The 57,671-nt window shown below is 40.1% G+C and carries 40 protein-coding genes (2 of these 40 only partly in view); 24 read left to right on the top strand and 16 right to left on the bottom strand.

Translation table 11 applies throughout. The features are described from left to right. The 6 genes from GVK91_RS05400 to GVK91_RS05375 form a co-directional block, all read left to right on the top strand. Window positions 1-168, top strand: partial view of an alpha-L-fucosidase gene (locus tag GVK91_RS05400; protein ID WP_159727385.1) — the 3' portion only. 1,716 nt of this gene lie to the left of the window's left edge; only the last 168 of its 1,884 coding nucleotides appear in the window; the start codon falls outside the window, past its left edge; its stop codon occupies window positions 166-168. Next, the gene (locus GVK91_RS05395; protein WP_153844300.1) at window positions 158-2,497 is read left to right on the top strand and encodes a glycoside hydrolase N-terminal domain-containing protein; all 2,340 of its coding nucleotides are present in this window, start codon (window positions 158-160) and stop codon (window positions 2,495-2,497) included. The genes GVK91_RS05400 and GVK91_RS05395 overlap by 11 nt, the downstream gene beginning before the upstream one ends. Then, on the top strand, window positions 2,484-3,686 hold the full coding sequence (locus GVK91_RS05390) for a DUF4369 domain-containing protein (RefSeq protein WP_159727383.1): 1,203 nt from the start codon (window positions 2,484-2,486) through the stop codon (window positions 3,684-3,686). The genes GVK91_RS05395 and GVK91_RS05390 overlap by 14 nt, the downstream gene beginning before the upstream one ends. Window positions 3,687-3,751: 65 nt before the next feature. Continuing rightward, entirely contained in the window at window positions 3,752-4,612 is an 861-nt protein-coding gene (locus GVK91_RS05385) for an AraC family transcriptional regulator (protein ID WP_070570223.1), read from the top strand. A 216-nt stretch (window positions 4,613-4,828) separates the two neighbouring features. Then, the gene (locus GVK91_RS05380; protein WP_159727381.1) at window positions 4,829-6,547 is read left to right on the top strand and encodes a M64 family metallopeptidase; all 1,719 of its coding nucleotides are present in this window, start codon (window positions 4,829-4,831) and stop codon (window positions 6,545-6,547) included. Window positions 6,548-6,623: 76 nt separating this feature from the next. Further along, window positions 6,624-8,063, top strand: coding sequence for a hypothetical protein (locus tag GVK91_RS05375; RefSeq protein WP_159727379.1), 1,440 nt, complete (start codon window positions 6,624-6,626; stop codon window positions 8,061-8,063). A 92-nt stretch (window positions 8,064-8,155) separates the two neighbouring features. Here the strand turns inward: GVK91_RS05375 and GVK91_RS05370 are convergent, their stop codons facing one another. The 4 genes from GVK91_RS05370 to GVK91_RS05355 form a co-directional block, all read right to left on the bottom strand. Beyond that, on the bottom strand, window positions 8,156-9,625 hold the full coding sequence (locus GVK91_RS05370; protein ID WP_153844295.1) for a glycine--tRNA ligase: 1,470 nt from the start codon (window positions 9,623-9,625) through the stop codon (window positions 8,156-8,158). Window positions 9,626-9,688: 63 nt separating this feature from the next. Beyond that, window positions 9,689-10,150: a thioredoxin-dependent thiol peroxidase gene (gene bcp / locus GVK91_RS05365; RefSeq protein WP_153844294.1), complete on the bottom strand. Its 462-nt coding sequence runs from the start codon at window positions 10,148-10,150 to the stop codon at window positions 9,689-9,691. 74 nt (window positions 10,151-10,224) lie between these two features. After that, window positions 10,225-11,949 (bottom strand): M23 family metallopeptidase, encoded by a 1,725-nt coding sequence (locus GVK91_RS05360; protein ID WP_235032765.1) that lies wholly within the window; start codon window positions 11,947-11,949, stop codon window positions 10,225-10,227. Between the two features lie 13 nt (window positions 11,950-11,962). Continuing rightward, entirely contained in the window at window positions 11,963-12,574 is a 612-nt protein-coding gene (locus tag GVK91_RS05355; protein WP_153844293.1) for a fumarylacetoacetate hydrolase family protein, read from the bottom strand. Window positions 12,575-13,056: 482 nt separating this feature from the next. Here GVK91_RS05355 and GVK91_RS05350 point away from each other — a divergent pair, with 482 nt between their 5' ends. The 10 genes from GVK91_RS05350 to GVK91_RS05305 all read left to right on the top strand — a co-directional run bounded on the left by GVK91_RS05350 (window position 13,057) and on the right by GVK91_RS05305 (window position 29,538). Then, a complete protein-coding gene (locus GVK91_RS05350) occupies window positions 13,057-13,692 on the top strand; it encodes a DUF6266 family protein (RefSeq protein WP_159727377.1) in 636 nt (211 codons plus the stop codon). 36 nt (window positions 13,693-13,728) lie between these two features. Beyond that, window positions 13,729-14,388 (top strand): HAD family phosphatase, encoded by a 660-nt coding sequence (locus GVK91_RS05345; RefSeq protein ID WP_153844291.1) that lies wholly within the window; start codon window positions 13,729-13,731, stop codon window positions 14,386-14,388. Window positions 14,389-14,475: 87 nt separating this feature from the next. Further along, the gene (locus GVK91_RS05340) at window positions 14,476-14,964 is read left to right on the top strand and encodes a gluconate 2-dehydrogenase subunit 3 family protein (RefSeq protein ID WP_153844290.1); all 489 of its coding nucleotides are present in this window, start codon (window positions 14,476-14,478) and stop codon (window positions 14,962-14,964) included. Between the two features lie 7 nt (window positions 14,965-14,971). Beyond that, a complete protein-coding gene (locus GVK91_RS05335; protein ID WP_088163121.1) occupies window positions 14,972-16,687 on the top strand; it encodes a GMC oxidoreductase in 1,716 nt (571 codons plus the stop codon). Between the two features lie 424 nt (window positions 16,688-17,111). After that, window positions 17,112-20,258, top strand: coding sequence for a TonB-dependent receptor (locus GVK91_RS05330; protein ID WP_159727375.1), 3,147 nt, complete (start codon window positions 17,112-17,114; stop codon window positions 20,256-20,258). 18 nt (window positions 20,259-20,276) lie between these two features. Next, the gene (locus tag GVK91_RS05325; protein ID WP_153844288.1) at window positions 20,277-21,839 is read left to right on the top strand and encodes a RagB/SusD family nutrient uptake outer membrane protein; all 1,563 of its coding nucleotides are present in this window, start codon (window positions 20,277-20,279) and stop codon (window positions 21,837-21,839) included. A gap of 482 nt (window positions 21,840-22,321) precedes the next feature. Beyond that, the gene (locus GVK91_RS05320) at window positions 22,322-25,378 is read left to right on the top strand and encodes a SusC/RagA family TonB-linked outer membrane protein (RefSeq protein WP_227550055.1); all 3,057 of its coding nucleotides are present in this window, start codon (window positions 22,322-22,324) and stop codon (window positions 25,376-25,378) included. Window positions 25,379-25,389: 11 nt separating this feature from the next. Beyond that, entirely contained in the window at window positions 25,390-27,036 is a 1,647-nt protein-coding gene (locus tag GVK91_RS05315; RefSeq protein WP_153844287.1) for a RagB/SusD family nutrient uptake outer membrane protein, read from the top strand. 56 nt (window positions 27,037-27,092) lie between these two features. Next, the gene (locus GVK91_RS05310; RefSeq protein ID WP_159727373.1) at window positions 27,093-28,259 is read left to right on the top strand and encodes a glycoside hydrolase family 76 protein; all 1,167 of its coding nucleotides are present in this window, start codon (window positions 27,093-27,095) and stop codon (window positions 28,257-28,259) included. 385 nt (window positions 28,260-28,644) lie between these two features. Continuing rightward, window positions 28,645-29,538: an alkaline phosphatase gene (locus GVK91_RS05305; protein WP_153844285.1), complete on the top strand. Its 894-nt coding sequence runs from the start codon at window positions 28,645-28,647 to the stop codon at window positions 29,536-29,538. Between the two features lie 69 nt (window positions 29,539-29,607). On the opposite strand, the gene nrdF is transcribed toward GVK91_RS05305, so the two are convergent. The 4 genes from nrdF to GVK91_RS05285 form a co-directional block, all read right to left on the bottom strand. Then, complete coding sequence (gene nrdF / locus GVK91_RS05300) at window positions 29,608-30,594, bottom strand: class 1b ribonucleoside-diphosphate reductase subunit beta (RefSeq protein ID WP_070570180.1); 987 nt, start codon at window positions 30,592-30,594, stop codon at window positions 29,608-29,610. A gap of 132 nt (window positions 30,595-30,726) precedes the next feature. After that, window positions 30,727-32,832 carry a class 1b ribonucleoside-diphosphate reductase subunit alpha gene (gene nrdE / locus GVK91_RS05295; RefSeq protein ID WP_153844284.1) on the bottom strand — a complete coding sequence of 702 codons (2,106 nt, stop codon included), beginning with the start codon at window positions 32,830-32,832 and terminating at the stop codon, window positions 30,727-30,729. Further along, window positions 32,792-33,199: a class Ib ribonucleoside-diphosphate reductase assembly flavoprotein NrdI gene (nrdI, locus tag GVK91_RS05290; protein WP_053003630.1), complete on the bottom strand. Its 408-nt coding sequence runs from the start codon at window positions 33,197-33,199 to the stop codon at window positions 32,792-32,794. The genes nrdE and nrdI overlap by 41 nt, the downstream gene beginning before the upstream one ends. A gap of 34 nt (window positions 33,200-33,233) precedes the next feature. Continuing rightward, the gene (locus GVK91_RS05285; RefSeq protein ID WP_046673718.1) at window positions 33,234-33,467 is read right to left on the bottom strand and encodes a co-chaperone YbbN; all 234 of its coding nucleotides are present in this window, start codon (window positions 33,465-33,467) and stop codon (window positions 33,234-33,236) included. A 461-nt stretch (window positions 33,468-33,928) separates the two neighbouring features. Between GVK91_RS05285 and GVK91_RS05280 the strand changes: the two genes are divergently transcribed. The 8 genes from GVK91_RS05280 to GVK91_RS05245 all read left to right on the top strand — a co-directional run bounded on the left by GVK91_RS05280 (window position 33,929) and on the right by GVK91_RS05245 (window position 48,740). Beyond that, window positions 33,929-36,331: a prolyl oligopeptidase family serine peptidase gene (locus GVK91_RS05280; RefSeq protein WP_159727371.1), complete on the top strand. Its 2,403-nt coding sequence runs from the start codon at window positions 33,929-33,931 to the stop codon at window positions 36,329-36,331. A gap of 229 nt (window positions 36,332-36,560) precedes the next feature. Further along, window positions 36,561-37,430, top strand: a complete 870-nt coding sequence (locus tag GVK91_RS05275; protein WP_159727369.1) for an AraC family transcriptional regulator — start codon at window positions 36,561-36,563, stop codon at window positions 37,428-37,430. A gap of 469 nt (window positions 37,431-37,899) precedes the next feature. Continuing rightward, window positions 37,900-40,914, top strand: coding sequence for a TonB-dependent receptor (locus GVK91_RS05270; RefSeq protein ID WP_159727367.1), 3,015 nt, complete (start codon window positions 37,900-37,902; stop codon window positions 40,912-40,914). A gap of 51 nt (window positions 40,915-40,965) precedes the next feature. Continuing rightward, window positions 40,966-42,591: a RagB/SusD family nutrient uptake outer membrane protein gene (locus GVK91_RS05265; RefSeq protein ID WP_159727365.1), complete on the top strand. Its 1,626-nt coding sequence runs from the start codon at window positions 40,966-40,968 to the stop codon at window positions 42,589-42,591. Between the two features lie 142 nt (window positions 42,592-42,733). After that, window positions 42,734-44,554 carry an aryl-sulfate sulfotransferase gene (locus GVK91_RS05260; RefSeq protein WP_235032764.1) on the top strand — a complete coding sequence of 607 codons (1,821 nt, stop codon included), beginning with the start codon at window positions 42,734-42,736 and terminating at the stop codon, window positions 44,552-44,554. A 31-nt stretch (window positions 44,555-44,585) separates the two neighbouring features. Continuing rightward, window positions 44,586-45,800: a glycosidase gene (locus GVK91_RS05255; RefSeq protein WP_159727363.1), complete on the top strand. Its 1,215-nt coding sequence runs from the start codon at window positions 44,586-44,588 to the stop codon at window positions 45,798-45,800. A gap of 114 nt (window positions 45,801-45,914) precedes the next feature. Next, complete coding sequence (locus GVK91_RS05250; RefSeq protein ID WP_159727361.1) at window positions 45,915-46,814, top strand: endonuclease/exonuclease/phosphatase family protein; 900 nt, start codon at window positions 45,915-45,917, stop codon at window positions 46,812-46,814. Window positions 46,815-46,856: 42 nt separating this feature from the next. Beyond that, complete coding sequence (locus GVK91_RS05245) at window positions 46,857-48,740, top strand: sodium:solute symporter family protein (protein ID WP_159727359.1); 1,884 nt, start codon at window positions 46,857-46,859, stop codon at window positions 48,738-48,740. Between the two features lie 125 nt (window positions 48,741-48,865). Here the strand turns inward: GVK91_RS05245 and GVK91_RS05240 are convergent, their stop codons facing one another. The 8 genes from GVK91_RS05240 to ilvC form a co-directional block, all read right to left on the bottom strand. After that, complete coding sequence (locus tag GVK91_RS05240; protein ID WP_153844275.1) at window positions 48,866-49,381, bottom strand: DUF2911 domain-containing protein; 516 nt, start codon at window positions 49,379-49,381, stop codon at window positions 48,866-48,868. Between the two features lie 251 nt (window positions 49,382-49,632). After that, window positions 49,633-50,880, bottom strand: coding sequence for a threonine ammonia-lyase IlvA (gene ilvA, locus GVK91_RS05235; RefSeq protein WP_153844274.1), 1,248 nt, complete (start codon window positions 50,878-50,880; stop codon window positions 49,633-49,635). 215 nt (window positions 50,881-51,095) lie between these two features. After that, a complete protein-coding gene (locus GVK91_RS05230) occupies window positions 51,096-52,259 on the bottom strand; it encodes a 2-isopropylmalate synthase (RefSeq protein WP_120335010.1) in 1,164 nt (387 codons plus the stop codon). Window positions 52,260-52,300: 41 nt separating this feature from the next. Next, complete coding sequence (leuB, locus tag GVK91_RS05225) at window positions 52,301-53,374, bottom strand: 3-isopropylmalate dehydrogenase (RefSeq protein ID WP_159727357.1); 1,074 nt, start codon at window positions 53,372-53,374, stop codon at window positions 52,301-52,303. A gap of 177 nt (window positions 53,375-53,551) precedes the next feature. Continuing rightward, window positions 53,552-55,030, bottom strand: coding sequence for an ATP-binding cassette domain-containing protein (locus GVK91_RS05220; protein WP_153844272.1), 1,479 nt, complete (start codon window positions 55,028-55,030; stop codon window positions 53,552-53,554). Beyond that, window positions 55,024-55,614: a 3-isopropylmalate dehydratase small subunit gene (gene leuD / locus GVK91_RS05215; protein ID WP_153844271.1), complete on the bottom strand. Its 591-nt coding sequence runs from the start codon at window positions 55,612-55,614 to the stop codon at window positions 55,024-55,026. The genes GVK91_RS05220 and leuD overlap by 7 nt, the downstream gene beginning before the upstream one ends. A 10-nt stretch (window positions 55,615-55,624) precedes the next feature. Further along, window positions 55,625-57,022: a 3-isopropylmalate dehydratase large subunit gene (leuC, locus tag GVK91_RS05210; protein WP_153844270.1), complete on the bottom strand. Its 1,398-nt coding sequence runs from the start codon at window positions 57,020-57,022 to the stop codon at window positions 55,625-55,627. A gap of 134 nt (window positions 57,023-57,156) precedes the next feature. After that, window positions 57,157-57,671, bottom strand: the 3' end of a protein-coding gene (gene ilvC, locus GVK91_RS05205) for a ketol-acid reductoisomerase (protein WP_088163107.1). It continues 967 nt past the right edge of the window; the window shows 515 of its 1,482 coding nt (coding positions 968-1,482); its start codon lies beyond the right edge, outside the window — the gene reads right to left on this strand; the stop codon is at window positions 57,157-57,159.

The raw sequence follows: 57,671 nt of genomic DNA, 5'->3' as shown, positions 1-57,671 counted from the left end.
TGGACCCTTGTTAAAGAGGGCGAGTTTTCCAATATTAAGGCAAATCCAATTTTGCAACAGGTGTTTTTTGATACAAACAACGCAACCAAGTTTATCAAATTTGAACCAAAACAATTTATCGGCGGCAATGAATTAGCCATAGCGGAACTTGAATTGTATGGCAAATAAATTTTTAATGTTTATCGTGGTATGTATATGTCATACCACGTTGCTTTTTGCCCAACAAAATCCACTCGTACTTTGGTATAATAAGCCCGCTAAGGTTTGGGAAGAAACTCTGCCATTAGGAAACGGACTCATCGGCATGATGCCAGATGGAAATCCTAGTCAGGAAAAGATCGTGCTCAACGAGATCAGTATGTGGTCGGGCAGTCCAGAAGATCCCAATAATTATGAAGCCTACAAAAATGTTGAAGCTATTCAGGCACTGCTTAAAGCAGGTAAAAATGATGAAGCCGAAAAACTGGTCAATGAAACTTTTGTGACCAAAGGCAAGGGGTCCGGTTTTGGTAATGGTGCAAAGGTTCCCTATGGCTGTTATCAGCTATTCGGCGACCTTTTGCTGGATTATAAATTGCCCGCTGGAACGATCCAAGATTACAAGCGTTCCTTGGACTTAGCGACGGCCTCGGCACAAACTTCATTCAAGATCAACGGACAACAGGTCCAACGTCGTTATTATACTTCTTTTGACAATAATGTAGGTGTTATCCAATTGAGTCAACATAAAGATGAGGTACAGCAGTTAGGTATATCATTTCAGCGCCAGGAAAATATTGACCGTTATACCTTGTTGGACGATGGGATTCTGATCGAGGGGTCTTTGCCTGATGGAAAGGGAGGTAAAAATCTGAAATTCGTTGGATTAATTCAGGTTAAAGGTAAAAATCTGCAGATCAGCAAAAAGGATAAAACCTTAGAGCTGTCTGCAAAAGGCGGTCTCACGGTCTATTTCTCAGCAAGTACTTCCTATTATGGGAAGGATCCTTTACCTGTTGTCAAAGCGGCTGTTGCAGCAGCAAAAACTGCTGACGAACAGAAAATATATAAAAACCATCTTGCTGCCTATCAAAAAATCTTTAATCGGGTAAATCTTAATTTGTTTGGAAATACGGCGAATAACGCTATCCCTACTAATGAACGGATTGCCAATTTCTATAAAAATCCAGTTCAGGACCCTGATCTGGCCACGATTTATTATCAGTATGGAAGGTATTTGAATATTTCAAGTGCTGCTCCTAAAAATACAAATTCTCTGCCGCCAAATCTGCAGGGACTATGGGCTAATCAGATCAATACACCTTGGAATGGTGACTATCATCTCAATATCAATGCACAGATGAATCATTGGGGCGTGGAGGTCAATAACCTGAGCGAATATCATAAGCCTTTTATTGAAATGATAAAGCGGATTGCAAAAACTGGCGAGCAGACAGCAAAGGCTTACTATAACGCACCGGGTTGGGTGGTCTATATGATGACGAATATCTGGGGCTATTCCGCTCCGGGTGAGCAGGCTTCCTGGGGAGCCAGTACGGCATCGGGCTGGCTATGTAACCATCTCTGGGAACATTATCTGTTCACGGAGGATAAAGATTACCTCAAAGAGATTTATCCGATACTCAAAGGAGCGGCTGAGTTTTACGATCATACATTGGTTCAGGACCCTAAAACAGGATGGTGGGTCACTTCACCGTCGGTGTCGCCGGAAAATGCTTTCCGAATGGCCAATGGAAAAGTTGCTGCGGTTGTAATGGGACCTACTATTGATAACCAGATCGTACGGGAGTTATACCAGGCGGTGATCAAAGCTGATTCTATCCTTGCGACGAACGATAGTTTTGCCGGCGCCTTGAAAGCGAAGCTGAAGGATATCCCTCCGCCGGTAGTCGTTAGCCCATCGGGGCGCGTGATGGAATGGCTAGAGGACTATCAGGAAGTTGAACCTAAACATCGACATGTATCACATTTATATGGTCTGTATCCCGCGGCATTTATCTCGCCACAGACAACACCTGAATGGGCTGACGCAGCACGTAAGACTTTAGCTGTACGTGGCGATGAAGGAACCGGCTGGTCTAGAGCCTGGAAAATATTGTTTTGGGCGAGATTACAGGATGGTGATCATGCACTCGAAATTCTAAGGCAGTTGCTTAAACCCGCTTTTACCAATGAAACAACCTATCAGGGAGTCGGGGCAGGTACCTACCCTAATTTGTTCTGTGCGCATCCGCCTTTTCAGATAGACGGAAACTTCGGCGGCGCAGCCGGCATTGCCGAGATGTTGATACAGAGTCACAATGGTTATATCCATCTATTACCTGCTCTACCCAAAGCCTGGTCAAAGGGTGAAGTTAAGGGACTTAAAACCCGTGGAAACTATACCGTAGACATCAAATGGGAAAATGGAAAGGTTTCCGCCTTGCAGATTAAAGGTAAAAAAGGAAAGCTTCGTCTATTTGAAAACGGAAACTATAAAGATTATGAAGTTCGTTAAATATTTTTGCTTGATTTCTGTGCTGGCCTTGGGGACGACAGCCTGTACCCAAAAGTCCGAATCGGCGAAGACAGCCGCCTTGTTGAATAGCTTTAGCTATAAGATAACTGGAAAAACCACTGCCGCGGACGGGACTCAGGTGAGCCTCGTCGATCACGATAATAAACTGCAGCAATTTGTAAAAACGCCGGTTGCCAATGGGCAATTTGTTTTGGAAGGCGAACTAGCCATGGCCGGATTTTATGATATTCAGATAAAGGGTATGGAGGCCTATACATTATTTGTCGAAGGCGGGAGTGACTATGATTTGAGTGAAAATCAGGGCAAGTTTACCTTGACAACCTCTTCGCAGAATGCCAAGGATTTCATACAGTTCAATGCGAACTACAAACAGCGTGAGGAGGAGGAAAAAAATAGAACGGCAAATAAAAGCCAACGGGTAAGGCAGTTGGAGAGCCAGTTGCCTTCGATGGCTGCAAGAAATGATGGTTCCTATGAAAAAGCAGTGGATGAAATACAGCGCTTAAGCGGCAATGCCGCATTTAATCCACGCATACTATACGCCGATTTTATTCTCGATAGTACCCACCGTTCATCCTTAGTATTGCCTTATTTTTTTAAATACATCTCCTTGGATCAGACGAATTATAAAAAATTCGATGCCGCATTGCTGAGTTTTAATACGGATTTGCAGAAGCATCCTTATTTTAAATTTGCCCGAGAAAAGGTCGATAGGCTGAAAGACTTCTACGAAAATATGCCTGTATTTCCTGCTATTAGCCCGATGAATGTAGAACGGGATAGTTTGAATTTAAAGGATATTTCAAAGGCTAAAATGCTGATTGCCGCGTTTTGGAGAACTTCCAATACAAATAGCAAGGCCGATATGGAGATGTTACGGAAAAAAGAATCTCAATTGAACGCTATGGGGGTAAGGGTTATCTATTTTTCGCTGGATAAGGATCTGGATAAATGGATCAAATCAAGTAAGGAGCTGGCCCTAGGAAAGCAGAGCTACTTTTTGAATTATAATGACCAGGCAACGATGGAAAATGATTTTGGTATAGATCGTACGCCAAGTTATCTATGGATAAATCCGCAGACCTTCCAAATTTTATCCTTGAGTGGTGAGGATCCAGCAATGCCACAGTTTTTAGGGAAGGTAAAGGAATTTCTTGCTAAAAATTAACGATTATTGTCTTAAAAAATCTTACATTTGAATTAACTGTTTAATATTTGTTATTTCAATACATAATGAAAGTCGTTCAATTTACAGTTCCGGTTGTTTACCAAGGATCTATTTGTGTGCAGGAAGACATTCTGCCTTCATTCTATAGCAACTATCACCGACACAAGGAAATCCAGCTGACCTACATCCTGAAAGGGCGGGGAACCTTTATGATTGGCAACTTTACACATAGTTTTGAAGAGGACGAGATCTATATCGTTGATGCGGATGAACCGCATATGTTCAAAACGGGGGAAGATATAAGGGATGGCATTCATGCCATCCATATTTTTTTCGACTACGAACATTTTAAACCCTTTCTGGATTTTCCTGAATTCGATGATGTCAAGTATTTCCTGGAACACATCAACGTTAGTAAAAAATTGGATGCGGAGCACTCTGTCGCATTGAAAGAAAAATTTGTACAGATTAACGTGAGTGCGGGCATAGATCGTCTCCTCTCGTTTGTGAAGCTGATTAATTTTTTAAGTAAAAAAGTAGATCAATGGACTTCGCTGTATACAGGTATTCCACAAAAGAAGTTCTCAGATGCCGAAGGATTGCGAATCAATGAAATATTCCAATATACTTTCCAGCATTTTGGAGACAAGATTTCCTTGGAAGATATAGCAGCGGTAGCACACATGACACCACACGCATTTTGCAAGTATTTTAAGAAACATACCCGGAAAACCTATGTTACCTTCCTCAATGAAATCCGGATTGAACGCGCCTGTAAAATGTTGATTGACGAATCTTCGGAAAGTGTTTCTAATATCGCTTTTAAAACAGGGTTTAACAATGTTGTCAATTTCAATCGGGTGTTCAAGAAAATAACCAAACTTTCGCCGAGTGAATATGTACAGGAACATCGTATGCGCGACTAGGTTGTTTGGCGGATGTTACTATGCCGTTTAATGGAATAGTCTATGGAGATTTCCGAGCTATAGCTGGATCCTCATGCCGTTGATTTTTGGTAGGCTCCCCTCCGCGGAAATCGGAAGAATGGTTTTGTTGACAATATCGGAGAAAGACTCGTCAATAAAATTTAAAAATAGCAGGTGCTAAAATGGTATTTTTGAGTTCTAACGATAACCATTCCGATGAATAAAAATCTATTTATTGCACTCCTAGTTTTATGTATATCTGCGCTGCAGCTCCGGGCCCAATCTTCTCTTTTTAAGATTGATACATTGCAATACCAAGGGACGGATAAGCATATTGTCAATCTGGTCATTTTGGGGGACGGTTACACCAAATCGCAGCTGGATGACTACGCTGCCGATGCCAAGCAGTTTACCAACTATTTTTTCTCGATCGAACCCTTCAAGCAATACAGCAGTTTTTTTAATGTGTTTGCTATTCGTACGATCTCCGAGGAATCTGGTGCAGTGCACGACTGCAAAGCGGGTGACTGTGTACATGGTGAAACCGATCTGAGTAAATATCCCCCACGTTACAATAAGTTTACACGGGATCATGCTGTTCCGATCGCTCATCCGAACACGATTTTTGGAAGCAGCTTTGACAATGGTGGTTTACATCGTTTGGTTGTACCGCAGAAAAATGATCGTATTGAAGAGGTATTGAAAATGCATACCCCAAATTATACACAGGTCGTTGTGCTGGTCAATTCCCCATTTTATGGTGGTTCAGGAGGAAAATGGGCAACTTCTACTGTTAATTTTAAGAGCAATGACATCGCGGTGCACGAAATTGGACATTCCTTTGCCCAGCTTGCGGATGAGTATTGGGCTGGGAATCAATATGCTATTGAGTCTGCAAACCGCTCACAATCGGCAGATGCAAAGCAGGTCCCCTGGAAATACTGGCTTGGAAAAGACGGAGTTGGTATTTATTCTTATGGTGGTAAAGGTTCGCCCTCTAACTGGTTTAGACCACATGAATATTGTAAAATGCAATACCTGGTAGCTCCATTTTGTCCCGTTTGTCAAGAGCAATTTGTTGCTTCCATCAAGAAAAAGTCAAGTCCATTTATTCAGGTAAAACCTGCCCTCGATAAGCCGATTACCTTAGATAGCGTTCAGAAGTTTTCGCTACGTCTGGCAAAACCTTCCCCGAACACCTTTAAAATGTCCTGGTTGTTGAATGATCAAACAATTGCGACCGACATTGATTCGATTTACCTCGATCCGGGAATGCTAAGCGTTGGAGCGAATACGTTGAAGGTGATGATTCAGGATACGACAAATCTATTACGTAATCCATCCTATGTCAACCATCGAGACTCGGTTGTGTGGACATTTAATCAGGTAAAATTGCTTGAATTAGCGAAGCCATCGACCACATGGGGCGATACATTGGAAACCTGTTATGGTGGTGCTCAGGTGCTTACAGTGAAGCATCCTATTGCCGGACTTGAATATCGCTGGTATGATGCCGCCACAGGGTTTTGGGAAGAGACGGGCAGTAATATTTTTTTACAAAATATTGTGGAATCAAAAGTATACCTCGTCCGTGGTATTTGGGATGACCGGGTTTCCGAGAAAACAAAAGTTTACATCAATATATTGGACAAAATTGATAAGCCAAAGAATATTCATGTTAAAATAGACAAGAAGAAAAACACAGTGCAATTGACAGTAAAGGATAAAGTCGATGCGCGTTATAACTATATCTGGTTGAATGAAGAAGGTAATCCGATCTATGAATGGGACGAATTTAATGGCGAGTATGTACGTCCAACAGGGGTAAATAATGTGCTCACAATGAAGTTAACAACCTCTTCTGGAAAGATATACGTTCAAAAAATAGATAAAGAGACAACTTGCAAAAGCGAGAAAACGATTGTAATTTTTTAGTTACACTATTGGAGTGAAATGATTTATAAGTTAATTTTAATCTGCCGGTTAATTAACTTATAAATCATTTATATTTATGAAAAGAAAATCCAAGTCAACTTGGGGAATTCTTTCATGTGTATTCATCCTGGTTTTAGCCGCAATGCCTTCGTGCAAAAAGCATGCAAAACTTCCCGATGAAAACGATGAAACAATTCATGCGGTAAAATTCAAAGTCAAGGATTTTGAAGCGATTGTTACTCCTCTAAAAAAACAATCAACCACGGCAAAACGAGCTGCGTTAGGCGGAGCTGCTTCCGAAAACGAATTGCTGTACCACTGGACGTTTGATAATAGCAACACTGTTCCAGAAGTTGCACTCGATGCCGCTGTTTTGATCGATTACAACAATGCAAAGACAGACTATGATTTTTTGGGCGGTTGGCCTGCAACGGGAAAAGCCATAAGTTTTAAGGGCGGGAAAGAGATCCTAATTAAAATCCCTACCAAAGGTATTCAATCCTTAGGCAGCTGGACGTTTGATGGCAATAGTTCGAGTACAGGACCAAGAGCGCTCATGTTGAGCTATTCCCTGGATATGGGAAATAGTTTTTCAGTGCTCTCGGACACAATCAGGTATCCCCCGAATGTGCAACTTTCAGCTAAAATTCCAATAAGTACATCGTTGGCAAATATTTCGCTTGGCAGCAGCAAAGAGCTTTGGTTGAAAATCTCATTATTTGCCGGGAGCAGAGACGGTGGAGTGGGCTACAGTCCAACGACGGGTACCTTTAAGATGGATAACTTGATGATTTATGGGCAAGTAAAGCCGCAGGCTTTACCAAGCAAATTTTACTACCATGTGTTCGATGCAAAATCGAAGGCCATGATCAAATCGGGCGTACTTAATTCGCAGGAAACTTTCGATGTTGAATTGCCGAATGGAACCTATTACCTGAGTCTGATTGCTAAAAATTCAACATTGCCGCTGATTATGGCAGAGGCTGTGGATTTTGAACACTTTTATGCTACGAATGCTTTTTCTGAACAATCTGCGGAGTTGTTTGCAGGTCGGGATACCTTTGAGGTTAAGGGGGCGCTAGAGCGGGTACTGAAGTTAAACCGGATCTACAGTGAGGTCAAGTTGACCTTTACAGACAGCGAAGATCTGAGCGCAATTGATAGTATTCAGGTGGAGCAACTTCATCCTGTATTTCATTATTATCCTTTTATGACGCGAAGTAGTGATCAGTTCGATAAAAGTGTATTGACGGTTGTCCCACATTTTACGGTAGCTGATCAAAGTTTTTCGTTCAACCAATTTATGGGCTATTATCTCGATAACAAGGCTATTCGGTATCAGTTTCGAGTTTTCAAAGACGGCCAACTACTGCGTACATTTGAACTGGGAAGCGAAATCCGAAATAATGTTCAAATACAGTTTAAGGGCAAATTGCTGGAGACTGCCAATGGGAATTTGGGTTTTCAGATCGTGAAGAATGAACATTGGGACGATCATATTGTGATAGAATACTAGCACAGTTATTGTACTTAGCATCTAGCCGCCCTACATCTATTAAAACAAAAAGGTGTCCAGCAATGGACACCTTTTCTGTGATAGCGGATTGGCTATATCAATTTTTTTAGCAAGGTATTCCAACCAGCCAAGTCATTCAATATTTTTTCAAGATCGGCAATGGCAACACGTTCCTGTGCCATCGTATCACGGTGACGGATAGTTACGGTGTTGTCTTCCAATGAATCGTAATCGATTGTGATACAGATTGGTGTTCCGATTGCATCTTGACGACGGTAACGTTTTCCAATGGCATCTTTTTCGTCATATTGAACATTGTAATCCAATTTTAACGTATTTAGGATCTCACGTGCTTTTTCTGGTAAACCATCTTTTTTGGTCAATGGTAAAATTGCAGCTTTTACCGGTGCCAATGCTGGTGGAAATTTCAATACAACACGAGAATCTTGTTTTTCTGCTGTAGAAAGATCTTCTGTTACCAAAGAGTTACATAATACAGTTAAGAAAAGGCGATCCAATCCAATTGAAGTTTCAATTACATATGGAATGTAGTTTTGATTGATTTCAGGATCAAAATATTGCATTTTCTTTTTAGAAAATTCCTGATGTTGTTTCAAGTCAAAATCTGTACGCGAGTGGATACCTTCAACTTCTTTGAATCCGAATGGGAAGTTGAATTCAATATCAACTGCAGCATTTGCGTAATGCGCTAATTTATCGTGATCGTGGTAACGGTAGTTTGAAGGATCGAAGCCCAATGCCAAGTGCCATTTCAAGCGTGTCTCTTTCCATTTGTTATACCATTCCAATTCAGTACCCGGGCGGCAGAAAAATTGCATTTCCATTTGCTCGAATTCACGCATACGCATGATAAACTGACGTGCAATTACTTCGTTACGGAAAGCTTTACCAATTTGTGCAATACCAAAAGGAATTTTCATACGTCCTGTCTTTTGAACGTTCAGGAAGTTGACGAAAATACCTTGTGCAGTTTCAGGGCGAAGATAAACTTGATCTGCTCCATCTGCCATAGCACCCATCTGAGTTGCAAACATCAAATTAAATTGACGTACTTCAGTCCAATTTTTGGTACCTGAAACCGGACATACGATATTATGTTCTTCAATGATGGTTTTTAGTCCAGCTAAATCGTCTGCATTCAATGCGGTATTCAAAGCGTCTAATAATACAGCAGCTTCTGCTGTCTTGCCATCTGCCTCATAACGTGCAATCTTATCTTCGATCAATTGATCAGCACGGTAACGTTTTTTTGAATCCTTATTGTCGATCATCGGGTCGTTAAAGCCATCAACGTGACCAGAGGCTTTCCATGTCGTAGGGTGCATGAAAATTGCGGCATCAATACCAACAATGTTTTCGTGCAATTGCACCATGGATTTCCACCAATAAGTCTTTAGGTTGTTTTTTAATTCCGAACCTAATTGCCCGTAATCGTAGACGGCACTTAATCCGTCATATATTTCGCTCGATTGAAATACAAAACCGTATTCCTTCGCGTGTGATACTACACTTTTGAAAAAGTCGTCTGTCTGTTTGCTCATAAGTGGCAAATATAGATATTAGTTTTAGATTTTAGATATAAGATTCTTGATAAGAGGTATTCTTTAAATGCCTAAATCACGGATCTGCTGAGACGCATTTTTGTTATCTACTTTTTTGATGATATGCTCGATAATGCCATCTGCATCAATCACAAAAGTGGTACGTGCTGTGCCCATATACTTTTTGCCATACATGTTCTTTTCGACCCATACACCATAGGCCTCTACAAGGCTCTTGTCTTCATCTACAAGCAGCTGAAAAGGAAGCTCATGTTTGCTGATGAATTTTTGGTGCGATGCCTCGCCGTCCACACTTACGCCTATGATTTCAAAACCATCTTTTTTCAAAGACTGATAATTGTCTCTGAAATTGCAGGCCTCCGTGGTGCAGCCTGGTGTATTGTCTTTTGGATAAAAATATAAAATAACTTTTTTCCCTTTAAAATCTGAAAGATGGACTGTTTCACCATTTTGATTTTTTGCACTGAAATCCGGTGCTTTCTGTCCTATTTCTAGTGTTGCCATATTACATTGTATTTAGTCGATTAAGATACGATTAATCTCTTGAACCCCCTGATTTATTGCCAAAAATTAGGGGGCTACCTCATAAAAGAAGCTTCGTATGTCTTTAAATTTCCTTTATTGTCTTTCACTTCGAGTTTAAACTCATGTCGGCCACTGCTTAAGTCGGGTTCGAAGTCGTGCCAGATATGTCTCGTTTTAGGATCATATTTCATCAAGGCCCATTTTCCATCAATATAAGCGTCAAAAGTATCTATTCCAGAGAGATTGTCGCTGATTGTAAAGTCAATGGATTGCTGTCCACTCACATTCTTTCCGTCGGTCAGGTTACGTGTGACAATATTCGGTGCAATGGTGTCAACAGCAACATAAAAACCGCCAAACTCGCGAACATTGGCCACGACCCAACCGTTCTCATATTTACCTCCCTGTGCTCCGCCGTCGGAAGAAACAATCAAAGCTTTGTCATAAAGATTTTCAGACAAGCTGTAGTCTGGTTTGATCATGAGTTTGTAGTATCCGAATACCGGTGTATAAGCGTTGTGGATATAGTGCATTGCCGAGTAGCCTTTTGCAGGTTTTGCTCCCTGCGAATAGTTGAAGTAAAGGTCGTCATACAATATATTTTTGCTCATATAAACCCGAGCATTCTCCGCTTCATATTTATTCTCGTCAGCATAGTGGAACATTTTGAGGCCTGTTGCACCTGTACGGCTGATGGAAAGTGAAGGGTTGTTTTGCACCTTAAAATTCAATTCGCTCATATTCCCTTGAACATCCTTGACAACATATTTGACATCATGGACCTCATTATCTTTCAATTCGATTTTTCCCAGGTTGTCCAGATGTTTATAGATGTTGATCGGATTGTTTGGATCTTTAAAACTTTTTTGAACGCGTACACCGGACTTTTTTAAGTAAGGGTAGTCGACGTAAGACTGGATCGCACGTGTCTGGTCAAAAGGGATCAATTCAAACAGCACCGTACTGATGTTTTTGTTGTCCAAAAAAAGTTCGATCGAGTAGACACCATAGGTAAATGAGATACCACTGCGTTTATCAACCGTGTTAATGCCTAGCCCAAAGGTGCCATTCACAGAGATGGGGGCGTTTGTTGCTAAACTATAATTGCCGCTACCAACGGATTTGATCGTTTGATGTCTGCGGGGCGTATTTTCATCAAACAGTTCGGAGCCTAAATCATAGACCGTCATGCCGCGGATGATCGGTTTTACACCATCCGGAAAGAGTAGTCCGAACAATTGTGGATTGAGTGGTAGCTGCGCTTTTGTATCACGGATTTCAAAATGAAGATGCGGACCTGCAGACCCGCCTGTATTGCCCGAATTTGCAATAAACTCGCCTTTTTTCACCGGGACCTGATTTGGTTTGAGGAATACATCTACATCAAAACGTTTCTGCTTGTACTGCTCATCTTTGATGATTTTAGCAAGATCCGAATTGAAACTTTCTAGGTGCATGTATACCGAGGTGTAACCATTTGGGTGATCAATATAAACATAATTACCACCACCACCTATCTGTACCCTGACGCGGGATACAAAACCTTCCGCCGCTGCATGCACAGGAATATTGATGCGTTGTTGTGTCCGATAATCGTCCCCGCCATGGAAATGCGTTGCGCGCAATTCGCCGAACGATCCTGAAGCCTGCGGCGCAATGTCCATGGGCCGTACAAAATAATTTTGTGGATAATTGCGGCTTTTGATAATATCTTGTCCCTGGCTCAAACCTGTCATACAAGTGAGGATGGCCAGTAATGCTATTCTTTTTTTTGTCATAAGATGTCCCAACTTATTTAATTCTACAGCTAAACATCTTCTGTTCGCCGATGAAACCTTCCAATAAATCGCCGATGGCAACGGAACCGACACCAACAGGCGTACCTGTGTAAATGAGATCCCCTTTGCGGAGGGTAATAAATTTGGAGGTATACACAATCAGATCCTCGTAGGAGAAAATCATGTCCTTGGTATTTCCCTGCTGAACTGTTTGCCCATTTTGCTGCAGGGAGAAATCAATCGAGTTCACATCTGCAAGCTCTTCTTTAGGAATCAAGTTGCTGATCACTGCAGAATGGTCAAATGCTTTTGCCAATTCCCAGGGAAGGCTTTTTGCTTTTAGTTCTTGCTGTACATCCCTTGCGGTGAAGTCAATCCCCAGACCGACTGCATCGAAGTATGTTGATGCAAATTTTGGTGTCACATGTTTTCCTTCTTTACAGACCCGGAGTACAACTTCGGTTTCGAACTGAATATTTTTGGAGAATTCCGGGTAATAGAAATCTTTGTTATCCTTTAATACCGCAGTATCAGGTTTTAAAAATATAATGGGATTCTCGGGGACTGGATTATTGAGCTCTTTCGCGTGGTCGATGTAATTGCGACCGATTGCAATTATTTTCATTATATAAATTTTTAAGGCAATGAAGCTTTCAGATTTCTTGCGAACTCATGAGCTCGGTTTTCATCGCGTGTACGTTTGAGGCGGTATTAGAAAGTACTATATGCTATTTGTGAACTACCTACACTTGGCCGGAATGCGCTATGCTAACGAACGTAATGGCTATCTTCTAAAAGCTTGTCGTGCATTCATACTCGGTATACATTAGTTTTCGTTTACCACAACAAACTTAATAAATGTCCAAAGCTTATCCAAAAATGAAGGAAAACAACTGCTTTTATACATACTATCAAAGTAACTATTTACATAGGTTTTAGTTAGGTTTTGTTTAGGTTTTATTTAGGTATAGTATAGGTTATAGCTAAATAAAACCTATGCTATACCTAATCTAATACTAGTTTATACCTAACTTAATTCAAACATTAATATAGATCGATTGTTAAGAGGTCATTGTTAAGATGATAATTAAACAAAAAACTTAAAATATGGCTATAGTAGAAGATGGACCCAATGGTGGTTTTCGAGGTAAAGTTGGTTCGATATATGGATACAATCGTATGGGGCAATGGATTATTCGGGGAGCAAGGAGAAAAAGCAGTAAACCTCCGACTGAAGCTCAGCGATTACATCGTCAAAAAATGAAAGCTATCGGAAAATTTTGTTCGGAGAACAAAGCAGTTTTTGATTTTGGCTATGGGCTAAAAAAAGAAAATGGATCTAAATATGGTGCATTTCAGCTCGCGCAAAAACATGTTTTTAATGATGTACTGGCTTTTGATGCCGATCATAATCCTGTTGTGAATTTTGAAAATTTGAATGTGTTTGTGGGGGATCTAATACCGCCCGCGGGTACTAAGGTAAGTGTGAATGAAGGTCGTATATTTTTGGAATGGATACCAAACCCGGTGTATGATGATGAAATTTATAAGTTAAATCTAGCATGCGTTAGCTTAAAAGATTTCTGCTCGTTAAAATTAGCAGTTGCATCTGCTAGGGATGGCCAATGTTTTGTGGACGTACCGGTTGAATTAAACCAAAAAGCTGATTATCATGTCTACATCGGTTTTTGGGATACCTATCATGGTGCATTCTCAAATTCTACCTATTGTGGTGTCATTTAATAGGATTTTTCTACCTACTTGTGTATCTTTAACACTATGAATAAAATACAGGCGGTATTGTTCGATCTGGACGGTACGTTAATTGATTCGGAATATTTCTATTTCAAAAACTGGGCACCTATATTAAAACAGGAATTTAACCTTCAGATCAACTATGAAGATTGGATTCGCGATTTTGCTGGACATACTTTAGCACATAATGTCAAGCGTCTTACCGAGGACTATGGCTACGACGTGACGGAAGAACATATGTGGAAGCGTACTCGTGCGGCTTATGCCGATTCTAATATGAGCGATATAGAATTGATGCCTGGAGCGCGAGAAATTTTAGCTTTTTTGAAAGCAGAAGATATCCGTATTGGGCTTGTGACCTCGAGTTATAGAAGCACAGTCGATACTGTTTTGGGAAAGCATGAGCTTTTGGATTATTTTGAGTTTTTTGTCACGCGTGAGTGTGTGGAGTTGCCAAAACCCAATCCGGAACCCTATCGTTTGGCATTAACAAATCTGGGTCTACCAGCTGACCGCTGTGTGGCTATCGAGGATACATCGACCGGAAGTACATCGGCGTTGGGAGCAGGGACGCAGTTGATTGCAGTTACGAAACAGGAGGTAGAACGTGCTAGACTAACAGCTGTTGATAACATTGTGGAAAACTTATCTGAGGCAAAAGACCTGTTGGCGCAATGGATTTGAGGGTTGTAAAATAATTTAATCGTTTTAGCATTTGTATTTTTATTCGGATATATGTAATATTACCGAATTGTAAAGGGAACTCTGATTATGAACCGTAGAACCGCAATAAAGCAATTTTTCATTATAGCTGGCGGACTGACAATTTTGTCGTCCTGTCTGAATGATGGAGGTGCATCAATTGTATTAAATAAGCTGAAGATTTCGGCGGAAGATGAGCAATTTTTGGGCGATCTGGCTAACATCCTGATTCCGAAATCGGATACACCGGGAGGAAAGGATCTGAACTTACATCTTTTCGTTATTAAAATGGTGGATGACTGTGAGTCGCCAGAAAATCAGGCTAAATTTGTCGCTGGTTTCAACAAATTGAGAAAACAGTTGAATTTAAAAAATAGCAAAGAGACTGAGACCACTTTGGCGGGGTTAAAAGACCAAACCGACGAGAGGGCTTTTTTTGAGACCTTCAAATCGCGTGCAATTCAGGGGTATATGAACTCAGAATACGTGATGAAGAATAAGGTGATCTATAAACTTATTCCGGGTCCGTACAATGGTGCGGTAAAAGTTAAGGCATAAATAGCAGATGGCAAATCTAAATATTGACAGTGAAAAAAATAGAACCTACGATGCGATCGTGATCGGTTCGGGAATTAGTGGCGGTTGGTCCGCAAAAGAGTTGTGCGAGAAGGGCTTGAAAACATTGGTTTTGGAACGTGGACGTGATGTACAACATATCAAGGATTACCCAACCACCAATATGATGCCTTGGGAGTTTGAACATCGGAATGAAATGCCTTTCAAAGTAAAAGAAGAAAATCCGATTGTCAGCAAATGTTACGCATTCCATGAAGATGCGGCCCATTTTTTTGTAAAAGACAAGGAACACCCTTATATTCAAGAGAAACCTTTTGATTGGATCAGAGGCTATCAAGTTGGTGGCAAGTCGTTATTATGGGCGAGACAGACGCAACGTTGGTCTGACTTTGATTTCGAAGGTCCAGCGAGAGATGGTTTTGCCGTAGATTGGCCGATACGTTATGCTGATTTAGCACCTTGGTACGCTTATGTCGAAAAATTTGCCGGTATTGCCGGTAATCACGATGGACTTCCTGAATTGCCAGACGGCGAGTTTTTGCCAGGGTACCCATTAAATATTGTCGAGAAGTATTTTAAAGAAAGCGTCCAAAAGAAATTTCCGGAACGCAAAGTTATTTCAGCACGTTGTGCACACTTATCTAAACCAAATCAGATTCACATCGAACAAGGACGTGTACAGTGTCAGAATCGCGTACTTTGTCAGCGAGGATGTCCTTTTGGTGGATATTTCAGTTCCAATGCAACGACAATCCCTTGGGCCGCCAAGACCGGGAATATGACCTTACGCCCATTTTCGGTTGTTCATTCGATTCTCTATGATGAACAAAAAGGAAAAGCAGTCGGTGTACGTGTTATAGATACCAATACAAAAGAGGAAATTGATTTTTATGCCAAATTGATTTTTGTCAATGCGGCTGCAATCAATACTAATTTGATCTTATTGAATTCTAAATCGAACCGTTTTCCAAATGGTTTGGGTAATGATAGTGGTGTGCTCGGAAAATATGTTGCCTTTCACAACTATAGTGCACGCATTTATGCAGAGTATGAAGGGATGTTGGATTTTACGGCCGAAGGGCGGAATCCCGCAGGTGGAGGGTATATTCCACGTTTCAGAAACTTGCACAAACAGGAAACAGACTTTTTAAGGGGCTATGCCGCCGGTTTCGGAGCTTCACGTAGTAAAGAGTCAGATCGTTCAGGTTTAGGGCTAGATCTGAAGAACAATTTGTTGAATCCTAAATTAGGTGTTTGGCAGGTTGGATCTCACATGATGGGTGAAACAATACCAAAAGAATCAGGAATGGTTTCATTGGATAGCAGTAAGAAAGATGACTGGGGTATTCCTTTGTTAAAAATTGCTGTCGATTATGATGAGAATGATGAAAAAATGAAAAAAGATTACATTGCTGTCATGACGGAGATGTTTACGGATGCTGGCTTCACAAACATTCGCCCGGATACACACTGGCAGGCTCCAGGTTTGGATATCCATGAAATGGGCGGAGCACGTATGGGGCACGATCCGAAAACTTCGGTACTGAATAAATGGAATCAGATGCATGCTGTGAAAAACGTTTTTGTCACAGATGGTGCAAGTATGACCTCAACATCAACACAAAATCCTTCATTGACCTATATGGCATTTTCGGCACGATCTGTCGATTATGCGATCAGCGAGATGAAGAAAGGAAATATTTAGTTTATTGGGGAAAGGTTTTGAAAATAAATCTTTCCCCAGTAAAATTAAAGTGCTATCTTTCCAACTTAATAGCACGTTAAAACCAAGAAATAATAACCAAAAGGGAAAACAATAACGAATAAACAATTAAAGAACCAATAAGTAATAAAAAAGACAATTAAAGAACCAAAATAGGGAAACCAAAAAATTTTACAACAAAAGCAAAAGCGATTTAGCTTAATTTATTACAGATGCTATGCGGCAATAATCCCATAGACATTTTGAAACCTTATGTTTTCTGTTAAATGAAAGCAAGGGGAGTATCATATGCAATTTTAAGAAAGCAGATCGATTTTAAAACCATCAATTAAGGGAAACTAAATTAAACTAGACGTTCTAAGCATCTTTTTGCTAAAACGTTTTTATAAACCAAATCACTATTAATATGAGCAAAGTTGACGTAAAATCACTTGCGCAGCTTGGGAAAAAATCAAAGTTATTTTTCTCATTGGCTGTCATTGCTGGTACTTTCCAACAAGTCAATGCCGCAGTCGGAACTTCTGCCAATTACGATGGCAAATCCTTCGTAAAAGAAGTAAACCATGCGCAGCAACAAGTTAAAGGAAAAGTATTGGATGCTACTGGAAAACCAATTTCAGGAGTTAACATCGCCGTTAAAGGTACTTCAAAGGGCACACAATCTGATGCCTTGGGTAATTTTACATTGGATGCTAAATCGGGGGATGTATTGGTCGTCTCTTCCATTGGTTACAAAGCCAAAGAAGTTACTGTTTCCGGTGCAACTGTTTCTGTACAATTGGACGATGATCAAAGCCAATTGGACGAGGTTGTCGTTGTTGGTTACGGTACAATGCGTAAATCTGATGTGACAGGTTCTATCGCCATGGTCAAAGGGGCAGACATGATCAAAGATCAGAGTTTTAGCCCTTTAGATGCCTTGAGGGGAAAAGCTTCTGGGGTGAATATCTTTTCTAATTCCAGTCAACCTGGAGCATATGGAAATAGAGTCGTTATCCGTGGTGTGGCTACGATCAACTCGTCTTCCAATCCTCTTTACGTTGTCGACGGAGTCGTGATGGAAGATTTCAATTTGTTGAATCCGAATGATATCGAAAATATTGAGGTCTTAAAAGATGCTTCTTCTGCAGCTATTTATGGTGCACGTGGTGCAAATGGCGTTATCTTGGTAACAACAAAACGTGGAAATAAAGACGGATCTAGAACAATTAGTTATCAAGGATCAGCTGGAGTGAGCTCTGCTCAACGCTACATGGATGTGCTGAATGCACAGGAATGGGTGGATGCCTTTATGATCGGATTGGAGAATGAAAACAAATACCAAGGAAAATCTTGGTCTTTGGATAAAAAGACCTGGTTTAATGATGCAAACTATTTTGATGGAAATGGTAATCCACTGTATGATACGGATTGGCAGAAAGAGGCAACACGTACAGCTATCTCACATAATCATCAACTAAATGTACAACAAGGTGATGAAAAATCTTCTGTTGGTGCATTTTTGAATTATACCGACCAACAAGGGATCATGAATAATACCTGGAACAAGCGGATAAATGCAAAAATGGCTTATGATGCAAAACCTACATCCTGGTTATCTACAGCAATTAATTTAACCGTTAATCACACTTGGGGACGTTATACTCCAGAAGATGGTGGTGGACAGGAAGCTCGTCGTACCATGATTGAGATGATTCCTTGGTATCCAGTTTATGATAAGGACGGTCTCTATACGAATTCGTCGTCATCGACTGTAGCAGAACAATTGGGTTTTGAAGGTATGTCCAATCCCGTCGCCATTCTAGATTTGCAAAAACGAATGCGCTACAATACACAAATTTTTGGAAATGCGGCATTAACATTTCATCTAGCTGATGGTTTGGATTTGAAAACACAACTAGGGATTGACCACCATAGAAAAGATTATAAGGGATATTCTTCAAAGCTGTTAAATAATATTTCTAGGCCGAATGGCTGGGCAGAACGTACCCATACAAATACATTGTATTGGCAGGAAGAAACTTATCTAACCTATAATAAGCAATTCGATAAACATCGGATCAATGCAATGGCAGGTCTCTCTTGGCAAAAGAAAACGTATGATTACGATAAAATGAGATCAGAGGGATTTCCGGATGATTTTTACGAGTATAATAACATGGGATTGGGCATCACTCCTTCTGGACTCGAGTCTAATGTCAATGAATGGGCGATGAATTCATATTTCTTAAGAGCTGCTTACTCGTATGATAATCGCTATTCAGCAACGGTAACCAGCCGTTATGATGGTTCATCTAAATTTGGTAAGAACAATAAATATGCATTTTTCCCTTCACTAGGTTTGGCATGGAATGTGTCCAATGAGGAATTTTTACAAGGCAACGAAACAATCAGTAATTTGAAATTACATACAAGTTACGGTTTGACAGGTAACTCCGAAATCGACCCCTATAAGTCGTTGTCAATCGTCGACGCTGGAACAATCTTGCTGAATAATGCTAGGGCTCCATATTCATTTGTGAACACGATTTCGAACCCGGATTTAAAATGGGAAAAAACGGCCCAGTTTGATTTTGGGGTGGAACTGGGATTACTAAAAAATCGATTAAACTTTGATATTTCTTATTATCGTCGGAAAACGACAGATCTTTTGTTGGAGGCGCCTCTACCAAGGGCAACCGGCTTTAATTCGGTTTATAAGAATATAGGATCTGTTCAGAATCAAGGTTTAGACATGATGATTACAGGTACAATTGTGACCAATGAGAATTTTGAGTGGAAGGCATCGTTGAACGGAAACTATAACAAAAATAAAGTCTTGAAATTAGGCGAGAACAACGCTGATATCTTACAAAATGATTGGGTCGGCGGGGCCAATAGCATTATTCGTGTCGGTGAAAACCTAAATAGTTTCTATGGCTATAGAAGATTAGGCGTATATACACAGGCGGATGTTGACGCAGGAAATGCAGAAATAAAAGATATAGGACGTGCAAAACGTTCAAAAGAAAAGGAAATCATAGGAAAAGGACTACCTGATTGGACAGGTAGTTTTATTAACAACCTCCGTTACAAGAACTTCGATTTCACCCTAGATCTGCAATTTGTCAAAGGAGTGGATGTCATGCAACAATTTTTCCATTCTACTTATGATCGTTTTGGAATTACCAATGGTCTGAAGGAAATTTTGACAGATGCATACAATGGTTCCAATCCGAATACCATGCAGCAGGCCATCTATCTGACCAATGGTGGGCATGCGGGACAGGATACCAATGTGGATGATGCTTGGGTTGCGGACGGATCCTATCTTCGTGTAAACTTGATGCAATTGGGATATACATTCAAAGCTGATGCGTTGAAGCGAATAGGATTATCCAGGTTACGTGTTTATGCGAATGCAAATAATCCATTTTTGTTCACATCAAAAGATTTTAAAGGTTATGATCCAGAAAGTACCTCACAAGGGGAGAGTAAATTTGGACAAAATATGACCTTTTTCTCTTATCCTAGAGCGAAGACTTTCTCTTTAGGTGTTAATGTTACATTTTAATTCATAGAATTTAAAAAGATGAAGACTAAATTAATCATGTTGTTATTAGCCGGAATGGCATTGACAACATCCTGTAATAAATTTTTGGAAGAAAATCCGGGCTCAAACTTATCGTTAATAAGTTATTATCAGAATGAAGGACAGGCCGAAGCAACTGTAAATTCACTTTATCGTCGCGGGGCGCCAATACGTTATTCTTCTACCGGTTCTTACCTTGGATCTACAGCCTCGATCAATACTATTTTGACTGGATATTTTACAAATAGCTACGAAGGACAAGAACGTGTTAGTTTATTCGCCCGTGAATTGACGCGACAACAAAATACAAATATCATCTCGCCAACGATGAATACGATCTGGGATGAAGGTTTTAAAGCGATTAATATTGCCAATGCAGGTATAAAGTACATTCCAGAAATAAGTATGCCAAATGAGGCAAAGAAAAATACGTTGTTGGCAGAGGCAAAATTCTTTAGAGCTTATAACTACTTTTATCTTGTCAAAACATTCGGTGCACTCCCGTTGTATACGCTCCCTAACGAAAACTTGACTGATCCACTTTACATAGAGCGTACAGATGCTGCGAAAATATATGAGTTGATCGAGCAAGATTTAAAGAGTGCGGTTGAAGTATTGCCTGCAAAAAAATTCGCAGAGAATGGGCATCGCATTACTAAATATGCAGCAGCAATGCTCTTAGCTGATGTTTATTTGCAAGAGGGAAAATACGCAGATGCGGCAACAGCAGCTAAAATTGTGGTGAATTCTCCGCATAAGATGACTGAAAATATTGATCTTGAGCAGAGTAGTGCATATAACTTACTGCGTAAGACTGATGACTTAGATGAGGTTATATATGCACAGGAGTTTGATGAAACTATTAATAATAGTGGTGCGCGAACAGCGACTGCTTTTAGTTCTTCGGCAGTTTCTGTATTTACTACTTATTCGATATTTGAGCGTGTTTTTGGCCCTACTAAGCAGTTTTTGAATGTTTATGATAAAAAAGATTTGAGGATTAAACCAAATCAGTTCTACCATTGGTCATATACAAATCCGATTAACGGTAAAACATGGACATCTACAGATGCAGGAATATGGTATTATGTGGATGAACAGGCATTGCTGACAACAGGGAGGGGTACAAAAGACTGGAATTTTTACCGCTATCCTGAGGCATTATTGACTGCCGCTGAGAGTATTGCTAAATCAACGGGTGTAAGTGCGGAAGCAGCGGGTTATTTAGCGAAGGTCAAAGCTCGTGCTAATACAGAAGGAAAATCAGTTTCTGCTTATACGGCCGAATTGCAAACATTATCAGCAGAAAATTTTGTGAAAGAATGCTGGAAAGAGCGTCTCCGCGAGTTCCCATTGGAATTTAAAATGTGGGACGATATTGTTAGAACTAAAATGTTCCCTGTTATTTCTACAACAGAAGCTGGAAAAGTAGATTTTGTTCCATTGATTGGTGCAAAGAATGGCTCTGGAGCAACATTTAAAGAATCCGACTTATTATGGCCTATTTCTCCTGATGAGATACAGCGTAATAATAAACTGACTCAGAATCCAGGATACCAATAGACATAACTAATATAAGATAAAGGGTATTCAATCTACCCTTTATCTTATCAATGTATAAAAATAGGGCTTGTGAATATTCATGAGTTCTTTTTTATGGGATATAAGTTGCTTTTTAACTGAATTTCATAAAAACAATAATTCTAAATTATTTTTGATTTAAAATTAAAAATACCTATCTTAACGATCGAATCATACACTTGAACTAAATAATAAACCAAAGAAGGAAATCCAACGTATATTTCTAAAAAAGCTTCCATTTTTTTTACTTTCTTAGCAAAACCGATTTTGCTGATATAGGATGGCGATTTTGAATCACGTGCCGATACTCAATTAATATTTAATACTAAATGTTTCCGATATAATGATGTGTATTGAATAACACAATAATCACTGTTTTCGGCAACTATTATAAATAATAATAAATAAAAATGCCTTTGCCAATAAGCTAAATCGTTTTATATACTAATCACCATAATAAAAATATGAGCAAAATTGATTTAAAAACAGTTGTGCGATTAAAAGGAGAATCTAAGCTATTCTTATCTTTGATTTTTATCGCAGGAGCAATGCAGCATGCGCAGGCTACTGTCTCTTCTCAAAGGATGTTAAGCAACTCTTTTCTAACGGAATCGAAAAAGCCCCAACAACAAATTAAGGGAAAAGTCTTGAATGCTGATGGAAAGCCAATTTCAAGTGTAAACATCACTGTTAAAGGAACATCGAAGGGGACACAGTCAGATGTGTCAGGTAATTTTTCTTTGGATGCTAAACAGGGAGACGTGTTGGTTGTCTCTTCTATTGGTTACAAAGCGAAAGAAGTTACAGTTTCTGGCGATACCATTTCTGTTCAATTGGAAGAAGACCAAAGTCAGTTGGAAGAGGTTGTAGTTGTCGGTTATGGTACGCAAAAAATAAGGGAAGTTACTTCTTCAGTAGCCCATGTAAGTGCAGACCAATTTCGTCAAAGCGGCGCGAGAAACCCGTTGGATCTCATTCAAGGAAAGGTCGCGGGATTGCAGGTGTCTAGAAGTGGGTCAAATCCTAATTCAGGTGTAGCGACTCAATTGCGGGGCGCGATTTCTGTCACTGGTAGTGCCAGTCCATTGTTTGTTATTGATGGGATACCTGGAGGTAATCCGGATCTACTACAACAAGATGATATTGAGTCTATAGATGTGCTGAAAGATGGATCCGGAGCTGCGATTTATGGAACAAGCGCCAATGCCGGTGTCATTCTGATTACGACAAAAAGGGGAAAACCTGGTAAATCGGTATTCAACTATTCCAGTTATTTTCGCAAAGATTTTGTCTATAATAGACCTGATTTTTTAACTCCACAAGAGTTTAGGGATAAGATTGCATCTGGTGAGCTAAAACAAACTGATTTTGGCCATTCTACCGATTTTTTTGATGAATTGATTAATAAAGATAATTTTTCACAAAATCATAACCTTTCACTGTCTGGAGGTAATGAATCAACTACCTATCGTGGAAGTGTCAATTTCCGAAATTTGGAAGGTATTGCAAAGGAAAATTCAAGAAAGGAATATACAGTGAGAACGAGTATAAACCAGAAGGGCTTTAACGATCGTTTGAATTTTCTCCTCAATATCGCTACCAATACGAACAATGCGAACTTGTTAGGCGGTGGTGGCTGGGAAAGTGAAGCTACGAAAAATCCGACGCTCTCAAATTATAACGATGATGGATCTTTTCGTTATGACCGAACGAGTACAAATGAATTTGCTCGATTGTTTACTGAAACAAGTTATCGGAAACAACAGACATCTTCTTTAGACGGAAAAGCAGATTTAAATATAATTGAGGGATTAAAGGCCAGTGTTTTTGGGTCGGTACAACGTAATTCCTATACAGATGGTGCTTATAGAGCGCTCAATAGTGAAGCATCTTTAGAAGATCAAGACTATCCGGGTGGGGGATATGCTTCCAAATCCAATCTATTGAATGAAAAATATGCATTTGAACCGACACTTCAATATAACACTACCGTTGCCGAAAAACATGCAATCACAGCGTTAGCAGGATATAGTTATCGTTATGAGAAAGATGAGGGACAAAGTGCAGACAATAGGGGATTTATAAATAATAATTTCCATGAAGATAATTTGTCGGAAGGACAAGCGCTTCGGGATGGACGTGCTAATATGGACAGCTATAAGAATGACAATACTTTGATCGCCTTTTTTGGCCGGGTAAATTATACCTACGCGGATAAGTACATGGCTCAGTTTATTCTAAGGCGTGAAGGTTCGTCTAAATTTGGAGCAAATAACAAATGGGGGAGCTTTCCGGCAGTATCAGTGGGGTGGAACATCAGCAATGAAGATTTTATGAAAGATATCGGTTTTATAAATAATTTAAAATTACGTGCAGGTTATGGCGAAACGGGAAATACGGGCTTTGCTAATAATGCCTCTCGATTAACTTTGGGGGGAGGAGGAAAATATCTGTTCCCTGATGAGTCCTACCGAGAAACCTACGGACCCGACCGTAATCCGAATCCAAACTTGCGGTGGGAGACGAAGAAGGAAACAAATATCGGTGTTGATTTCACAATGTTGAGCAATAAGCTTTCAGGTTCAATTGATGTTTTTCAACGAAAAACTGTTGATCTTTTGGATACATATACTACCCCACAGCCTCCTTATATAAGAAATAATATATATTCCAATGTAGGTACACTTTCTTCAAAGGGTATTGAGCTAGCGCTTAGCTATCGTGCTATAGATCGTGAGAATTTTAAGTGGAACATGGATTTTACAGCTAGTACGCTAAAAAATGTTTTAGATAGTTATTCGAATGATATATTTAAAGTAAAATATAAAACATTTGGTGAAATCGGCGGAGCAGGAGCATTGGGCGATGCATTCACAACGTACGAAGGGCACAAGATCGGTGAATTTTTTGGTAAACGATTTGCCGGATTTGATGATGAAGGAAAATGGCTTTTTTATAACCGAAATGGCGAAGCTGTGCACAATGATGCAATTAATAATTCAAGAGATGATTTGAATTCTTCTGATTTAGCGGTAATAGGAAATGCAGTCCCCAAATATTATATTTCCTGGACGAATAATTTTTCCTATAAGAATTTTGATCTGAGAATTTTTATGCGGGGTAAATTCGATTATGATATCTTAAATACAACGGCACTTTCTTATGGCAATAAGGTCTGGTCAGAGAATCTTTTGAGAGATGCTTTCACCAAATATAAAGATATTAATGATACCTATATGTATTCTGATTACTATTTGGAAAGTGGTAGTCACTTAAAAATTGATGAAGTTACATTGGGATATCGGTTTAAATTGAAAAGTAACACTTGGGTGAATAATGTGCGCATATATTTGACGGCTCAAAATCTGGCAACAATAACAGGGTATTCAGGGAATGATCCTGATTTTGTATTGGATACGGGGCTGGGTAATGAAGTAAATGGACAACGTTTAGGTATTGATAGTAGAGGACCTTATCCCAATACGAGATCGTTTTTGTTTGGTGTAAATTTTGGTTTTTAATAGATAGTATTATGAAAAATATTGTTAAGATTTTATTTTTAGCTTGCGTAATTAATGCATCAAGTTGTACAAATTTAGATGAAAACGCTTATGATATCATTGTAGCGGACGATTTTTATAAAAATAAGAATGAGGTTATATCAGCTGTATTGCGTCCATACACGCATGCAAATGCGTGGATATCACCATCAGGGCAGGATGGATGGTGGCGGCCAGCAGAATTATCCGCAGATCAATTGGCCTGGCCGACCAAAGGGCGGCATGGAGAAGATGGAGGCAAATGGAAAAGGCTGCATTATCATACTTGGACAGTAGATGAAGGTGGGTTAAACAACGCATGGGTATTGATGTATTGGGGAGTAGGTTTGTGTAATAGCCCCATTGATATTCTCGAAAAATCTGACGTGGCTCGCATGGGGATAACAGATGCTGAAAAGAATGAGTTTATTGCTGAACTAAAGCTTTTACGGGCATTACATTATCTAAAGCTAATGGATTTATTCGGCAATATTCCAATAACTACCAAAGCCCCGAGTTCAGCAGAGGAGCCCTTGCCTCTACCTTCTTCTACAAAAGAGGTTTTTGAATTTATTGAAAAGGAAATTTTAGATAACATTGGTTCAGCCCCTAAATTAACAAAAAGTATGCTGGGAAGAGTCTCTCAGGCTTCAGGCTATGCAATGCTCGTTGAACTATATTTGAATGCTGAAAGATGGTCTGGTCAACCGCGATGGGACGATTGTATTGCGGCAGCTGATAAATTGATATCGGGCGCTGGAGGAGGTTTGAATGGTGCCATGGCATTAGATCCAAATTTAACAGATTCCTATGTGCCGACCAATGACATGTCTAAGGAAACTATTTTTTCAATTGCCTACGATTATCAGACAGCAGACTTTGAACCTGGATTTCCAGGGGAATTTTATCATTTTGTACAAAGCGAGATCTATGGTGGGGGAAGAACTGGCAATAACGGTATTGTGTTAATTCCGGGTGTTTTCGATCAATATAACGAAAAAGATTTGCGAAAAAAAGAATGGTTTTTAAGCGGACCTATGGTTAAGTTTGTGGACGGTAAAATTGTGCAAGGTTCGGAGGAATACAAAGGAGAACAGCTTGTTTTTGTTGATTATATTCGAAGGGCTAAGACTGGAGGTACGTCTTCTACAATGAGCGATGGAGAAGAGAATAGTGGTATCCGATTTAATAAATATAAGCTTGGTAACTCTGTAGAGGGTACTGTCAACGGTGTTAAAATACCTGCGAATGCAAATTACAACAATACGGATTGGAACGTCTATCGTCTAAGCTGGATTTATTTTGCGAAAGCCGAGGCATTGATGCGAAAAAATGGAGGACGCCCTTCACAAGAAGCTGTCGATTTGATTAATAGTTGTAAAAAGAGAGCCTTTTCTGATACAGACTGGAGTGAAGCAAAGTATACCACCAGCACACTGACACTTGACGAGCTCTTGGCAGAGCGAGGACGTGAATTTATTTTTGAAGGATTTAGAAGGGAGGATTTAATCCGCTTCGGCAAATTTCATACAGCAACTTGGTGGGATCATAAACCTTCTTCTGACAGCAAAACAGTGTATCCAATACCTCAGCAACAGATATCGATGAATCCCAATTTAAAACAAAACCCTGGTTATTAATGTTCAGGAATAGTAGATGCCGACAGGGGTGTCTACTATTCTTTTACCTAAAACACATGAAAAGATATTTTACGTTGTTTCTCTTGAACTTTATTGGTGCAACCTTATTTGCACAAAAAAATAATTTTCAAAACTATGCTATCCAAACTTTAGATAGCATCTATAGCAAGTTTGGAAATACCAAGAATCAGCTCTTGGCTGAAAAATATCCCTTTGATGAAAACTTCAAAGCTGATTATCTGGATAATAATCAACAGGCAGCGCAGCAAAAGAAATATGCTTACCTATGGCCTTTCTCGGGTAGTTTCTCAGCTGTAAATGCCTTGATGGAATTGCCAAAAACAAAAAAGGCATTTCAGTTCATACTCGACAAAAAAGTCCTGATGGGATTACAGGAATATAGGGATGAAAGTAGGTCGCCTATTGGCTATGCTTCTTATTTAAATACAGCTCCTCCCTCGGATCGTTTTTATGACGATAATATCTGGTTGGGTATCGATTTTACAGATAGCTATATCCATACAAAGAAAACAAACTACCTGACTTCAGCCAAAGAGATCTGGAATTTTGTAAAGAGTGGGGAGGATGATAAATTAGGCGGTGGCGTTTATTGGTGTGAACAGAAAAAGGAATCTAAAAATACGTGTTCGAATGCACCAGCAAGTGTATTTGCACTGAAGTTATTTATGGCAACCAATGATAGGTACTATCTGCAAGAAGGGGAGCGTCTTTATGAATGGACAAAAAGAAATCTTCAGGATCCCGAAGATAAGTTATATTGGGACAATATGCAGCTCAATGGAAACATTGGAAAAGCTAAGTTTTCGTACAACGCCGGACAAATGTTACAGGCAGCTGCATTGCTTTATAAGTTAACGAAAAATAAACGGTACCTCGAGGAGGCACAACAGCTGGCTGAGGCATGTTTCGGCTATTTTTTCGAAACGAAGGAGAAATTGGATTTTCCAAAATTGAAAAATAGCAATTTGTGGTTTCATGCTGTCATGATGCGTGGTTACATAGAGCTCGCTTTAGTGAACGGTGACCAAAAGTACCTCACAGTGTTTGCGAAGAATCTTGAATTTGCCTGGCAGCATATGCGCGATAAAGAAGGATTATTTAGTGCAGACTGGACCCTGAAAGATCAACATAAATCGAAATGGCTGCTCGATCAATGTGCTTTTGTCGAAATGTATGCACGGTTGGCAAAAGCTGGGTATTAAAATCGATGTAAAACGGTATAAGGTTAAGACGCTGAAAATAATTTTTCAGCGTCTTTTTTTTGTTCTGTAACATATTGGTTAGAGAGATTAAATAATGTTTACTTAACATAATAGACGCTGTAAAATTTCTATTTTTGAGGTAGGTCAACTTATTACCAGCGTGACTTGTAAAATATGATCGATAAACCTTGATCTAGCATGTGAACGATTCATTGGATAGGCGGGAACATCAGGTTATCTATTCTGGATACAAGAAAGCTTGAGGAGGTTGCGTACTGATTGAATACCAAGTTATTTTATTATGAAACCATCATGATTTATTCAATCACATTAGGGAATGAATAAATCTGATAGCTTCATCGCAATTGAAAAAAAAATTATACAGATGAAAATTAAAAATCTATTATTACCATTGATCGTACTGGGGCTATCCACAAGTGCTGTATCGGCACAGAGCAAAAAGATCAAACACATTGTTTTAGTTGGTTTTGACGGTTTTGGAGCTTATGCTTTACCAAAAGCGGAAATGCCAAATCTTAAAAAGATGATGCAGGAGGGGACATATAGTACACATGTACGTACCGTATTACCTTCCTCTAGTGCTGTAAACTGGGCTTCCATGATTATGGGCGCTGGTCCTACCGCGCATGGATATACAGAATGGGATAGCAAGACACCCGAGATCCCTTCTACAACCAAAACAGCAAACGGAATGTTTCCTTCCTTATTTAATGCTGTTGCCAGCAAAAATCCCAAGGCGCAGTTTGCTGTGGTACATAGTTGGCCGGGTATAGGCTATTTGATCGACAACAAAGTCGTGCAAAAGGTCATTAACACTAAGGATGATGATGAAGCGGCTTTGAGTACCACCGTGGATATCATAAAAAAGGAGAAACCGACGATTACTTTTGTGCATTTCGACCAACCTGATGGTGTAGGCCATAATATCGGGCACAATACACCGGAATACTATGCTGAACTAAAACAGGTCGACAGACGTATTGGTACCTTACAGCAAGCTGTAAAAGATGCAGGAATTGCAGACGAAACAATTTTTGTTATTGCTGCGGATCACGGCGGTACAGGAAAAGGACACGGTGGTAAATCGCTGGCCGAGGTGGAGATTCCCTGGGTAATGACCGGACCTGGTGTGCCAAAAGGAAAAGAAATCAAGGAAACTTTGATGATTTATGATATCGCGCCTACGTTAACATGGTTGCTTGGTGCACCGCTTGATGCCGCTTGGCGCGGACAGGCGATCAAAGCATTCCAACAATAGTCGTTGCCCGTCAAACAAAAAGCCCCAAAGAATTTTCTTTGGGGCTTTTTGTTTGACGAACCGTCAATATTATATATCTACGACCACATCCATTTTGAAGTCATCATCTTTTAGATGGACAATTTCCGTTGCTTTTTCGTAGTTAGTTGATTTCTTAGAGAAGAAGTCATGTTGTGTCGTTTCAGTATTCAAACCATTCAATACGATTGGGTTGACTTGTTTTACTTCGAAGATCGGATCAAAGCCCAAATTCATCAATGCTTTGTTGGCATTGTAACGAACATATTCTTTTACCTCTGCAGTTAAGCCAACTTCAGTATAGATCTCTTCTGTATATTTCAGCTCATTTTCATACAAATTGTAAAGCAAGGCCAAGAAACGAGCTTTTACCTGATCTTGATTTTTTAATTTTTTGAATTGATCTTGGGCTATTAATCCAACGAATACACCATGAATTGATTCGTCTGCGATAATTTTCTTAATGATATCGGCAGAAGCAACCATTTCACCTTGTCCACATAACCATAACGGCAAGAAGAATCCAGAATAGAATAAGAATGACTCCAATAATACGGATGCAGCCATCGCCATATAAATCTCTTCGTCCGAAGCATCTTCTTTATCGATCGCACGGTAGTAGCCATCAATCGTTTCTGCTTTGTATTGAAGATATTTATTTTGTTGAACCCATTCGAAAATGTCGTTTATTTCGGCGGTTGTAGAAACTGTCGTGAAAATAGTGGAATACGATTTTGCATGGATAGCTTCCATCATACACATATACGACAATACAGCTTTATTCTGTAATGTATCGATATGATCGATGATTTTAGGCATACCAGTATGGCTTTGAAGGGTATCCAATAGGGTTAATCCTCCTAAAGCTTTTTTATACGCATCTTTCATTTCTGGACTGATACGTTTCCAGCTATCGATATCTTTTGAAGGAATGTATTCCGTATCGATCCAGAATTGACGGATATTTTGTTCCCAGAACATCAATACATAATCGTTCTCAGGGGTATTCCAGTTGACAGCTTTATATGTTTTACTCATTTTTAGTTTAAAGTATTAGGCATTTATTATCACGTATTTGGATTGTTGATTTTAGATAAGCCAAAAGCCGCCAATGGCGTAGGCAACTTTTGACTTTCTCCCATTATATATCCAAATACTAAAATCTCAAAATTAAGCTGAACAAGAGACACATTCGTCGATGGTCGATTTTCTTGTCCGTGTATAATAAAGGGATTTCAATCCCAATTTATGTGCATAGATATAATATCTAGACAAATCTCTTGTCGAATCCTTTGAGTTTGTATGCAAAATTGTAGACACACCCTGATCAATATGGCGTTGGATAACCGAGATCAATTTTAAGACCTTGAATTGATCCATATCATAAGCCGATTTGAAATAGAAATAATTATCGTTTGTCAAGTATGGCATTGGATAGTAAGTTGTACTATCTCCATACTCACGTACCTCAATGATATCTACGATTGGCATGACTGATGCGGTTGCATTCATGATATACGAAGTCGATTGATTTGGAGCAATAGCCAAACGGTAAGCATGGTAAATACCATGTTCTTTGATTTTTGCTTTTAATTCCAACCAATCTTCTACTGTTGGAATATGTATTCCTTCAAATAACTCCGTTACCTTAGCTGTTTTAGGTATGTAATCGCGGTTTATGTAATTGTTGAAATACGTGCCATCGGCATAGGCTGATTTTTCAAATCCAACAAATGTTTTACCACGTTCTTTGGCAATTTCCATCGATGCTTCCAATGAATAATAGTTCATCATCATAAAGAAGGTATTGGCAAAATCCAGCGCCTCGTTAGATTCATACATGATGAAGCTTTTTGCAAGGTAACCATGGAGGTTCATTGCACCAAGCCCTACAGAATGTAACTCACGGTTTGCTTTTGCAATAGATGGAACCATATCGATATTGGTCACGTCTGTAACGACAGTCAAAGCACGCATAGCCGTTTTTACGGTCTCTTTGATACGTTTGTTGTCCATTACAGTCGCAATATTTAAGGAGCCTAAGTTACAGGAGATACCATAACGGATCGTATCCTGTTTACCATAGATCTCAATATCGGATACTTGAGATACTTGCATGATTTCAGTACACAAGTTCGAGAATTTCACTTGACCGATTTCATTCAATGCATGGGCACGGTTGGTGTTCTCTTTGAAGAAAATATAAGGATATCCTGATTCTTTTTGTGTCTGTGCAATTTTAACTAAAAGGTGACGGGCATTGATTTTTTTCTTTTTCACGTTTGGATTCGTGATCAATTCGTCGTACATCTTGTCCATATCCATCTCATCCAAGAATTGTCCATACTCTTGCATCACCGTATGTGGGTAGATCAAATAGCAAGGTTCATCTTTTTCTGCCAATTCCATGAATTTATCAGGAACGATGATACCGATCGACAATGATTTGATACGTACTTTTTCGTCAACGTTGATTTTTTTACAATCTAAAAATTCTTCGATGTCAGAGTGGAAAATATTGAGGTATACTGCACCAGCACCCGGACGTTGTCCCAACTGGTTAGCATATGAAAATGTATCTTCCATAATCTTCATGATTGGAAGTACACCGCCGGCACGGCCTTCAACACCTTTGATAGCTTCTCCGCGAGCACGGATTTTAGAGATATTGAACGATACACCACCACCGATAGAAGACAACTTCATTGCGGAATCAACAGCATAACCGATACCGTTTAAGTTGTCGCCGATTTCATCCAAGAAACAAGATACCAATTCACCCGAGCGTTTCTTTCCTGCATTTAAGAATGTAGGTGTCGCTGGCTGATATTCTTGATTGATCATGATTTCTGCGTACTCAATTGCTTTTTGAACACCCTCTTCTCTTGCCAAGAACAAGGAAACAGCAACTACACGGTCTTCATAACGCTCTAAAAACTTCTCGCCAGAGTCATCACGTAAAGCGTAGCTCTGGAAGAATTTAAATGCCGCCATAAAAGATTCGAAACGGAATTTCTTCGCATACACATAGTTGAATACCGTTTCCATTTCTTCAAATGTAAACCATTGGTAAAAGTCAATATAATAGTTGTTTTCTACCAAATAGTCTATTTTTTCTTTTAATGTATAAAAGAACACTGTGTTCTTATTTACATATTCCAAGAAATATGCACGAACCGCTTCCTTATCTTTATGTAAGCTGAATTCGTCATCATGCTTAATCATGATTTCATTATTAAGCAATATCCAGTTTTTTGCTACTTCGTTTGCTACCATCGCAAAAGTTCTTTAAGATGTCAATAAATTGATTAATATCTTCCATTGTTCCGGACAGTTCAAATTTGAACGCCAGTGGAATGTCGAAATCCTGTGAAATGCGATCAGCTGCTAGACCAAAATTCGGTCCCCAGTTGCGGTTGCCACTGGAAGTAACAGAATAGATATTTTTTGCTTCGCGTTTCATGAATTCTTTTGTGTTTTCGGGCACCTGTCCAAAATTTGTGGTGAAAGTGACCAAATGACCAGGGTCTTTTACCGTTAAATCGGCGGTGATCTTATGAATTTGCCAACCCGTTATCTGAGCTACTTTATCCATAAAACGTTGTACGTTCCCCGTTCTAGAATCATAATAAATGTGTATCATGTCACTGTTTCATTTTAATGATACGCTGAATTTATTAAAGTGCAATGGCCGCCAATTCCTCTGGTTTAAAGCCAATGATACGGTGTTGAATCTCTTCATTTTCCAACACAATTACCGTAGGAACTGTGCGGATTTTGAATCTTGCGGCCAAGTCTGGTTCATCAAAAGGATTAACCGTTTCATATTGGATACCTTTTTGATCCAAATAAGCCGATACTTGTGCACAAGGAGCACAATCGTTTTTCTCAAATTTGATAATTCTTGCCATGTTTACTTGTTTATTTTTTTATTCCAATCTTTATAGAAAAACTCGGTACGGAGTTAATGGTATCAATTTTAATCGGGGAGACCAGATTTAAGGTGCATCTGGCCATTTAAAATAGACAATTCATCAAAAAGAAAAGTCTGTGTTTCGATACTTAAAAACTTCGTTGAGTTGCCAATTCTTTCATTAGCTTAACAAATATCTTATATTTTCTTTCGATGCGGTAGTTTGACTTTTCCACATTTTGGGTAAAAGTTTGTCAGAGAATGCGTTTGCTGCAGATTAGTGTTTGTAAGTTGTTGATTATCTTGATTTTTCAAATGTGGATAACTTTAAATTAGTAAATTTTACCACTATTTTACAAATGATTTAAGTTTAATTTTAGTGTCATAAAAAAGCTACAAAGCTTGCTTTTTTATGAAAATTTTATTACTTTATTTTGCCCTAATTTGAAAAATAAATTTATGAAGAAACTATTCTATGGTCTCTTGCTTCTAGTGTCGCTACAGACGCAAGCGCAGGAAAACATTACCTTTCAAAAACCCTCTACTGAAATTTTGGCCTTAGCCGATTATGTGCGCCCCCCTCAGATAAAGATTTCAAGCGATAGAAATTGGATGTTATTTACGTTCCGGCCTACGTATAAAAGCCTGGCGGACTTAGGCCAGGAAGAAATGAAACTGGCGGGATTGCGGATTAATCCTAAAACGAACATGGAAAGTTCGACAATCTTTTTCGATAAGATTGCCTTGAAAAAAATAGGACAAAATATGGAATTTTCCGACTTCACGGGGATGCCCGAAAAAGCGGCGATGGCCAATTTTGTGTTCTCTCCAGACAATAAGCGTTTGGCATTTAGCAATACAAATGAAAGCGGAACAGCCTTATTTGTCATTGATCTTGCAACGCGAAATGTCAAACAGTTGACTGCTTACAATTTGAACGGAACATTGACAGCACCATTTCAGTGGCTGAGAAATTCTTCCGGTTTACTGATTACAAGCCTGCCAAAGGATAGGGCTACACTGTTGGATCCTTCAAAAGATTTGCCAACAGGACCTATTGTCTCAACAAGTGATGGGAAGATATCCCAATTGAGAACATACCAAGACCTGCTTAAAAATCCGCAGGACGAAGTGAATTTTGAAACATTGGTGCAATCCAACCTTGAACTTGTAGACCTAGACGGTAAGATTTCTCCCTTTAAAGATAAAGCCATTTATACGGGGATCAGTTTCTCTCCGGATGGTGAGTATGTGATGATCACGACGATCACAAAACCTTATTCCTATGTAGTTCCGGTCTCGTCTTTTCCACAGCAGGTTCATATTTATGATCGGTCGGGCAAGGAAATAGCGCTGGTGAATGAGACAGCCTTGACAGAGGTAATGCCGAAAGGTTTTTCGTCGACACGATCGGGAAAACGTGCCTGGCATTGGCGGAGTGATCAGCCAGCTACGTTGGCTTATGTAGAAGCCTTGGATGGCGGGGATGCGAACAAACCTGCGGAGTTTCGTGATGCCTTATATACTTTATCTTACCCCTACAATGGTGCGGGAAAGCTTATTTTTAAAATCAAAGACCGTTATGCTGGTGTAACATGGGGGAATGATAAATATGCATTGATCAATTCGCAATGGTATGATACGAGAAATGCAAAAACTTTTGTGGTGAATCCTTCCTCGGGAGAATCTAAACTATTGCATGACCGGAATAGTCAGGACGTCTATAATGATCCGGGAGATGTGTATATGGAAAAAAATAGTTTAGGCACTTATTCGATGTATATAGATAAGGATAAAACGCTGTTTGTAGGTAAGGGTTTTACTAAAAATGGTGAGTTTCCTTTTGTGGATGAGCTTGATCTGCATTCATTGAAGAAAAAACGCATCTACACTGCTCCAGCATCTGAACTGCAGGAACGTATCACCCAACTAGTGAACCCTAAAACTGGGGATCTGTTGATTTCGCTTCAGTCAGCATCGATTTATCCGAATTATTTCATGAAAAATATGAAATCGGGGAAACAGGTGACGCTCACCACGTTGGAAAACCCGTTTAAATCTTTGGAAAAAGTTCATAAAGAGATTTTAAAGTACAAGCGCAAGGATGGAGTCGAACTTTCCGGAACATTATATTTACCTGCCGGTTATGATTTTACGAAGAAAGAGAAGTTGCCTCTGCTAATGTGGGCTTATCCACGGGAATATAAGGACAAGAATACAGCCGGACAAAGTACGGCGAATCCGAAGGAGTTTACCTTCCCAAGTTATGGATCTTTTATCTACTGGGTATCGAAGGGGTATGCTGTATTGGATAATGCGGCCTTCCCTATTGTTGGAGAGGGAACAAAAGAACCTAATGATACCTTTATTGAACAACTTGTGGCAAATGCCGAAGCTGCAATTGATGCGGTAGATCATTTGGGTTATATCGATCGGAAAAAAGTTGCTGTGGGTGGGCATTCCTATGGTGCGTTTATGACAGCACATCTGTTGTCCAATTCAAAATTGTTTGCCGCAGGAATAGCGCGTTCTGGAGCATACAATCGGACCTTAACACCATTTGGTTTTCAGAGTGAACAACGCAACTTCTGGGATGATCCAGCCTTGTATATGACGATGTCTCCATTTGTGAGTGCTGATCGGATGAAAACCCCACTTTTGTTGATTCATGGCGGAGCCGATAATAATCCCGGAACATTCACCCTGCAGACAGAACGCTATTTCCAGGCCCTGAAAAACTTGGGGGCACCTGTGCGAATGGTTATTTTACCACGTGAAGCGCATGGTTATGTTGCCAAGGAAAATATCTTCCACTTACTTTGGGAACAGGATCAATTTTTGGAAAAATACCTTAAAAAATAAGGTGAAAATCAAAACGAATATAAAAGGTTGCCGTAAAAGGCAACCTTTTTTGTTGCTCAAGTTTCGCTTAGATGGATCGATATGCTTCACTTGATCTGCGTTAACCTGATTTGGATACCCCGAAGTTAGGGCTCAACTTTGGCAGGCCGGCAAATGTGCTGAAGTACCAATGGATTATACATATTATTTTTTTAAGTTTGGGTAATTTACTGGAGGGGAAAATCCAATTATGAGACCTGATATATTTAGAGAGAAATCGCCATTATCTTCCGATGACTGCTTTGTGGTCTTCGATCGGAGAAAATCTTCTTTTACGTTTCCTGTACATATTCACCCAGAATATGAGCTCAATTATGTTGAGGGGGCAGTGGGGGCACAACGTATCATTGGCAACTCGATAGAGTCTATTGGCGAGCGGGATCTGGTACTCATTGCAAGTCCTGAGCTTGAACACGCTTGGAAAGATGGCGATTGCCAATCGAATGATATTCATGAGATCACGATTCAGTTTCACCCTTCGTTAATTGAACAGTATCTGGATAAAAAGCAGTTTGCAAGTATACAGCAGTTATTATCCAAAGCTTCACGTGGTGTAGTTTTTGGTAAAGAAACAGTAGATCGGGTATTACCGCTGTTACGCATACTGACTTTGGAAAGGGATGGATTCTATTCGGTTATGAAACTTTTGGTGTTGCTGTACGAATTGTCCAAGGGTGAAGATATCCGTGTATTATCTACTGCGACCAATACAGTGCTGAGCAATAGCGAATTGATGATGGGACGATTGCAGGAATATATCGTTACCCATGTAAATAGAGAATTGAGCCTTCCTATGGTTGCCGCGGTGATGAACATGAGCAAATCAACATTTTCCCGTTTTCTGAAATCGACTACAGGGATGAATTTTACCGATTATCTGCTCGATTTTCGGATCAATATGGCTGTGCGACTACTGAAAGAAGAGACCTTGATTGCCGATATTGTCGAACAATGTGGCTTTAACAGCGTTTCGTATTTCTATCGTGTATTTAAAAAGAAAAAGGACCTCACTCCCGTCGAGTATAGAAATAGTCTCCGCAAGCAACAGATGATCATCTAATTTTTTCTTTTTCCATTTCTCTTTTTTAGATAAACGAAAGATCTATATACGTCTATCTAAATAAAGTCAACTATTCTGTGAATATGGGGGCGTTTCAACGCTATTTAATTATTGATTACCCCTGTTCCTCTTGCTAGATAATTCAATACAAGTGAGTCTAAAGTTCAATAAAGCGACCTTTCTTTGTTTTTAATGTACTGTTTTTTAATTATTTACGGTATTGTTCTGTTGCCTCATTTTTTTTCCTATTTTATTGTCATTTCTATTTTGCGCAATCGTTTGTGTTGACATTTTTGTGTTTTTCCCAGGAGAAATATGAATGAAAAGTACAATACAAATGAGTTGATCTTGCTATTTACGGCTTCTCCTTTTCTCTAATTTCGTCAAACAAACCGATATAAGAATACCAATTAAGTATAGACATATTATACAAACCATCTATTTATTGTAAACCTTAAATACACACAATATGAGAAAAACAGCTTTACTACTCTTACTTTCCACTTATGGGAGCTTAGCCTTTGCACAGCAATCCCAAAAGGTGAGGGGCAAAGTCCTCGATGCGGATAATAAGCCAGTGGCAGGAGCTACGGTCAATATCAAGGGCAGCGCCAGCGGAACGAAAACAGATGCCGATGGTTCTTTTACACTTGATGTTGCGAAAGGCAAAACCTTAAAAATTACCTACGTGGGGATGAAGGAGCAAGAGGTGCTTGTCAATGATGAATCAATCTATAGTGTTGTACTTCAGTCGGGTACGGAATTAGATGAAGTTGTGGTGATCGGCTATGGTACGGTGAAAAAAAGTGATTTGACTGGTGCAGTGGCATCCGTGACGGGCAAGGATCTACAATCTAATTTAGCTAAAAGTGCTTCAGGAGCATTGCAAGGTCGTATTGCTGGTGTGAGTGTGTCAAACGCAGGTGGAAGTCCAGGTTCTGGTATGAGTATTAATATTCGTGGGCTAAGTTCGCTAGGTAATAATGCGCCGCTTTATGTAATAGATGGTGTATTCGGGGATATCAATATAGTTGATCCAAATGATATTGCCTCATTGGAAGTATTGAAAGATGCGTCAGCAGCTGCGATCTATGGGTCAAGGGCAGCAAATGGTGTCGTTATCATTACGACTAAAGGTGGTAAAAGGTCCTCTCCGGCAACTCTTGGGATAAATGCTTATACAGGTATTCAGAGTCTTCCAAAAAAAATGGATTTGATGGATGGACCACAATGGAAAAAATTCCAAAAAGATAATGGCTATTTACCTACTCAAGCAGAAAGCTTCAATGCGAATACAGATTGGCAGGATGAGGTATTTGACACTGCTCCAGTGAATAAGGTGAATTTGGATATTGCTGGTGGAGGAGAGCGGTCTACCTATAATGTGTCTGCAGGTTATTTGGATCAGCGAGGGATTTTGAAGACAACCGGGTATAAAGCTTTCAATATACGGACAAAGAATACGTTTAGTTTTTTCAATGACCATGTTCGTGTGGGGAACACATTTTTGATGAAATCAGGCGACCGTAAATTTTCTGATCTAACAATTACAGATATTTTACGTCAAAATGCGCTGCTTCCCGTATATGATTCAAGTGTTAGAGGAGGATATGCTACTTATGCTCCTTGGATGAAGAATCTCGAAAACCCAGTTGGTTATTTAAATCTATACAATAAACATGTCTATCAAACGGATTTCATGTTGAATGGTTACGCCGAGGTAGACTTGTTCCTGAAAGGTTTAAAATATAAATTAAATGTGGGGGTGAATAGGACAACCGGAAGAAATTATAATAAAAATGATGCTTATACCTATGGCGCAGATTTACGTAAATCTTCTTTAAGTGAAAGTGCCTTTTTTAATAACCAATGGCTTGTTGAAAATACCTTACATTATGATAATACTTTCGACAAACATACTATTTCAGTTTTGGCAGGATATTCAGCACAAGAGAATACCAATAGAGGATTTGGAGCCAGTCGAAACAGCCTTCCTTTAGGAACGGATGCGATTGATGCAGCTTCTCCGGCAGAACAGACAACTTCAGGAAGTTTAAATGAGTCCGCGTTGATATCTCAATTTGGTCGTTTCATGTACAGCTATGATAGCCGCTATTTGTTGACGGCTTCATTGCGTCGTGATGGTTCTTCTAAATTCGCTGATGGTGCGAGATACGGTGTATTCCCTTCTGTTGCAGTAGGCTGGAATGTCATGAATGAAAAGTTCTTTGAATCGGCAAAAGGTACAATGAATGAACTTAAGCTGCGTGCTAGTTATGGTCGATTAGGTAATCAGGAGATTCCAAATTATACCACTCAGAGCATCACTTCATATGGTATAAACTATATCCAAGGAGGGGTTTGGTGGCAAGGTGCCAGCACTGGTATTAATTGGGTTTCTCCTCGAAATCTAACTTGGGAAGAAACAGCTACCAGCAATATTGGGGTTGATATGGCATTTATGCAAAATAAGTTGAATATCAGTGCTGATTATTATGTTCGTGAAACCAAAGATATTCTATTGGGGATCAATCAACCGCCGTCAGCTGGCTTAAAGGGAGCGCCTACATTGAATGCAGGAACGATTAGAAATAACGGATTTGAACTTTTAGCAACCTATAAAAATTCAATCGGAAATGTAAATTATAACATTGGTGTCAATGCTTCAAAGGTAAAAAATGAAGTGAAAGCCGTAACGGTTGGAAATGTACAGGAATTTGGTGGATATAACCCACAGGGCGAAGGGACAATCACCTGGGCTAAAGTTGGCTATCCAATTGGTGGTTTCTGGGTGATAAAAACCGATGGCCTTTTCCAATCTGATGCTGAAGCTCAGGCTTACAAATCTGCAAATGGAACGACAATCCAGCCAAATGCTAAAGGAGGAGATATAAAATTTGTGGATTATAACAACGATGGAAGAATAGACAACAATGACCGTCAATATGTAGGAAGTCCATTTCCAACATTAGCTTATGGGATCCGTGGTGGGTTAGATTATAAAGGCGTCGATTTTGCGTTTTTCTTTGATGGAATGTATGGCAACAAAATTTACAACTATACCAGAGCCCGTATGGAACAGACTAATGAAGTGAACAATCACTCGAGTAGTCTATTGGATTCGTGGACACCGAGCAATACAGATACGGATATTCCACGCTACAGCAGAGAGGATCAAAATGACAATAAACGCAGAGTGAGTGACCGCTGGATGGAAAGCGGTGCATTTTTCCGTCTTAAGACGATAGAATTGGGCTACACATTGCCATCACAATGGTTGAGCAAAGCGACATTGAAAAATGGAAGGATATTTTTGGCGGCGGACAACTTGTTTACCGTCACAAAATACAAAGGTTATACTCCGGATTTAGGGCAAAATAATGGCGATAATGGAACCCCTTCGGGCGTATTGACAGCGGGTACAGACCATGGTCGTTTTCCATTAGCAAGAACTATTATGTTTGGTATTCAGGCTAATTTTTAACGGCAAAGCCAATTTTTAGATCATAAATTTTATTTCTTAAATACGATATAGATGAAATCTTCAATAAAAAAATATACGACTGCAGCGACATTTCTTCTGTTATTGGGAAGTTGTAAGTCAGACTTTTTAGATCGAGTTAATCCTAATCTTCCTGTAGAGGAAACTTATTGGGCTCTTGAATCTGATGCTCAGGCGGCAATGCCTACAATTTATTCGCCGATACGTTCCCAAATGTCAGGATACTATGGTGCGTATGGCGGTTATCAAACAATGAATCGAGCGGATGATATGTGGTTCCTAACCGGAGAAGAACCTTTTACGTGGGAGTATGTTAATTTTTTAAACTCTCCAGGTACTGCAGAAAGTGATTTTGGTAGTTTATATACGGGGATTAATAGAGCCAATGTGTTTTTAAAGAATGTTCCTCGGGTTTCCATGGACGAAGGCAGAAAGAATGAGCTGATAGGTGAAGCGAGTTTCTTACGCGGTATGTATTATTTTCTATTAGCAGCTAATTATGGTGATGTACCATTGCGTTTGCTCCCTGCAGGAGATGATCCAGATGGTGTCAACAAAGCATCTTCTCCAGAAGCTGATGTATGGAAACAAGTTATTGCAGATTTTAAAGTCGCCAAAAATTATCTTCCTGTAACACGACCAGCTGCTGAGGCAGGGCGCGTGACTAAGGGGGCAGCGGTGGCCTATTTAGGTAAGGCTCTTGTTTATACTAAACAATATTCGGAAGCAGAGACAGAACTGAAAGCACTGTTGAGCGCCCCTTATACATACGATCTAGTTGCGGACTTTGATGATAATTTTAAAGAAACAACTAAATTAAATAAAGAGTCTGTGTGGGAATTGGTTTATGATAGTCGATTTGGTGGTGATGGAAACTGGGGCGTTGATTGTGCATCCTGTGCGATGGGATTTGTACTACCCAATTTCGCAGGGCCAGATGGTACTGGAGCTTGGTTCAAGTTAATGCCTGGGGCAGCTGTTGTTCGCGATTTTACCAGTGAAGAAAGACCGATTGGTGCAGATACAAAATTTGACAAAAGAATGTACACAAGTTTCTTTTGGAAATATTCAGACTATGAAACTGGCCTGACTGACGGAGCTTGGTTTGGTAACTTGTCATTTGACAAACTTTGGGATAATGCAAGTGCAAAAAGGCAACGTGGCGAGCCCGTTTTTCCGGCGGTTAATGGAAAACAAGGCCGTTTCTTAATCAAAAAGTATACTAATTTCTATAAAAATGTCGCTGGCGCCAATAGTATGTATGATGCATCAAATAGAAATAACAATCTTCGGGTATTTCGTTTTGCAGAAGTACTTTTGCTACATGCAGAAGCATGTGCTAAAAACGGAAATTTGGGTGGTGCAACATCTAGTTTAAAACGCATCAGAGATAGAGCAGGATTAGCCAATAAAACTTGGGCAAATGCTGATGCATTAATGAAGGAAATTATCAAGCAAAATGAACTGGAGTTTTTCTTCGAAGGACATCGTTTCTTTGACTTGAAACGTTGGTATACTCCTACAGAAATGAAGCAGGTTTTTGTGGATAATAAAAAACAAGGAGCCAATAATTTCCAACCCAAACATTATTATTTACCTATTCCTGAAGGGGAAATCAATACCAATACCAAGATTCAACAACATCCATTGTGGCGATAGGTCACTATAGTACTTCCGACAAGGTCGGAAGACACATAAAAATTTATTCTCGATTCCACAGTTGAGTGTTAGTTTTTTCCGGTAGGGGAGTAGATGCCTCTGCCGGAATACTTTTTGAAATTTCTTTTAAACAATAATATGTATGATTGCAGTACAACGGATGGGTAGATTTTTCACTAATTTGATTTTGCCACTTATATGCTTTGTTCTGTTATTTTTTTCCTGTAAGAAAGATCGGGAAACAACGAATGAATTATCTTCCAAGCTGGCATTGACATCCAAAATTGATGCTGGAGAATTGTTGCTTGATGTCAATCAGCATACACTAGAGTATGTTTTCAACTTTGAGAAGGGAGCCGTAAATGTCCCCGTAAAAGATATTCTCAAGATAACTTCTGATCTGGCACATTGGCGTACAAAACTCTCCTTTAGCGACGGGTCGGAGGTGGAGGTACCTACCAAAGGTACTTCGCTCGATTTTATTGTTGAAAATATTAAACTCGATCCTTCGGGTTATAATCCACTGTCGGCCATGGTAAATGTATGGTTACCGACCTATGGTCGAGTACGGGTGACTGTGCATGGTAAGCATGGCAAATTGGGTGCCATTACGCATTTATGTAACGATGATACACCACGTCAAAACGTACCGATATTAGGCTTATATGCCGATTATGATAATGTGGTCGATCTTGCTTTTACTGACCGGGAAGGCAACGAGCGCGGTAGCACAACGATACATATTGTCACACAAGCTATAACAGTACAAGACTTTCCCCAATGGAAGATTGTCAAGGGGCAAACCGAGAAAATGGAGCCTGGGATCAATTTGGTGAGTTATCCTGGTCAGAGTGAATTAGATACTTCTTTACCTTATATGATTGATAACGAGGGGGAATTGCGTTGGTTGTTGCTGTTGAAAAAATCGCCTGATTTACAGAAGTTTTCCGGATCGATAGGCCTTAAGCGGACCAAAAAAGGGACCTTTATTTCCGGTGATCAGTCGCAACAACGTGTTGTTGAAATTGATCTCTTTGGAAACTTGGTCAATCAATGGGATCTAGCAAAACTTGGCTATGGATTTCACCATGAGGTTAGTGAAGCTGCCAATGGTAATTTCTTGATCAATGTAACCAAAGTTGCGGCACGTTTAAATAATGGCGAACCGCGTATTAACGACTTTATCATCGAATTGAATCCACAAACAGGTGTCTTAGTTAATGAATGGGATCTTGCCAAGCAACTGGATACAACGCGTTATATCAAGCCCGATGGTATTACGCCACCGGCCTTCTCGCAGAGTCCAAATAATTGGGCACATAATAATTCAATTACAGAAATTGGCGAAGATTTATTGGCCACGGCACGTTATCAGGGGATTTTCAGTTTTAATCATTCGGGAGTGACGCAATGGATTATATCGCCCCATAAAAATTGGGGAGCCAAATATCAGACCTTGTTGCTTAAGCCAATTGCCGAAGATGGCACTGCAATTACAGACCCAGCAGTGATCAATGGAGATGCTGCGGTTGCAGGTTTTGATTGGCCTTGGGGGCCACATACACCTGTCGCGTTGAGTAAGGATCGTATTTTGGTTTTTGACAATGGGTATAACCGGCAATGGAAATCAAATTTTGCTCCCGGGGTGAAAAGCTTTAGCAGGGTAGTGGAATATAAGGTTGACCTGACCAATAGAACGGTACAGCAAGTATGGTCTTATGGAAAAGATCGTGGCACGCAAGGCTTTTCACAGGCCATATCGGGCGTACAATATTTGGGGCAAACTGGACATGTTTTATTTTGTCCGGGTATGGGGGTAGCAACTTCTATTGGTTTGGGCGGACGTGTTGTGGAGATTGATCCGAAAACAAAAGAAGTGATATTTGATCTTGAGGTCGCTACTGGTAGCGGTACGGCATTCCATCGTGTGACCCGTATGCCGCTTTATCCCGAAAACTTGTAAAGTAACTATTTTTTTGAACTGAACTAAATTTATGGCCGAATCATTTGAACGTCAGCAAGCTTATATTATCGAATCACAACGCTTATTATTGGAGAGAACTAATGTTGAACTGTCTAATCCAGGAAAAATTGTTAAGCGTTATTTATATCCTGTTGTTACCAAAGAACATATCCCGTTGACCTGGCGTTACGATTTTAATCCCTTGGCAAACCCGCTTTTTCTAGAGCGAATCACCTTCAATTCAACAATGAATGCGGGGGCACTCTATTGGCAAGGAAAGTATCTGTTGTTTGTTCGGGTTGAAGGGGCTGACCGGAAATCATTTTTTGCGATAGCAGAAAGTGAAAATGGGGTGGATAATTTTCGTTTTTGGGATCAGCCATTGGTACTTCCAGATTTGGATAAAGAGGAAACAAATGTATATGATATCCGGCTGACTGCTCATGAAGACGGTTGGGTGTATGGTATTTTTTGCAGTGAAAAACGCGATGCAGCAGCTGCTCCGGGGGATCTCTCCAGTGCCGTTGCTTCTGCAGGGATCATTCGATCAAAAGATTTGAAGCACTGGGAGCGTTTACCCAATCTGAAAGCGAGCAGTCAACAGCGAAATGTCGTATTGCACCCCGAATTTGTACAGGGGAAATATGCCCTCTATACACGGCCACAAGATGATTTTATCCTAGCAAAACGTGGTGGCGGAATTGGATGGTCATTGATTGATGATATTAAAAATGCCATTGTTGTTGAAGAACAAATTATCAACAAACGTTTTTATCATACGATTAAAGAGCTGAAAAATGGTGAGGGCCCTGCGCCTTTAAAAACGGAGAAAGGCTGGCTACACCTTGCCCATGGCGTAAGGGGGACGGCAGCAGGGTTACGTTATGTGCTCTACCTTTATCTCACCAGTCTGGATGATCCAAGCCAATTGATCGCCGAGCCTGCGGGTTATCTGATGGCTCCGGAGGGAGAAGAACGGATCGGTGATGTTTCCAATGTGTTGTTTTCTAACGGTTGGATCATGAATCCCAATGGCATGGTTTATATCTACTATGCATCGAGTGATACACGAATGCATGTTGCCGTATCCTCGGTTGACCGGCTTTTGGATTATTGTCTAAATACAGCATCCGACGGTTTGCGCTCGGCAACCTCGGTTGACAATGTCCTCCAGCTTATTGGTCGCAATGCGCTATATGTTATGGAATCTGGAATTTGTTCCCGAAACGGTGTGAAACGGGCCTGATAATAGGATGTGAAAATTGAAAGCCGGTCTCCTATTCTAGATCGGATAGCCCGGCTTGTTGTTAGTTATAAAGGCTTATTGTTAGTTATAAAATCGATATTTAGGAGTATATAAATGAAAGATCTGATCAAGTTTTATGGAGTGATTGCTTTACTCTTGCTGTGTTTGACAGTGAAATCTCAGGCCGATCAACCGCTAAAGATAATATCTTATAATATCTGGAATGGATTTGAGCATACGAAAGCAAGATCGGATAAATTTGTCCATTGGATGGAACGACAGCAACCGGATATTGTTGCTTTGGAAGAACTGGTCGATTTCAAACAGGCCGATCTTCAACAGCTGGCCGAATCCTACGGACACCACTACAGCGTCTTACTCAAGGAGAAGGGCTATCCAGTAGGGATTACATCTCGCTACCCGATTACCCTGATCAAAGCCCAGGTGGATGAGTTTTGGCATGGTATGTTGCATGTTAAAATTAAAGATATTGACATTATAGTCACACATCTCAGCCCTTTTTCCTGGAAGTATCGATTAAAAGAAGCACAGCAGATTGTGGATTATATCAAAAGTAATTCCTTGAATAACTGTATGATCATGGGGGACCTCAATGCTTATTCTCCATTGGATGCAATTTGGCTGGAACACAAAGCACAACTGAGAAAGAATTTATCGAATTGGGATCAAGCGCATCCAGAATATGGCAATATGCGTGGCCAGCGTTTTGACTATAGTGTGCTGTCGACTTTTATTGCTGCAGGTTTTGATGATTGTATCGGACGTACTGTATTTCCAGAAAATAAGCGGGTCAGTTTTCCTACAGCAACACTATATGGCTGGAATTGGGGCGACAGCCGATTAGCTGAAGTGTCGGAAAGGCTAGATTATATCTTATTGTCGGAGCGATTGTCGCCTTTGGTTCAGAAGGTCGAAGTGCACAATGGTCCTGATCTCGAAGGAATATCAGATCATTACCCAGTTTCGGTCGTGATTGGCCAATTGGAGAAGTAGAAATATAATTGTAGATTGCGGTTGACCACGAGAAGAATATTCATGGAACTTTCCGTAATAGATATAGTGATCATTGTCTGTTATTTGCTGACGATGATTGTCATTGGCCTGATTCTTAAAAAGCGAGCTTCTAAGGATCTCGACTCTTATTTCTTGGGAGGGAAGTCACTTCCTTACTATATGCTTGGTATTTCTGATGCATCGGGGATGTTCGATATTTCGGGCACAATGTGGATGGTTTATCTTGCCTTTGTCTATGGCCTCAAGAGTATGTGGATTCCTTGGTTATGGCCTGTCTTTAATCAGATTTTCCTGATGGTTTACCTTTCGATATGGCTGCGGCGTTCAAATGTTTTGACGGGAGCTGAATGGATCCGAACCCGTTTTGGGCATGGTAAGGGTGCAGATGGAGCTTACACCATTGTCATTCTATACGCTATTGTAGCAGTATTGGGTTTTCTATGTTACGGCTTTATCGGAATCGGTAAATTTATGGAGGTATTCTTCCCCTGGGAACAGCTTTCGCGGTTCATTCCCTTAACTATTGACCCGATGTATGTTCCCCAATTATACGGCATGTTTTTTACTGCTATCACGACATTTTATGTCATGCTTGGCGGCATGCATAGTATCGTTTGGGCAGATATGGTGAAGTTCGCTATCATGATTGTATCCGGCATTGCAATCGCAGTGATTGCAATGCAGCAGGTAAGTCCTGAATTGTTGGCCGCCAATACACCTGAGGGATGGGACTCTCCCTTCTTTGGCTGGCATTTGGATATGGACTGGAGTAACGTACTCCCTTCTATTATGGATAGAATAGCCGATGATCAATACAACCTGTTTACCATATTTGTGATGATGATGCTTTTCAAAGGTATTTTCATGAGTATGGCTGGGCCCGCGGCAAACTATGATATGCAAAAGATTCTTGCTTGTAGGTCACCAAAAGAGGCCGCATTAATGAGCGGTTCGGTATCTGTTATCTTGCTGATCCCGCGTTATCTGATGATCATGGGTTTTACGGTGTTAGCGCTTGTGTTCTTTCGGGATGAGTTTACAGCAATGGGAAGCCATATGGATTTCGAGATCATCTTACCCAAAGCAATTAGTCGTTTTGGGAAGGTTGGATTGACAGGTTTACTATTGGCGGGACTTCTGGCTGCTTTTATGTCTTCTTTTGCTTCAACGATAAATGCGGCGCAAGCGTATTTGGTCAATGATGTCTTGCTGAAATTTTTTTATCGTTCGGCTTCGCCTAAAAAACAGATTCGTTTGAGTTATATTGTTTCTGTTTCTGTGGTTGTCTGTAGCACGATCATCGGATTATATGTCCAAAACATCAATTCGGTGCTGCAGTGGATCGTTTCGGCACTCTATGGTGGATATATCGCCGCGAATGTGCTTAAGTGGCATTGGTGGCGATTTAATGGGACGGGATTTTTTTGGGGAATGTTGACCGGTATATTCGGCGCAATTATTCTGCCTCAGTTTTTCCCACATACTTTGCCGCTTTATTATTTCCCCTTTTTGTTTGTCCTATCGTTATTAGGTTGCTTACTTGGAACTTGGTTATCTAAGCCAACTGAGGAATCTGTGTTGGTTGATTTTTATGTTCGTGTTCGCCCATGGGGCTTTTGGGGGCCAATTCACCAAAAAGCATTGCAGAAATACCCTGATCTTAAAAGAAACGATCACTTTAAGCGTGATTTATTTAATGTTGGGGTGGGGATTGTATGGCAATGTTGTTTGACATTGATCCCGATGTATATTGTTATTCAACAGGGAAAGGGCTTATTGACCAGTGTACTGATATTGGGTATTACCACACTGATTCTTAAAAAGAACTGGTATGACAAGATGTGCCGCGATGAGGCTGAATACGATGCTTTTATGATAAAATACGGAATGAATAAAGCGGATTGATAAGTAATTAAGTTTTTAAAATGGGGCTGAAAGAAGCGAAGAATCATGTAATCGGACGGCCCGTTGTTTGATTAAAAAATCGTTCACTCGTACCGTACCGATTACATTGATAATGCGTTTTTAATTTAGTTGCTCGCTTTCACCGTAAATGGAACGACATACTGTCCCCACTCCAAAGAAATAGTTCCTTGTGGAGTCGCATTGATCTTAAATTGTTCCTGTGAATTGCTTGCTGTGGCATTGCTAACAGAAACACGTAGGGCATCTTCGTTGGCATCATATTTTGTTCCCCACTGATTCCACACTTTATTAAACATAATTGTTGTTTCGTGTTCTCCAGGGATACTGTAAAGACCATATTTTCCAGCGGTTAATTTCTTGCCTTCAACCAATACATCTTTATTAAATTCGATGGTGGTCGCTTCATTCGCTCCAGTACGCCATACAATGCCGATAGGGGCGATATCAACACCAAGCTGACGGCCTTTCAAAGAAGGGCGGCTATAATTAATGTCGATCGTGACACCATCGGTGGTGGTTACTTTGGTGTTGTCTGGAGGACTCGGGCGTTTACTTTTGTCGGTCTGGGCAAAGGTAAGTTGACCTATTAAGGTCAGGATTGTTAAAATTAGTACTCTCATTTTTCGTATATTATTGATTAAACAATTAAACTTAGATAAATTACTTTTTATATGCAATATGCCTTCGGCCAAATAAGATAATTTATCGATCTCTCCTCAGCTATTGAATATCTTTTAATAAAGGAAATATAAGATTTTTTAAGTTATGGAATTGTTAGTTTTTTTTGAAGACTTGGGGTGAGGTATTTTGGTTATATAAACGAGAAAAGCCAGGATATGAATCACTGGCTTTTTCCGTTTATACCTATTATTTAAACAAGATATTCAAATAGTGTCTGGTCTTTGTTGATTTCAATGACATCAAACTTATATTCTTTCATGCGTTCAATCAATGTTTCGTAATCCTCAGGCTTGTTGAGCTCAATGCCGACTAGCGCTGGACCTCTTTCGCGTTCTGTTTTTTTGATAAACTCAAAACGGGTAATATCATCCTTAGGCCCCAATACTTCAGAAACGAAGAGTTTTAATGCACCTGGGCGTTGTGGGAAACGAACGATAAAATAATGTTTGTATCCTTCGTAAAGCAGAGACAATTCTTTGATTTCACTCATGCGGTCTATATCGTTGTTTCCACCGGATATGATGCAGACGACTTTCTTGCCTTTAATTTCATCTTTGTGAAATTCAAGAGCAGCTACCGATAAAGCACCCGCGGGCTCAACGACAATTGCATCCTTATTATACAGCTCTAGGATACATGTACAGATCTTTCCTTCAGGAATAGAGCGTGTATCATCCAACAATTGTTTCGCAATTTCAAATGTCGTTGCACCGATTTTTTTAACGGCGGCTCCATCAACAAATTTGTTGATATGCTCGAGCTCGATCGGTGCGCCATGTGTCAAGGCCGCTTGCATAGAAGGAGCTCCTTCGGGTTCAACACCATAACATTTGATCGCTTTGTTTTTACTCTTCAGGTAATAGCTCGCTCCCGCGGCAAGTCCACCCCCACCAATTGGGATAAATATGGCATCCATATCGGGAAGATCTTGTAAAGCCTCAACGGCTACAGTACCCTGTCCTTCCACAACTTTGAGATCATCAAATGGCGGGATGAAAGTCATACCATGCTCTTCTGTGTAAGCCAGCGCCGCTTTTTGACAGTCATCAAAAGTGTCTCCTGTCAAGATAATCTCTACATTACCGTTACCCCACATTTCCGTTTGTGAGATCTTTTGGCGTGGTGTAGGACCCGGCATAAATATCACGCCTTGGATGTCGAGTTTATTGCAGGAGAAAGCAACGCCCTGGGCATGGTTGCCCGCACTCGCACATACAACGCCGCGTTGTCGCTCTTCCGCTGTTAAGGAAATAATTTTATTGTAGGCACCGCGTAATTTATAGGAACGTACGACTTGTAAATCTTCCCGTTTTAGATAGACTTCGGCACCATATTTTTCGGATAGATGCCGATTATATTGAAGCGGTGTTCTGTTGACCACAGACTTGATGCGGTCAAGTGTAGCTTCTGAATTGATGTTTAAGGTTGATAGATTCATTGTTAGATGATTGCCTAGTTAAGGTAGCAAATAAAACGCAGATATTCGCTGTTATATGAGAGATTCTACCTATACAGTGTTTAAATTTAGTTGATTTTGAATGGAAGATCGTCTGAATACATGCTAAAATAATAATCAGCTATGTGTCATTTGTATCCTTTAAAAAAAATGTATTTATGATAAAAAAGGAAGGCTGCATCTGCAGCCTTCCTTTTTTATATTTTTTCCTGGATGAGGCTTTTTAGGTCATCATCACAAATATTTTTCTTTTCGTCGGCTAAAACCAAGAAGCGTTGATAGCAATCTGCTAAATCATCTTTTTCAAGATGGAAGCCTAAACGCTCCAAATGGTGTTTAAGGGCGTGTCTTCCTGAACGTGCAGTTAAGATAATATCAGCTTCAATCAAACCAACATCTTCTGGTCTGATGATCTCATAGTTTTCGCGGTGTTTTAGGAAACCATCTTGGTGAATACCCGAACTATGCGCGAAGGCATTACGGCCAACGATCGCTTTATTCGGTTGGACAGGCATGTTCATCATTTCACTTACCTTGCGCGATAAGTACGTAAACATGCGGCTATCGATGTTTGATGTTAAGCTTCCAAACGACTGGTTGTGCACCTTAAGGATCATGGCTACTTCTTCAAGCGACGTGTTTCCGGCACGTTCGCCGATACCGTTGATCGTACATTCTACCTGGCGGGCTCCATTTTGTATGGCAGCGATAGAATTTGCTGTTGCAAGTCCTAGGTCATTGTGACAATGTGCCGAAATAATTGCCTGATCGATATTGCGTACATTTTCCTTTAGGTAGTTGATTTTTGAACCATATTGGTCCGGTAAACAATAACCGTTTGTATCAGGGATGTTGACCACCGTAGCACCAGCCGCAATCACCGACTCAACCATTTTAGCAAGAAATTCCAAGTCTGCGCGACCAGCATCTTCTGCATAAAACTCGACATCTTCTACATAGGATTTGGCATGTTTTACAGCCGCAACAGCACGTTCTAAAATTTCTTCTCTTGTGCTGTTGAATTTATATTTGATATGCATGTCCGAAGAACCAATACCGGTATGGATACGTGGGCGTTTGGCATATTTTAATGCTTCGGCAGCTACGTCAATATCGTTTTGATTGGCACGGGTCAATGCACATATAATAACATCGTTCACCGCTTTAGATAATTCTACCACCGATTGAAAATCACCAGGGCTAGACACTGGGAAACCGGCTTCGATAATATCTACCCCTAGTTTTTCCAAGTCTTTAGCAATCTCAATTTTCTCTGGAGTAGTTAATTGGCAGCCTGGTACCTGTTCGCCATCACGTAAGGTGGTGTCGAAAATGTAAAGATGATTAGGATCGTGTAACATAATTTCTTAATTCAAAAGATTTACAAATTAAAAAGGGTATACTATTTAATAAACTCCAATACTTTTTCACCCATTTCCTGAGTACCTAAGATTTTTGAAGCTTCAGTGCTGCTGTTGGCAATATCACCGGTTCTCCAACCAGCTTTTAATGTTTCAGCAACAGCATTGGTAACAGCTTTAGCTTCATCCTGTAGACCAAAGCTAATATCAAGCATCAAGGCTGCAGATAAAATTGAAGCAAGTGGATTTGCTTTATTTTGACCAGCAATATCGTGTGCTGAGCCGTGGATAGGTTCGAAGAAGCCTGTGCCATCACCTACGGAAGCAGAAGCCAACATACCCATTGAGCCTGCGATCTGTGACGCTTCGTCTGTCAAGATATCACCAAAAAGATTAGCTGTCAATACCACATCGAATTTCTTCGGATTTTTAACCAATTGCATGGCTGCATTATCGATAAACATATGCTCGGTTTCAACATCCGGATATTCTTTTGCGATTTCCTGTACAACTTCCCTCCACAGGCGGGATGTTTCTAATACATTGGCTTTATCAACAGAGCATAATCTTTTGTTACGTGTGCGTGCTGCATCATAAGCTTTACGTGCGATACGTTCAACCTCGTAACGATGGTAGTTCATCAGATCTGACGCAAAGGTGTTGTCCTCATTGCGGTTTTTTTCACCAAAATACACATCACCTGTCAATTCACGGAAGAAAAGGATATCTGTACCTTGAAGAATTTCAGGCTTTAAACTCGAAGCATCCAATAACTCGTCGAATAAAAGGATTGGACGAAGATTTGCATAAAGACCTAGTTCTTTACGGATTTTCAACAAGCCTTGTTCAGGTCTTACTTTAGCAGAAGGATCATTATCATACTTGATATGGCCAATGGCGCCGAAAAGGATCGCATCAGAAGCTTTTGCTTTCGCTAATGTTTCATCAGGAAGAGGGTTGCCCGTAGCTTCAATTGCAGTATGGCCCATGATAGCTTCATCAAAGCTGAATTCATGACCATAATTTTCACCGATTTTTTCTAAAACTTTTTTACCCCAAGTTGTTACTTCTTGGCCGATGCCATCTCCAGGTATGATTAAAATATTTTTCTTCATTGTATTTTTAGTATTGAGCTATCAGAGATATGTATATTGAAACTTTGGAAGATAGGCCTAAGACCTATTGAATTGTCTTTATTTTTGACTTTTGATTTCCGGTGTTTTGCCGATATCTTGATTCTCTTTTTATTTTTTTGTTCTTGTTTTCGAATTAATTGAAGTTTTCCACATTTTTTATGTTGATAAAGCTTCTTTTTTGTGGATAACTTCGGATACAGCCTTTACTTCTCCTTTTTCCAACACGATTTTATTGTCAATGCACGTTGGTAGTTGTGTCTGGAAGTGCCCTACATAAATGAGCGTCTGGCCACTTTTACTGAGGTCATCAATGACATCGTTGAAATACTGGGTCTGCTCTTTGTCTAAACCTTGACAAGGTTCGTCCAAAATCAGCAATTCTGGATGCTTCACGATCGTGCGAGCCAATAGGACCAAACGTTGTTGGCCTAATGGTAACGACCCCAAGGTTTTGTGTTTAACCTCTTTAAGGTCAAAAAAATGGAGAATTTGCTCGAGCTTTTGCTGTTGTTCAAATCCTAATCGTTGGTATAGGCTCATGGAATCAAAAAATCCAGAAGCAATAGTCTGCCCAACGTTGGCATTCATATCATAATACCAATGCAATTCTGGCGATATAATACCCAAATGTTCTTTGATATCCCAAATGCTTTCTCCAGATCCTCTTTTTTTGCCAAAAAGATGGATGTCGTTGGCATAGGCCTGTGGATGATCGCCGTTGATTAAACTGAGCAACGTGGATTTTCCTGAACCATTATGCCCTTGTAGCAACCATTTTTCGCCGGCTTTTACTTCCCAGTCAATATTCTTTAAGACCTGTTTTTCGCCGTATGAAATATTGATCTTGTTCATTTTTACCATGATCGGAGAAGTTACTTCAGGGGCTCGTTGCAGAAAATAGGGGAGTGCCTTTCTTGTGCGGGGCAATCCTCTGGATAGCTCATTGCTATTTTGGCGAATAACAATCTTACCATGCTGAATCTCCGCAAAACGATTGATACAGTCTGGTTGTTCGTCATCATTACTTATCAACAAAAAGGTGACACCCTTATCCGCTAGCTGATCGAAAATCTGATTGAGATCTTCCCGAGACTGTGCATCTAGTCCTGTATAAGGCTGGTCGATAATGAGCACCTGCGGTTGAAGCCACAAGGCCTTGATCAATTGCAGTCTTTTGTGTTCGCCACTCGAAAGTTCAATCAACTGCTGATCTTTGAAATTTTCGAATCCAAAAATGTTCAGGTAAGAACGCACGTTTTCAAAAGAAAGCTGTTCTTCTTGCGCAAAATGTTTCAACTCAGCAAAAACCGTTAATGTATCGTTTTTTGCAAATTTGTTGTAGCGCTGTTGGTAATAGAAATTGCGATCGCCTTCAAGATTGGTAAACTGAAACCAATTGGAAACGTAGTGAATTTTTGCCGGCAGTGGGCTCGTTGGATCAAGGTGGAATGTGATCTCGCCTTCATACTTCAATTGCCCGGAAATCGCTTTTGCAAGTGTGGTTTTTCCTGTACCGCTCGGACCGCCTAAGATCCATTGCTCGCCAGGAAAAATTTGCCAATTTAAGTCTTGCAGTACGGTATCTTTACCGTACTGAATGGTTAAATTGGCAATATGGACGACAGGATCTACCATTGTCTGTTCGCTTCAAATGCTTCGATTGAATCTTTCTTGTTAAGGATAAAATCAATGTCATCATATCCATTGATCAAACATGATTTTTTGTATGGATTGATTTCAAACTCAAATTGATCACCTGTCTCTGTCAACATGACTGTTTGTTTTTCAAGATCAACGATAATCGCTGTTGTCGGATTTTGGTGCACCAATTCGAAAATTTTTGCCAAAAATTCTTCGGATACCTGAATCGGTAATACACCATTGTTAAGGGCATTTCCTTTGAATATATCGGCAAAGAATGAGCTGATGACCACATCAAAACCATAGTCTTGAATAGCCCATGCGGCATGTTCGCGGCTTGAACCACAACCAAAGTTCTTACCGGCAACCAATATTTTCCCTGTATAGGTCGGGTTGTTCAATACAAAGTCAGTTTTGGGCTGATTGTCTGTATCAAAACGCCAGTCGCGGAATAAATTATCACCAAAACCTTCGCGCGTAGTTGCTTTTAGAAAGCGTGCGGGAATAATTTGATCGGTATCAATATTTTCGATAGGTAGAGGGACTACCTGTGACGTTAAAGTTTCAAATTTTTTCATTTTTTTCTGCTTAGATCAACTCTCTTACATCTGTTACTTTACCTGTTACTGCCGCAGCTGCTGCTGTCAAAGGAGATACCAGCATGGTGCGGGCATTCGGTCCCTGACGCCCTTCGAAATTTCTATTTGAAGTCGAAACACAATATTTACCAGCAGGGATTTTATCTTCGTTCATACCTAAACATGCCGAACATCCTGGTTCACGTAACTGGAATCCTGCCGCTTCAAATATTTTATCCAAGCCTTCTTCTTTAGCCTGTTTTTCTACTTGTTTTGAGCCCGGTACAATCCATACTTCAACGTCTTGTGCTTTTTGCTTGCCTTTAACGAACGAAGCTACTTCACGTAAATCTTCAATACGGGAATTGGTACAACTTCCGATGAAAACATAATCAACACGGTTGCCTAAGACCGTTGAATCATCTTTAAAACCCATGTAATCCAATGCTTTTTGGTACGATGGTCTTTCTGATTCCGGTTGTGCGATAGTTGCTGGGATATGCTCCGCGATACCCATACCCATGCCAGGGTTGGTGCCATAAGTAATCATTGGCGCAATGTCTGCAGCATCAAAAGTCAACACTTTATCAAAGATGGCATCTTCGTCAGAATATAATGTTTTCCAGTACGCTAAGGCTTGATCCCATTCCTCACCTTTTGGTGCGAATTCACGGCCTTCTACATAGTCGAAAGTGATCTGATCCGGAGCAATTAAGCCTCCGCGTGCACCCATTTCAATACTCATGTTACAAATGGTCATACGTGCTTCCATGCTTAATGAACGGATTGCTGAACCAGCATATTCAATAAAGTAACCTGTACCGCCCGCGGCAGAGATTTTGGAGATGATATATAGGATGATATCTTTTGCCCCAACACCTTTTTGAAGGGTACCGTTAACTTCAATTTTCATTGTTTTTGGCTTCGACTGCAATAAACATTGTGTTGCGAAGACCTGTTCAACCTGAGAGGTCCCAATACCAAAAGCAATAGCTCCAAAAGCACCATGTGTTGAGGTATGACTATCGCCACAGACCATCGTTTTACCTGGTAGGGTGATACCCAGCTCCGGACCAATAACGTGTACAATCCCTTGGTATGGATGCCCCAAGCCATATAATTCAATACCAAATTCAGCACAATTTTTGGTGAGCATATCAACTTGATAACGGGATAGCTCTTCTTTGATCGGTAAATGTTGATTGAGTGTCGGTACGTTGTGGTCGGCAGTAGCTACCGTTTGCTTTGGACGAAAAACTGGGATTCCTCTTTTACGCAAGCCATCGAAAGCTTGAGGTGAAGTAACTTCATGAATCAAGTGGGTGTCGATATAAATAATATCCGGAAACCCTTCTTCACGCTTGACGACGTGAGCATCCCAAATCTTTTCTACTAATGTTTTTGACATTTTTTAATCTCTCTTATGTTATTTTTATATGAACCAAGGTGATATTGTAAATGTCTCAATATCACCTTGATTTCAATATACTAAATTACGAAATATTCATGATTTTTGGAGCATGTATAATTTCGTATGGACTTTTAAACAGTTTTGATCGCTTTCATTGCAGTCATCGCTTTACGCAATTTGCGACCAACGATTTCTACAGGGTGATCGCGTAGAATTTCATTGATGACAACCAATTGTGCGTTATCAACTGCAGCATCTTTGTTGTCGTTAAAGTTTTTACCGACTAAATCCGTATCAACAGTTTTCATGAAGTCTGCCAACAAAGGTTTACAAGCTTGGTCGAATAGGTAACAACCGTATTCTGCTGTATCAGAGATAACACGGTTCATTTCGAACAACTTCTTACGAGCGATTGTGTTAGCGATCAATGGTGTTTCGTGCAATGATTCGTAGTATGCTGATTCTGGTTTGATACCTGCTTCAACCATTGTTTCGAATGCCAACTCAACACCTGCGCGGATGAAAGCAACCATCAGTGTATAGTTGTCGAAGTACTCTTGTTCGTTGATTTTAACATCACCAGCAGGTGTTTTTTCGAATGCAGTTTCACCTGTTTCGGCTCTCCATTTCAATAAATTTGCATCAC

The organism is Sphingobacterium sp. 18053, from assembly GCF_902706145.1.
GTDB lineage: Bacteria > Bacteroidota > Bacteroidia > Sphingobacteriales > Sphingobacteriaceae > Sphingobacterium > Sphingobacterium paramultivorum.
The sequence above is the reverse complement of the archived record's forward strand: the minus strand, read 5'-3'. Positions and strand labels throughout refer to the sequence as shown.

Excerpts from the sequence above, each read along its gene's own strand:
- GVK91_RS05395 (WP_153844300.1), top strand. The coding sequence starts at position 158 with ATGGCAAATAAATTTTTAATGTTTATCGTGGTATGTATATGTCATACC.
- GVK91_RS05390 (WP_159727383.1), top strand. The coding sequence starts at position 2,484 with ATGAAGTTCGTTAAATATTTTTGCTTGATTTCTGTGCTGGCCTTGGGG.
- GVK91_RS05385 (WP_070570223.1), top strand. The coding sequence starts at position 3,752 with ATGAAAGTCGTTCAATTTACAGTTCCGGTTGTTTACCAAGGATCTATT.
- GVK91_RS05380 (WP_159727381.1), top strand. The coding sequence starts at position 4,829 with ATGAATAAAAATCTATTTATTGCACTCCTAGTTTTATGTATATCTGCG.
- GVK91_RS05375 (WP_159727379.1), top strand. The coding sequence starts at position 6,624 with ATGAAAAGAAAATCCAAGTCAACTTGGGGAATTCTTTCATGTGTATTC.
- GVK91_RS05370 (WP_153844295.1), bottom strand. The coding sequence starts at position 9,625 with ATGAGCAAACAGACAGACGACTTTTTCAAAAGTGTAGTATCACACGCG.
- bcp (WP_153844294.1), bottom strand. The coding sequence starts at position 10,150 with ATGGCAACACTAGAAATAGGACAGAAAGCACCGGATTTCAGTGCAAAA.
- GVK91_RS05360 (WP_235032765.1), bottom strand. The coding sequence starts at position 11,949 with ATGACAAAAAAAAGAATAGCATTACTGGCCATCCTCACTTGTATGACA.
- GVK91_RS05355 (WP_153844293.1), bottom strand. The coding sequence starts at position 12,574 with ATGAAAATAATTGCAATCGGTCGCAATTACATCGACCACGCGAAAGAG.
- GVK91_RS05350 (WP_159727377.1), top strand. The coding sequence starts at position 13,057 with ATGGCTATAGTAGAAGATGGACCCAATGGTGGTTTTCGAGGTAAAGTT.
- GVK91_RS05345 (WP_153844291.1), top strand. The coding sequence starts at position 13,729 with ATGAATAAAATACAGGCGGTATTGTTCGATCTGGACGGTACGTTAATT.
- GVK91_RS05340 (WP_153844290.1), top strand. The coding sequence starts at position 14,476 with ATGAACCGTAGAACCGCAATAAAGCAATTTTTCATTATAGCTGGCGGA.
- GVK91_RS05335 (WP_088163121.1), top strand. The coding sequence starts at position 14,972 with ATGGCAAATCTAAATATTGACAGTGAAAAAAATAGAACCTACGATGCG.
- GVK91_RS05330 (WP_159727375.1), top strand. The coding sequence starts at position 17,112 with ATGAGCAAAGTTGACGTAAAATCACTTGCGCAGCTTGGGAAAAAATCA.
- GVK91_RS05325 (WP_153844288.1), top strand. The coding sequence starts at position 20,277 with ATGAAGACTAAATTAATCATGTTGTTATTAGCCGGAATGGCATTGACA.
- GVK91_RS05320 (WP_227550055.1), top strand. The coding sequence starts at position 22,322 with ATGAGCAAAATTGATTTAAAAACAGTTGTGCGATTAAAAGGAGAATCT.
- GVK91_RS05315 (WP_153844287.1), top strand. The coding sequence starts at position 25,390 with ATGAAAAATATTGTTAAGATTTTATTTTTAGCTTGCGTAATTAATGCA.
- GVK91_RS05310 (WP_159727373.1), top strand. The coding sequence starts at position 27,093 with ATGAAAAGATATTTTACGTTGTTTCTCTTGAACTTTATTGGTGCAACC.
- GVK91_RS05305 (WP_153844285.1), top strand. The coding sequence starts at position 28,645 with ATGAAAATTAAAAATCTATTATTACCATTGATCGTACTGGGGCTATCC.
- nrdF (WP_070570180.1), bottom strand. The coding sequence starts at position 30,594 with ATGAGTAAAACATATAAAGCTGTCAACTGGAATACCCCTGAGAACGAT.
- nrdE (WP_153844284.1), bottom strand. The coding sequence starts at position 32,832 with ATGGTAGCAAACGAAGTAGCAAAAAACTGGATATTGCTTAATAATGAA.
- nrdI (WP_053003630.1), bottom strand. The coding sequence starts at position 33,199 with ATGATACACATTTATTATGATTCTAGAACGGGGAACGTACAACGTTTT.
- GVK91_RS05285 (WP_046673718.1), bottom strand. The coding sequence starts at position 33,467 with ATGGCAAGAATTATCAAATTTGAGAAAAACGATTGTGCTCCTTGTGCA.
- GVK91_RS05280 (WP_159727371.1), top strand. The coding sequence starts at position 33,929 with ATGAAGAAACTATTCTATGGTCTCTTGCTTCTAGTGTCGCTACAGACG.
- GVK91_RS05275 (WP_159727369.1), top strand. The coding sequence starts at position 36,561 with ATGAGACCTGATATATTTAGAGAGAAATCGCCATTATCTTCCGATGAC.
- GVK91_RS05270 (WP_159727367.1), top strand. The coding sequence starts at position 37,900 with ATGAGAAAAACAGCTTTACTACTCTTACTTTCCACTTATGGGAGCTTA.
- GVK91_RS05265 (WP_159727365.1), top strand. The coding sequence starts at position 40,966 with ATGAAATCTTCAATAAAAAAATATACGACTGCAGCGACATTTCTTCTG.
- GVK91_RS05260 (WP_235032764.1), top strand. The coding sequence starts at position 42,734 with ATGATTGCAGTACAACGGATGGGTAGATTTTTCACTAATTTGATTTTG.
- GVK91_RS05255 (WP_159727363.1), top strand. The coding sequence starts at position 44,586 with ATGGCCGAATCATTTGAACGTCAGCAAGCTTATATTATCGAATCACAA.
- GVK91_RS05250 (WP_159727361.1), top strand. The coding sequence starts at position 45,915 with ATGAAAGATCTGATCAAGTTTTATGGAGTGATTGCTTTACTCTTGCTG.
- GVK91_RS05245 (WP_159727359.1), top strand. The coding sequence starts at position 46,857 with ATGGAACTTTCCGTAATAGATATAGTGATCATTGTCTGTTATTTGCTG.
- GVK91_RS05240 (WP_153844275.1), bottom strand. The coding sequence starts at position 49,381 with ATGAGAGTACTAATTTTAACAATCCTGACCTTAATAGGTCAACTTACC.
- ilvA (WP_153844274.1), bottom strand. The coding sequence starts at position 50,880 with ATGAATCTATCAACCTTAAACATCAATTCAGAAGCTACACTTGACCGC.
- GVK91_RS05230 (WP_120335010.1), bottom strand. The coding sequence starts at position 52,259 with ATGTTACACGATCCTAATCATCTTTACATTTTCGACACCACCTTACGT.
- leuB (WP_159727357.1), bottom strand. The coding sequence starts at position 53,374 with ATGAAGAAAAATATTTTAATCATACCTGGAGATGGCATCGGCCAAGAA.
- GVK91_RS05220 (WP_153844272.1), bottom strand. The coding sequence starts at position 55,030 with ATGGTAGATCCTGTCGTCCATATTGCCAATTTAACCATTCAGTACGGT.
- leuD (WP_153844271.1), bottom strand. The coding sequence starts at position 55,614 with ATGAAAAAATTTGAAACTTTAACGTCACAGGTAGTCCCTCTACCTATC.
- leuC (WP_153844270.1), bottom strand. The coding sequence starts at position 57,022 with ATGTCAAAAACATTAGTAGAAAAGATTTGGGATGCTCACGTCGTCAAG.